The 57,671-nt window shown below is 61.2% G+C and carries 49 protein-coding genes, 2 tRNA genes and 1 other RNA gene (1 of these 52 running past the window's edge); 32 read left to right on the forward strand and 20 right to left on the reverse strand.

All coding sequences use genetic code 11. The annotated features are described in order from the left end of the window. On the reverse strand, window positions 1-2,871 hold the 5' portion of the coding sequence (gene hsdR, locus H040_RS18090) for a type I restriction-modification system endonuclease (protein ID WP_027917715.1). Its footprint begins 603 nt before the window's first position; the window shows 2,871 of its 3,474 coding nt (coding positions 1-2,871); the start codon lies at window positions 2,869-2,871; the stop codon falls past the left edge of the window. A 201-nt stretch (window positions 2,872-3,072) separates the two neighbouring features. On the opposite strand from hsdR, the gene H040_RS18095 reads away from it, so the two are divergent. Further along, entirely contained in the window at window positions 3,073-4,128 is a 1,056-nt protein-coding gene (locus tag H040_RS18095; protein ID WP_050437184.1) for a hypothetical protein, read from the forward strand. A 48-nt stretch (window positions 4,129-4,176) separates the two neighbouring features. On the opposite strand, the gene H040_RS18100 is transcribed toward H040_RS18095, so the two are convergent. Further along, on the reverse strand, window positions 4,177-5,256 hold the full coding sequence (locus H040_RS18100; protein WP_256208035.1) for a helix-turn-helix transcriptional regulator: 1,080 nt from the start codon (window positions 5,254-5,256) through the stop codon (window positions 4,177-4,179). Window positions 5,257-5,342: 86 nt separating this feature from the next. On the opposite strand from H040_RS18100, the gene H040_RS18105 reads away from it, so the two are divergent. Next, window positions 5,343-6,218, forward strand: coding sequence for a hypothetical protein (locus H040_RS18105; protein ID WP_027917713.1), 876 nt, complete (start codon window positions 5,343-5,345; stop codon window positions 6,216-6,218). 15 nt (window positions 6,219-6,233) lie between these two features. Then, entirely contained in the window at window positions 6,234-6,575 is a 342-nt protein-coding gene (locus H040_RS18110) for a hypothetical protein (RefSeq protein WP_027917712.1), read from the forward strand. Between the two features lie 88 nt (window positions 6,576-6,663). Here H040_RS18110 and H040_RS18115 read toward each other — a convergent pair whose 3' ends face one another. The 7 genes from H040_RS18115 to H040_RS18145 form a co-directional block, all read right to left on the reverse strand. Continuing rightward, window positions 6,664-6,933: a DUF3077 domain-containing protein gene (locus H040_RS18115; RefSeq protein WP_027917711.1), complete on the reverse strand. Its 270-nt coding sequence runs from the start codon at window positions 6,931-6,933 to the stop codon at window positions 6,664-6,666. Between the two features lie 62 nt (window positions 6,934-6,995). Then, window positions 6,996-7,238, reverse strand: a complete 243-nt coding sequence (locus H040_RS18120) for a hypothetical protein (RefSeq protein ID WP_027917710.1) — start codon at window positions 7,236-7,238, stop codon at window positions 6,996-6,998. A 394-nt stretch (window positions 7,239-7,632) separates the two neighbouring features. After that, window positions 7,633-8,024: a transfer-messenger RNA gene (gene ssrA, locus H040_RS18125) on the reverse strand. Between the two features lie 102 nt (window positions 8,025-8,126). After that, window positions 8,127-8,420: a hypothetical protein gene (locus H040_RS18130; protein ID WP_027917708.1), complete on the reverse strand. Its 294-nt coding sequence runs from the start codon at window positions 8,418-8,420 to the stop codon at window positions 8,127-8,129. 266 nt (window positions 8,421-8,686) lie between these two features. Then, a complete protein-coding gene (locus H040_RS18135) occupies window positions 8,687-11,497 on the reverse strand; it encodes an FAD-binding and (Fe-S)-binding domain-containing protein (RefSeq protein WP_027917707.1) in 2,811 nt (936 codons plus the stop codon). A gap of 74 nt (window positions 11,498-11,571) precedes the next feature. Then, a complete protein-coding gene (gene lldD / locus H040_RS18140; RefSeq protein WP_027917706.1) occupies window positions 11,572-12,717 on the reverse strand; it encodes an FMN-dependent L-lactate dehydrogenase LldD in 1,146 nt (381 codons plus the stop codon). Window positions 12,718-12,780: 63 nt separating this feature from the next. Next, window positions 12,781-14,451, reverse strand: coding sequence for a lactate permease LctP family transporter (locus H040_RS18145; RefSeq protein WP_027917705.1), 1,671 nt, complete (start codon window positions 14,449-14,451; stop codon window positions 12,781-12,783). A 257-nt stretch (window positions 14,452-14,708) separates the two neighbouring features. Here H040_RS18145 and H040_RS18150 point away from each other — a divergent pair, with 257 nt between their 5' ends. Continuing rightward, window positions 14,709-15,476, forward strand: a complete 768-nt coding sequence (locus H040_RS18150; RefSeq protein WP_027917704.1) for an FCD domain-containing protein — start codon at window positions 14,709-14,711, stop codon at window positions 15,474-15,476. A 163-nt stretch (window positions 15,477-15,639) separates the two neighbouring features. Here the strand turns inward: H040_RS18150 and smpB are convergent, their stop codons facing one another. Continuing rightward, window positions 15,640-16,122, reverse strand: coding sequence for an SsrA-binding protein SmpB (gene smpB / locus H040_RS18160; RefSeq protein WP_027917703.1), 483 nt, complete (start codon window positions 16,120-16,122; stop codon window positions 15,640-15,642). Between the two features lie 163 nt (window positions 16,123-16,285). Between smpB and H040_RS18165 the strand changes: the two genes are divergently transcribed. Together H040_RS18165 and H040_RS18170 are read left to right on the forward strand one after the other, a co-directional pair. After that, complete coding sequence (locus H040_RS18165; RefSeq protein WP_027917702.1) at window positions 16,286-16,720, forward strand: type II toxin-antitoxin system RatA family toxin; 435 nt, start codon at window positions 16,286-16,288, stop codon at window positions 16,718-16,720. Continuing rightward, the gene (locus tag H040_RS18170; protein WP_027917701.1) at window positions 16,713-17,003 is read left to right on the forward strand and encodes an RnfH family protein; all 291 of its coding nucleotides are present in this window, start codon (window positions 16,713-16,715) and stop codon (window positions 17,001-17,003) included. The genes H040_RS18165 and H040_RS18170 overlap by 8 nt, the downstream gene beginning before the upstream one ends. 61 nt (window positions 17,004-17,064) lie before the next feature. On the opposite strand, the gene H040_RS18175 is transcribed toward H040_RS18170, so the two are convergent. Continuing rightward, window positions 17,065-17,598 carry an outer membrane protein assembly factor BamE gene (locus H040_RS18175; RefSeq protein WP_027917700.1) on the reverse strand — a complete coding sequence of 178 codons (534 nt, stop codon included), beginning with the start codon at window positions 17,596-17,598 and terminating at the stop codon, window positions 17,065-17,067. A gap of 97 nt (window positions 17,599-17,695) precedes the next feature. On the opposite strand from H040_RS18175, the gene fur reads away from it, so the two are divergent. Beyond that, window positions 17,696-18,100, forward strand: a complete 405-nt coding sequence (gene fur, locus H040_RS18180) for a ferric iron uptake transcriptional regulator (RefSeq protein WP_008096237.1) — start codon at window positions 17,696-17,698, stop codon at window positions 18,098-18,100. 131 nt (window positions 18,101-18,231) lie between these two features. Here the strand turns inward: fur and recN are convergent, their stop codons facing one another. Beyond that, window positions 18,232-19,905, reverse strand: coding sequence for a DNA repair protein RecN (gene recN / locus H040_RS18185; protein WP_027917699.1), 1,674 nt, complete (start codon window positions 19,903-19,905; stop codon window positions 18,232-18,234). Window positions 19,906-20,096: 191 nt separating this feature from the next. On the opposite strand from recN, the gene grpE reads away from it, so the two are divergent. The 8 genes from grpE to H040_RS18225 all read left to right on the forward strand — a co-directional run bounded on the left by grpE (window position 20,097) and on the right by H040_RS18225 (window position 30,509). Continuing rightward, entirely contained in the window at window positions 20,097-20,651 is a 555-nt protein-coding gene (gene grpE / locus H040_RS18190) for a nucleotide exchange factor GrpE (protein ID WP_027917698.1), read from the forward strand. A gap of 102 nt (window positions 20,652-20,753) precedes the next feature. Continuing rightward, window positions 20,754-22,679, forward strand: coding sequence for a molecular chaperone DnaK (dnaK, locus tag H040_RS18195; protein WP_027917697.1), 1,926 nt, complete (start codon window positions 20,754-20,756; stop codon window positions 22,677-22,679). 197 nt (window positions 22,680-22,876) lie between these two features. Next, window positions 22,877-24,001 (forward strand): molecular chaperone DnaJ, encoded by a 1,125-nt coding sequence (dnaJ, locus tag H040_RS18200; RefSeq protein WP_027917696.1) that lies wholly within the window; start codon window positions 22,877-22,879, stop codon window positions 23,999-24,001. 13 nt (window positions 24,002-24,014) lie between these two features. After that, window positions 24,015-24,818 (forward strand): 4-hydroxy-tetrahydrodipicolinate reductase, encoded by an 804-nt coding sequence (gene dapB / locus H040_RS18205; protein WP_003249933.1) that lies wholly within the window; start codon window positions 24,015-24,017, stop codon window positions 24,816-24,818. A gap of 329 nt (window positions 24,819-25,147) precedes the next feature. Continuing rightward, window positions 25,148-26,284 (forward strand): glutamine-hydrolyzing carbamoyl-phosphate synthase small subunit, encoded by a 1,137-nt coding sequence (carA, locus tag H040_RS18210; protein ID WP_003249935.1) that lies wholly within the window; start codon window positions 25,148-25,150, stop codon window positions 26,282-26,284. 106 nt (window positions 26,285-26,390) lie between these two features. Then, window positions 26,391-29,612: a carbamoyl-phosphate synthase large subunit gene (carB, locus tag H040_RS18215; RefSeq protein ID WP_027917695.1), complete on the forward strand. Its 3,222-nt coding sequence runs from the start codon at window positions 26,391-26,393 to the stop codon at window positions 29,610-29,612. Beyond that, on the forward strand, window positions 29,609-30,091 hold the full coding sequence (greA, locus tag H040_RS18220; protein WP_177326679.1) for a transcription elongation factor GreA: 483 nt from the start codon (window positions 29,609-29,611) through the stop codon (window positions 30,089-30,091). The genes carB and greA overlap by 4 nt, the downstream gene beginning before the upstream one ends. After that, window positions 30,069-30,509, forward strand: coding sequence for an MFS transporter (locus H040_RS18225; RefSeq protein ID WP_081784256.1), 441 nt, complete (start codon window positions 30,069-30,071; stop codon window positions 30,507-30,509). Before greA ends, H040_RS18225 begins: the two co-directional genes overlap by 23 nt. A 135-nt stretch (window positions 30,510-30,644) precedes the next feature. Here the strand turns inward: H040_RS18225 and yhbY are convergent, their stop codons facing one another. After that, on the reverse strand, window positions 30,645-30,953 hold the full coding sequence (gene yhbY / locus H040_RS18230; protein WP_027917692.1) for a ribosome assembly RNA-binding protein YhbY: 309 nt from the start codon (window positions 30,951-30,953) through the stop codon (window positions 30,645-30,647). 102 nt (window positions 30,954-31,055) lie between these two features. On the opposite strand from yhbY, the gene rlmE reads away from it, so the two are divergent. From rlmE to H040_RS18315, 16 genes are all read left to right on the forward strand, one after another. Then, entirely contained in the window at window positions 31,056-31,682 is a 627-nt protein-coding gene (rlmE, locus tag H040_RS18235; RefSeq protein ID WP_011532133.1) for a 23S rRNA (uridine(2552)-2'-O)-methyltransferase RlmE, read from the forward strand. Window positions 31,683-31,883: 201 nt separating this feature from the next. After that, the gene (ftsH, locus tag H040_RS18240; RefSeq protein WP_027917691.1) at window positions 31,884-33,788 is read left to right on the forward strand and encodes an ATP-dependent zinc metalloprotease FtsH; all 1,905 of its coding nucleotides are present in this window, start codon (window positions 31,884-31,886) and stop codon (window positions 33,786-33,788) included. Between the two features lie 8 nt (window positions 33,789-33,796). After that, window positions 33,797-34,648, forward strand: a complete 852-nt coding sequence (folP, locus tag H040_RS18245) for a dihydropteroate synthase (RefSeq protein WP_027917690.1) — start codon at window positions 33,797-33,799, stop codon at window positions 34,646-34,648. A 16-nt stretch (window positions 34,649-34,664) separates the two neighbouring features. Further along, a complete protein-coding gene (gene glmM / locus H040_RS18250; RefSeq protein ID WP_027917689.1) occupies window positions 34,665-36,005 on the forward strand; it encodes a phosphoglucosamine mutase in 1,341 nt (446 codons plus the stop codon). 66 nt (window positions 36,006-36,071) lie between these two features. Further along, on the forward strand, window positions 36,072-36,827 hold the full coding sequence (tpiA, locus tag H040_RS18255) for a triose-phosphate isomerase (RefSeq protein ID WP_027917688.1): 756 nt from the start codon (window positions 36,072-36,074) through the stop codon (window positions 36,825-36,827). Between the two features lie 4 nt (window positions 36,828-36,831). Then, window positions 36,832-37,227, forward strand: coding sequence for a preprotein translocase subunit SecG (secG, locus tag H040_RS18260; RefSeq protein WP_027917687.1), 396 nt, complete (start codon window positions 36,832-36,834; stop codon window positions 37,225-37,227). Window positions 37,228-37,248: 21 nt separating this feature from the next. Beyond that, window positions 37,249-37,334: transfer RNA gene (locus H040_RS18265), tRNA-Leu, on the forward strand. Window positions 37,335-37,434: 100 nt separating this feature from the next. Next, window positions 37,435-37,511: transfer RNA gene (locus tag H040_RS18270), tRNA-Met, on the forward strand. Between the two features lie 130 nt (window positions 37,512-37,641). Then, the gene (gene rimP / locus H040_RS18275; protein ID WP_033696040.1) at window positions 37,642-38,100 is read left to right on the forward strand and encodes a ribosome maturation factor RimP; all 459 of its coding nucleotides are present in this window, start codon (window positions 37,642-37,644) and stop codon (window positions 38,098-38,100) included. 59 nt (window positions 38,101-38,159) lie between these two features. Beyond that, window positions 38,160-39,641, forward strand: coding sequence for a transcription termination factor NusA (gene nusA, locus H040_RS18280; RefSeq protein ID WP_027917685.1), 1,482 nt, complete (start codon window positions 38,160-38,162; stop codon window positions 39,639-39,641). Between the two features lie 27 nt (window positions 39,642-39,668). Then, window positions 39,669-42,209 (forward strand): translation initiation factor IF-2, encoded by a 2,541-nt coding sequence (gene infB, locus H040_RS18285; RefSeq protein WP_027917684.1) that lies wholly within the window; start codon window positions 39,669-39,671, stop codon window positions 42,207-42,209. A gap of 116 nt (window positions 42,210-42,325) precedes the next feature. After that, on the forward strand, window positions 42,326-42,724 hold the full coding sequence (gene rbfA, locus H040_RS18290) for a 30S ribosome-binding factor RbfA (RefSeq protein WP_033696035.1): 399 nt from the start codon (window positions 42,326-42,328) through the stop codon (window positions 42,722-42,724). 3 nt (window positions 42,725-42,727) lie between these two features. Next, window positions 42,728-43,645 (forward strand): tRNA pseudouridine(55) synthase TruB, encoded by a 918-nt coding sequence (truB, locus tag H040_RS18295; RefSeq protein WP_027917683.1) that lies wholly within the window; start codon window positions 42,728-42,730, stop codon window positions 43,643-43,645. Window positions 43,646-43,794: 149 nt separating this feature from the next. After that, window positions 43,795-44,064, forward strand: coding sequence for a 30S ribosomal protein S15 (gene rpsO / locus H040_RS18300; protein WP_016391796.1), 270 nt, complete (start codon window positions 43,795-43,797; stop codon window positions 44,062-44,064). A 250-nt stretch (window positions 44,065-44,314) separates the two neighbouring features. After that, a complete protein-coding gene (gene pnp / locus H040_RS18310; RefSeq protein WP_027917682.1) occupies window positions 44,315-46,420 on the forward strand; it encodes a polyribonucleotide nucleotidyltransferase in 2,106 nt (701 codons plus the stop codon). Window positions 46,421-46,682: 262 nt separating this feature from the next. Then, window positions 46,683-47,033 (forward strand): BON domain-containing protein, encoded by a 351-nt coding sequence (locus H040_RS18315; protein ID WP_027917681.1) that lies wholly within the window; start codon window positions 46,683-46,685, stop codon window positions 47,031-47,033. Between the two features lie 80 nt (window positions 47,034-47,113). On the opposite strand, the gene H040_RS18320 is transcribed toward H040_RS18315, so the two are convergent. Beyond that, complete coding sequence (locus H040_RS18320) at window positions 47,114-47,416, reverse strand: putative quinol monooxygenase (RefSeq protein ID WP_027917680.1); 303 nt, start codon at window positions 47,414-47,416, stop codon at window positions 47,114-47,116. Window positions 47,417-47,475: 59 nt separating this feature from the next. Here H040_RS18320 and H040_RS18325 point away from each other — a divergent pair, with 59 nt between their 5' ends. Then, entirely contained in the window at window positions 47,476-47,889 is a 414-nt protein-coding gene (locus H040_RS18325; protein WP_027917679.1) for a VOC family protein, read from the forward strand. Between the two features lie 156 nt (window positions 47,890-48,045). On the opposite strand, the gene H040_RS18330 is transcribed toward H040_RS18325, so the two are convergent. The 6 genes from H040_RS18330 to panB form a co-directional block, all read right to left on the reverse strand. After that, the gene (locus tag H040_RS18330) at window positions 48,046-50,982 is read right to left on the reverse strand and encodes a DUF748 domain-containing protein (protein ID WP_027917678.1); all 2,937 of its coding nucleotides are present in this window, start codon (window positions 50,980-50,982) and stop codon (window positions 48,046-48,048) included. A gap of 78 nt (window positions 50,983-51,060) precedes the next feature. Then, window positions 51,061-51,930 (reverse strand): oxygenase MpaB family protein, encoded by an 870-nt coding sequence (locus H040_RS18335; protein WP_027917677.1) that lies wholly within the window; start codon window positions 51,928-51,930, stop codon window positions 51,061-51,063. Between the two features lie 42 nt (window positions 51,931-51,972). Beyond that, window positions 51,973-53,907: an acetate--CoA ligase gene (acs, locus tag H040_RS18340; protein WP_027917676.1), complete on the reverse strand. Its 1,935-nt coding sequence runs from the start codon at window positions 53,905-53,907 to the stop codon at window positions 51,973-51,975. Window positions 53,908-54,132: 225 nt separating this feature from the next. Then, entirely contained in the window at window positions 54,133-55,797 is a 1,665-nt protein-coding gene (pgi, locus tag H040_RS18345; protein WP_027917675.1) for a glucose-6-phosphate isomerase, read from the reverse strand. 146 nt (window positions 55,798-55,943) lie between these two features. Next, the gene (gene panC, locus H040_RS18350; protein ID WP_027917674.1) at window positions 55,944-56,807 is read right to left on the reverse strand and encodes a pantoate--beta-alanine ligase; all 864 of its coding nucleotides are present in this window, start codon (window positions 56,805-56,807) and stop codon (window positions 55,944-55,946) included. Then, window positions 56,804-57,604: a 3-methyl-2-oxobutanoate hydroxymethyltransferase gene (panB, locus tag H040_RS18355; RefSeq protein ID WP_027917673.1), complete on the reverse strand. Its 801-nt coding sequence runs from the start codon at window positions 57,602-57,604 to the stop codon at window positions 56,804-56,806. The genes panC and panB overlap by 4 nt, the downstream gene beginning before the upstream one ends. Between the last annotated feature and the right edge of the window lie 67 nt (window positions 57,605-57,671).

A 57,671-nucleotide genomic window follows, 5' to 3' on the forward strand; every position in this document is an offset into this window, starting at 1 on the left:
CTGATTGATCAGTTGGCCGTGTTGGCGAACGAAGTTGGCAGCTTGCTGCGGCCCAAGCTCGTGCAAATGGGTATGCAGTTTGCCGGGTTCGACGCCCCAGGACTGCTGCAATTCATCGAGCTTCTGTTTGATGGCCGGATTGTTTTCGGCCTTGTGCTCGGCTTTGCGCAGGATACGCATGACCCGTTGATTCAATTGGTCGAGCACGTCATGGGCGTGGCTGCTGTCTTCCTGGCTGCCAGGGGCGTCGTGGCTGGCGTCGTCAGTCAGCTCACCCACCAATTGCTCCAGGGAGATATTCGGGTTCTTGACCAATGGCTTCATGGTGTCGACCTCTTCCAGGCTGGCATAGAGGTCGACGGGGTCATAGATGCGGAATACCGTTTTACCTATCTCGTCGCAGCGTCGGGTAGCCCGGCCTTTCATCTGCTCATAGAGGATGCGCGAGCGTACGCGGCGCATGAACACCAGGTTGCAGATGGTCGGCACGTCGATGCCGGTGGTCAGCAGGTCTACGGTAATGGCGATGCTCGGGTGCGGTTCGTTCTTGTAGCAGCGAATCAGTTGCTCGACCCGGTCGCTCTGGCCAGTAATGATGCGCACGGTTGCTTCGTTGTATTGCTCCCCATAGGCGGCCTTGAAGGCGTCATCCAGCAGGTTTTTCACGCGCTCCGCGTGGGCCTGGTTGACGCAGAAGATCATGGTCTTCTCTTCGCCGAAGGGGTCCAGTTCCTTGGCCAGTTCATCGCAGATGACCTTGTCAAAGGCAGGCGTGATGACGCGGCGGTTGAACGACTCGATATTGAAATTGAGCTCGTCTTCCAGTTCCGTCGTATCGACTTCACCGGTCTGGGCGTTGATGACACTGACCGACTCGCCCTTCTCATAGTGGATGCCACGCTGGGTAAGCTGGGTTTCGTAGCGGATTGGTGGCTCATGATCGATCAGCCAGTCATCGGCCACGGCCTCCCGGTAGCTGTAGGTGAACACCGGCTTGCCGAAAATTTCACTGGTCTGTTTTGCGGGCGTAGCCGTGAGGCCGATACGGCAGGCGTCGAAGTAATCCAGCACGCGACGGTACTGCGAGAGGTACTGGCTGGCATCGCGCACGACCAGTTCCCCTTCGGTCATCTCCTGGTCGAGGGTGTAGCCCCGGTGGGCCTCGTCGACGATGATGCAGTCGAACTCGCCCACAGGTGGCGGGTTGTCCGAGCGGAAAATGCGGCTGACCATGGCTTGCACCGTGGCCACCTGAACTCGGGTTTGCGCTTCGGCAGCCATGTCGCCCAGTGCCTTGATGTCGTAGATCTGGGCCAGGGTGTGGTTCTGCTCAAGCGTGGTGTCGTTGAACGAATCAATGGCCTGCTCGCCAAGGGCGCTGCGGTCTACCAGGAACAGAATGCGCTTGAAACGTTCTGCCTTGAGGAAGCGGTACATCAGGCCAATGATGGTGCGGGTCTTGCCTGTGCCGGTTGCCATCGCCAGCAGGCAATTGCGCTGGTTGCCGGCCAGCGCCTGTTCGACGGCCTTGATGGCCTTCTCCTGATAGTCGCGCAACTTCAGATAGCCAAAGCCTTCCTTTGCCAGCCTTTCCTCGGCTTGTGCCTTGCTGCGTTTGAGCAGGTCGAGGAGGTCGCCAGGTGTGTGGAAGTCTTGCAACGGCCGACGGGTATTGGCAGGGCTGCGCAAATCGCGGAACCAGGTACCAGACTGTTCAGCAAGCTGCTTGATGTAGGGGCGACCATTGCAGGCAAAGGCAAAGGGCACCTGGAAGTGGCCATTGCTGCCATCAACCCAAGGCTGGGGTTGGCCGGCCAGCGGCCAGGGCTGTACATGTTCGGCAGAGAATCTGAATTCGCGAGCGTACCGCTCGGCTTGGGTGATCCGGTCGGCAACATCGATGCCTTGCCGTTTGGCTTCGACAATGGCGATGGGTACCAGGCCGGCGAACAGTACGTAGTCGGCGCAGGCTTTCGGGCTACTGGTGGGCCATTCGGCGATTGCCTTGTTCTTGCCTTTCTCCGGGCGTGCACCTTTGCTGTAGGTCAGTTCCAGAGAGTCGGCTTCCCAACCTGCGTCGTTCAGCTGCTGGTCGATGAGGATGCGGGTAAGGTCCTCCGACAGCTGGAACTTGTTGCTGGCCTTCCTGGTTTTTTCGGCAACGTCTTTGCTGGCCTGCGGCTGTGCGGCGATTTGCTGCTGCAGTGCCTTCAGGCTTTGCTCATGTTCTGCGCGCAACTTGGTCAAAGCCGCTTCGTGCTCTGCTGCCAACTGCTTGTGGTTTCTCGACTCGGCATCCATCTGCTCGGCGAGGACTGCATATTCCTCTGCTTCACGCTTGAGCAGGGTGGCAAGTTGCTGATTGCTTTCCAGCTGCTGGCTGGACTCGCTGAGCTGCGCCTTGAGCTGTTCGATCTGGCTTTGCAGGTCACGTAGCGAAGTGCTTGGGTCGCTAGGTGTAACGAAAGGCCCGGGCTTGAACGAAGCGGTATTCTTGCCAAATGACTGGTGGTACCAGATAGCCAAGGCACGCCCCACCTTCAGCCCATCCATGGCCTCGCGGTGCTGCGTGCGGAACTCGTGAGTGGCCTTGTTTCCTTCCACGCGCAAGGTGTGAAACAGGTTGCGAATGTTCTGATCCAGCTGGATCTCCCGGCTGAGCTTGTACAGCAGGTCAGATTGGGTGGTGTGGGCTTCGAACACGATGCCGGCACGGCTGGCCAAGTCTTGGGCCAAGGCTTCGCCGAGCTGGCGAAGTTTGATCAGCGTGGTGTTTGGATCGCTGGCGAATGCCTGCTCGGCGGTACGCGCAAGCTGAAGGAACACGGGGTCATGTTCCTGAAGAAAGGCGAAATTGCTGCTGGCTGCCATGGTCGTTCCTTCGGTTGCTTGGCCACTTTGTGCGCACATCTGTAGATGCGTAAGTGGCGGTAGCTTAACCAAGGTAAGGCGGTGTTGGCCATGGCATAGGGCCATCGTGCAGGCGGCCGTGCACTGTAGCGGGCATGGAGGCTGCCGATATAGGCGTTAGTGGCTATTTGCAGTCGGATTCGAAATACAAGGAAAAGCTCAATGACGCTGTACGAGTCGATCGTTCTGGAAGTGGAGCAGGGGGCTTTGCCTCGTCAACTTCGGGCCACGGACCTGCTGGGAGAGGACCGTCGAGTCATTCGCCAGACACTTGAAGGGAACGTTGAGTGTTATCGGGTTGGCTTTGGCTTCTTCAAGAAGAGCCATATCCGCACGCAGATGGCCAATGCGGCCCAAGGCACGGGCCATTGGGTCAAGGCAGGCCAGGCGCCGCAGTACAAGCGTATTGCCGAGGGGCTCTATGAAGTATTAGGCCTGACCGAGCAGGAGGAAACCGCCGTGGAGGCCGAAGCACCCCAGCCGGTGGCCGCACAGGCGAACCTGCAGGGCGCACCAAGCATCGAAGCGCATTTGATGAATCATCTGATTCAGACACCTTTCCAGATCTTCGACCGCAAGCGTCGAACGCTTTATCCCGAGCAACCGGTGACGGGCTTCAAGGCTCGCCTGGACACTTACTTCTGGCCATCCCCGGCAACTGGCTACATTGCCACTGAAAAGGTTCTGGACGATTTCATTGCGCGGGCGCGTTTGCTGGCTGAGGATCTGGACCGCAATGCCGACGCAGTGCTTCAGCTGTTCGCTGAAATCTGTGCGTGGGGCGGGGTGCGCGTGCCCACTGAAGATGCCCAGGTGGTGGTCGACAACCTGCGCCTCGCCCAGCGTCGCAGCCGCAGACAGGCAGCCGCAATGAATGGCGCCTGGACCAAGCTGTACGCAATGTTCTATCCCGATGATTTCCTCATCTATGACTCGCGGGTGGCAACGGCATTGCTTGAATTGGCCGAGCAGGCACTAACGGATAATGACGTCGCGCAGTTGCGCCAGCGCTACCCGGCACTGGGCCGCGTTGCTGGCCGCGGCGGCTCGCGCCCTCGGTCGACCAGTATGGTCTGGCGCAATGCCTACACTTGCTGGGCGGCTCAACTCGACGCCAATGCGCTGGGCCAGGCCATGTTGGTGGCTCTGAACCAGGCAGGCTCCGAGCAGTACAGATTGCGCCATCTTGAGGCGACGTTGTTCATGGAAGGTTACTGAGGCGTTGACCAGGTCGATCATTTCGACCTGATCTGCCGCTGCGGGGTATCACAGCTCATCGCCAGCGTACATTTTCAGGGCCCGACGCAATGCATGCTTGATGTGTTCGCGAAGGTAGTCGGGCCCCATAACTTCAATTTCGTCAGCGTTACTCATCAAGAACAGGCGCAGGCCCTGGGTATCTTGAATAGTGCATTGCAAAATCGCTCCGCCAGGGACGTGCTCGATCTGCTGATTTTCGCTTAGCGGGTTTTCCGTGAGGCGGTTAAGGAGGTTGGTTTCAAGGCGTAGCCGCAAGCCAATTGGCACTTCGTGGTGAATGGTCATGAGATCTCGCTGCACCTCAAACGAGCCAACTTGGTAACCCTCCGGCTCAGGCGTGTCACGCCAATAGGTCTCAACGTCGACCATCCGATGAAGCATGAGCACGCACTGCTTGTCAGGGCCATTGCTGCTGTATTTCCCGCGCGGGGCATTCGGCTCGGGCGCTTTATCTTTGGGCCATTGTTCGGATTCGACGAAAGCCGAGAGATAGATGTTGGAGTCTTGGAATGACAGGGCGAGCGGCTTCAAGATGTAGGTGCATTCGATATCGCCAGCATCGCGGGGCTTGTAGGCAACCTTTAGCGTTTGGCCCTCAAGCATCGCCGCTTGGATCGTCTCGAGGTGAGCTGGATTATAAGCGCCGGGCAGCAGGGTCATGAAGCGAGTGCCCGTAGTGATTCTGCCTTGGCCGACCAGGTCGTGTTTCGAATTTCGGCCAATCACCCCAAGCGCGTAGTTGCGGAGCTCCACGAGCTGATCAGCAACCACTTTGAATCCGAAACGCTCGGCATGCTGCAGCATGGCTTCCAGCGTCATTGATTCAGATGGCGTCAGTGCGAGATCCAGCCGAGCCTTTCGCAGCTTCCAGCGATACGACTTTTGCCCTACCGGCTTTTCACCAGAGACCAGTCCCTCCGATGCGAGGTTCTGGAGGTCGCGCAATGTAGTTTTGAGATGGGGGACCTGTTCGATCCAATGGGCCTGTTGAGCGTGAAGCTCTTCAGTGGCCAGCGAGCCACGCTCACGCTGCAAGATACCCAGCAGTGCCTTGCACCTGCTTTCCTTGGAAATTTTCTTAGCCACAGGCACCTCACGGACAAAATGTGTCCCTATTGTCCGTCAGTATCACTTTGCCAGCAAGAAAGGCCCTCAAATTAGTGGAGCGTCGCATGAAGATCAAGGTCTCGCACCGTAGTTTCCCCGCTTACAAAGACCGCGCAGAGGTCAATGCTTTCATTGAGTGGCTCGCTGAGCTGCTTGGATCGAACAAGGACGTGAAGCATGAATACACCAACCGACAGACGGCCAAGCACTGGCAGTTCTGCAACCTCCACGATGCCTATGAGCAATACGAATGGCATCACTCGGGTGTGCCGCATTTGAACATCAGCGCGGGCAGTTGCGCCGACAGCAATGCTGCAGCCCTCGAAGCGCTGGCTGCAGACCTTGGCGCCGCAGCCTGTGACGACACGATGCTGCGTGGCACTCAGGCGACGATGTCCTGGGGTGGTGTTTCTGCTCGAAACAACCAATGGCTTGAAGAGAATCGTGTGGGGCTGGCAGCGATGATTGAACAGGTCGCACAGGTACTGCGCCAGGGAAATCTCGATAGCCCGAAATTCCGCAGTGATCTGCGCTTCAACGCTGGTATGACCAAGGTTTACTCGCTGATATGTGAAAACTTCATCATCTATGACAGCCGCGTCGCTGCGGCCTTGGGCTGGCTTGTGATGAGATATTGCAGCGAACGAAAACTGACTGCCCTCCCGGAGGGGCTTCGCTTCCCTTGGGCGCCGGCGAAGGAGGCTCAGAACGCTACCGCGCCGAAGAACCGCGACCCAGGTAACGAGCATGAATTCAAGTTTCCCCGCTTGCGACGTGGTCATCACCACGCGCTCTGGAACATGCGCGCGAGCTGGGTGCTGAGTGAGGCTTTGGCTCATCCGTTGGCGCAGGGAAGCCGCTTCCACGAGGGAGCCGGGAAGCCTGTTCGGAAACTCGAAATGGGGCTGTTCATGATGGGTTACGACCTTGGCAGCCGCTGAGCGCAAGGGGTGCCTATGAGCAAGCTGCCTGAACTTGAAGCGCTGATCCTGAATCTGGTTGGTTCGGGGATTACCAGTTCGATGTTGAGAGAATTGGTCGCCAGGCAGTCACCCCAAGTGTCTCGCCAAGAGCTTGATGCTGCGCTTGTGGCGCTTCAGTTCTCCGGTGCATTGCATCAGTTGCACAGTGAGATGGGGCACCTCTGGGCGGTGGGGCCAACAGAGGATGAATTTTTTGAACGCATCAATCCTGATGTGATGGAGCAGATTCTCAACCCAGGAGAATTTGTTGAGCTGGATGTGGATCAGCTACTGGCTGAGCTGGATGCCATGATTGTCCGGGCGCGGAAGAAATGATTGGCTGACTCTGGGGTTGCCGGGGCCGCTTTGCGGCCCTTTCGCGACACAAGGCCGCTCCTACAAAAAAGCGGCTGCCAAGGCCAGTTCAAGGCGTTTTTGTCATGCCTAACTCGGCGTCATCCAGCAGAGCCTTGGCCAAGGCGCAGAGATAGTGCGAGGCCCAGAGCAGCTGGGGTTTGTCTTCCATCAGCCCGTCGAGGCTCAGGTCTCGTGCATAGCCCATCAGTTCCGAGGCCTGTTCGCGGGCGGCCTGGCAAGGGATGCCGGCTTCGATGCGAAATAGCGGGTGGGTCTGGTTTTCACCTTGGAAGAAGGTGGTTTTGCCTACGGTGAACCGGGTTTCTTCGGTGGCCATTGATTGATCTCCCTGAAGTCGTTGATGCCTGGCTTGGCCGGCCAGGCAGATCAAGATGCGGATCAGTGCAGCTTCTGCGGATCAGCGGGCTTCTGGATTTGGATCAACGCCGCTTCGAGCAATTTGCGCAAGGCATCGATCTCGTGCATTGAGGTCATGATCAGCAGTGACACAGGCGACTTGGGCTGCATTAGCATTGCCTGCTGGGCGACGGCCTCTGCGCATAGCGCGTAGTCAGCGGCCATCATCAGCGTGTCTTCCAGGGAGTGGAGGAGGTGGGGTGGATCGGGGACTATCTTCAACATGATTGCTTCCAGTTCAGGGCCGTCACCATCTGCTGTCAAACAGAGGGTGGCAGCTGTACGCGGGTTGACAGACCGGCGGAAACAACAAGTTCCGGCGCACGCAAGCGTGCCCGCACGTACAGCCGCCATAACGACGAACCGTTTTGTTGTTTACCGTCGCGACCTGTCAAAGTCATGCCGTTGATGCGCAACGACCCAGCGAGACTAAGACCCCGATAAACGTACCGCAACGGAAAACAGGGTCGGAGAGTATCTTTGGGAAACGGACTACAAGAAAGGGGTTAAATCTGATCTTTTCGCTGCATTTCGAAACAATCTGTAACGCCAGGGCAGTCGTGATTTGATTATTCCAGGCACAAAAAAAGACGCCCTAAGGCGTCTTCTTTTTTGGATTTGGTGGAGCCGGGGGGATTTGAACCCCCGTCCGCCAGTACTCCGCTGTCGGTACTACATGCTTAGCCGTGTCTACTGATTTAATCCGCAGCCGCCCGACGGGCAGGGTGCTTTGGATGAGTTGGGTAAGTTTTAGTCGCTTTGCCCCCAACGTGCTACACGACGATCCTGTTCTGTATGACAATCATTTCGGGTTTACAGGCATCCCCTGATGATTGCTGGAGCCGAAGCTACCAGGAGAGCGGGCTCAGCTGCTTACGCAGCGAGAGCGTAGCCCTCGTAGTTTTCGTCATTGGCAACTATAGAAAGTTGCAACAGTGGATTTACGAGTTCTGTTACCAACTCGGCATGCACCTAGAGTTTCGCTACCGGCGTCGAATCCTGATCGGCCCCACACTCGCTCTTGGCTAACGCACCTTACGGCACGTGAGGCGGAGTATACGCCATTGCGCGGGCGGCGTCGACAACCGGTCCTGTCGCCCGCGCTGAGAGGGCTCAAGCACCGCTGCCGCCGGCCGAACCGCTGCCTTTCTCGGTCTTTTCCAGGCGCTCCAGCACCTTGCTGGTGATGGCGATGCAGTCCTTGGTATTGCCTGCGGCCTGGGCAGACTTGGCCTTGTCGACCTGTTCGGTGAGGGCTTTGTCCAGGCCTTCGGAGGTGGCGCCGGCGGTGGCCATGCTGTCGTCGATCTTCTGCAGGTTGGCGGTGCACAGGTCATCGGCGGCAAATGCCGGCGAAGCGAGGAGGGTAGCGGCCGCGAAGAGGGCCGAAAGCGCGGTACCTTTCATGGGTGTCTCCTTTCATGGCCGCTGGGAGGTGGGCCTATAAAAGTGGACTGCCGGGATTTGGCGAGGGTTCAATCGGGGTGATGGCTTGGCGCTTGGGTGGTGTGTGGCTGGATGTTGCCATCGACCGGGCGATGCGGTTTTTGTAGGAGCGGCCTTGTGTCGCGAAAGGGCTGCGTAGCGGCCCCGGCAAATCAAGCTGCGAAGCTGAAATCCTGAGGCCGCTACGCAGCCCTTTCGCGACACAAGGCCGCTCCTACAGGGATGACTCAAATTGCGCGTGGGCGGGTGACGCGGTCTACGAGGTAGACCAGGCCGTGGTAGTCGATACCGCTATGGCTGGACAGGCCGATCTCGCAGGTGCGGCTGGTGGAGATGCCTTCGCTGCAATACTGCACCGCATCCTTCAGGCTGCGCAGCGAGTGGGCGTTGAGCTCCGGTGTGGTGAAGCCCTTGTCGCCGGCAAAGCCGCAGCAGTGAATGCCCTCCGGAATCACCACCTGCTTGCTGCAGCGGCGTGCCAGGTCGATCAGTGCCTGGCTCTCGCCCAGGTGCTGGGTGCTGCAGGTCACGTGCACGGCTACTGGCTCTTCCTGGGGGGTGAATTCCAGTTTGTCGACCAGGTGAGTGCGGATGAAACGCACTGGGTCGTACAGGTCCAGCCGGGTTTCGCCAAGGTCCTGGACCAGGCGCAGGGTGCAGGGGCTGGTGTCGCAGTAGATCGGGTCGAGGCCGCCGCGGCTGGCGTGGAGCAGGGCGTTGATCAGCTCCTGGCGCTTGTGTTCGGCCTGCTCGGGGTAGCCTTTGGAGGCGAACGGTTGGCCGCAGCAGAGGCTGTCGGCGTTGTCCGGGAACACCACTTGGTAGCCGGCCTTTTCCAGCAGGCTGCGGGTCTTGTCGAGCAGCGAGCTTTGCTCGCGGTCGGCGTAGGCGGGGCCCATCACGCGTGACACACAGGCGGCGAGGTAGACCACGCGGGGGCGGGCATCGTTGCTCGCCGGGCCGAAGTCCATGGTGCGTAATGGCTGTGGCATGGCCGGGGTCCACTGCGGCAGGCGGCCGTTGCTGGCCTTGCTCAGTGATGCGCTGAGGCGCCCGAGGCGTGGCGCGCCAAGTAGCTTGCGGGCGGTGTTGGCGGCGGTCAGGGTGAAGCGGGCGCCGCCCAGGGCCGTGTGGAAGTGGTCGGCCAGCCAGTCGGCGGTTCTGGCGTGGTCGGCGGCCTGGCTGCGCAGTTTTTTCACCAGCTCGCCGGTGTTGATGCCCACCGGGCAGCGCTGGGCGCACAGGCCGGTGGCGGCGCAGGTGTCGATGCCTTGGTACTGATAGGTTTGCAGCAGCTCGCGGGTGTCGACGCCGGCGCGTTTTTTCGCCTGGATGTCGCGCCACATGACGATGCGCTGGCGTGGGCTGAGGGTCAGGCCTTTGGAAGGGCAGACCGGTTCGCAGAAACCGCACTCGATGCACTTGTCGACGATCTCGTCGGCAGCGGGCAGCGGCTTGAGGTTTTTCAGGTGGATGTCGGGGTCTTCGCTCAGTACCACGTCGGGGTTGAGAATGCCGTTGGGGTCGAGCAGGCGCTTGAGCTTCCACATCAGCTGGTAGGCGTCGTGGCCCCATTCCAGCGCCACGAATGGCGCCATGTTACGGCCAGTACCGTGCTCGGCCTTGAGCGAACCGCCGAACTCGACGGCCACCAGTTGCGCTACGTCGTCCATGAAGGCCTGGTAGCGGGCGACTTCCTCGGCGCTGTTGAAGCCCTGGGTGAACACGAAGTGCAGGTTACCTTCCAGCGCGTGGCCGAAGATGATCGCCTCGTCGTAATGGTGCTTGTCGAACAGCTGGATCAGGCGGTTGACGCCCTCGGCCAGTTGCTCGACGGGGAAGGTGACGTCTTCGATGATTACCGTGGTGCCGGTCTGGCGCACGGCGCCGACGGCGGGGAAGGTGTCCTTGCGGATCTTCCACAGCTGGTTGTACACGGCCGGGTCCTCGCTGAACTCGACCTTCTGCTCCAGCGGGTAGTCGGCGATCGAGGCCATCACCAACTGCAGTTGTTCGTGCAGCAGGCTCTGGCTGGCGGCGCGGGACTCGATCAGCAGCGCGCAGGCGTTGTCCGACAGGCCTTTTACCCACAGCGGCATGCCTGGCATGTTTTGCACCGAGCGCAGGCTGCGGCGGTCGAGCAGTTCAACGGCAGACACCGGCTGGCGCTTGAGCACGGTAACGGCGCGGCAGCAGCTTTCCACGCTGGGGAACACCAGCAGGGCGCTGGCCTTGTGTGGGTGGTCGGGCACGGTGTTGTAGGTGACGGCGCTGATGAAGCCCAATGTGCCTTCGGAACCGACCAGCAGGTGCTGCAGGATATCCAGCGGCTGGTCGTAGTCCACCAGTGCATTGAGTGACAGGCCGGTGGTGTTCTTCAGCCGGTATTTGTGCCGGATACGGTCGGCCAGCGCGGTGTTGGCGCGGGTTTCGCGGCCGAGGCGGGCCAGCGCGTCGAGCAGTTCGGCGTGGCTGTTTGCAAAGGCCGCGACACTGGTCGGGTCTTCGCTGTCCAGGCGGGTGCCGTCGGCCAGCACCAGGCGCAGGCCGGCGAGGGTGTGGTAGGTGTTCTGCGCAGTACCGCAGCACATGCCACTGGCGTTGTTGGCGACGATGCCGCCGATCTTGCAGGCGTTGATCGAGGCCGGGTCGGGGCCGATCTTGCGCCCGTACGGTGCCAGCCAGGCATTGGCCTGGGCACCGATGACGCCGGGTTGCAGGCGGATCTGTTCACCCTGGCCGCGGATTTCACGGCCGTTCCAGTTATCGCCGAGCACGATCAGCACCGAGTCGCTGATGGCCTGGCCGGACAGGCTGGTGCCCGCGGCGCGGAAGGTTACCGGCACGCGTTCGCGCTGGGCCAGTTGAATCAGCCCGACCACTTCGTCCTCGGACTCGACGCGCACCACCAGTTTGGGGATCAACCGGTAGAAGCTGGCGTCGGTGCCGAAGGCCAGGGTGGAGGTCGGGTCGTCGAAACGGCGTTCGGCGGGGATCAGGCGCTCGACATCACGCAGGAACGCAGCGGGCAGGCTCATGCAATCTCCTCGCGGGGCCGCGGCGTCTGGCGCGCGGCGTGCCCCGGTCATTCAGGCGGTACGGTTGGGGGCGCTCAGGCGCCCAGTTCGCGGACCAGCGAATCGCGGGTGATCTCGCTGATCGACTTGGCGCCGGTCAGCACCATCGCCACGCGCATTTCTTTCTCGAACAGTTCGAGAAGGTTCTTCACCCCGGCCTGGCCATGCACGGCCAGGGCCCAGAGGAAGGCGCGGCCGATCAGCACGGTGTCGGCGCCGAGGGCGATCATGCGCACTACGTCGAGGCCGCTGCGGATGCCGGAGTCGGCGAGGATCTTCAGGTCACCTTTGACGGCATCGGCAATCGCCGGCAGGGCGCGGGCGCTGGACAACACGCCGTCGAGCTGGCGGCCGCCGTGGTTGGACACGACGATGCCGTCGGCGCCGAACTTGACCGCATCACGGGCGTCATCGGCGTCGAGGATGCCTTTGATGATCATCGGGCCGTCCCAGAATTCGCGGATCCACTCCAGGTCCTTCCACGAGATCGACGGGTCGAAGTTATTGCCCAGCCAGCCAATGTAGTCGGCAAGGCCGGTGGGGTTGCCACGGTATTTGGAGATGTTGCCCAGGTCATGCGGGCGGCCCATCACGCCAACGTCCCACGCCCACTCGGGGTGAGTCATGGCCTGCAGCACGCGGCGCATCGGGCCGTTCGCACCGCTCATGCCGGAGTGGGCATCGCGGTAGCGGGCACCGGGTACCGGCATGTCGACGGTGAACACCAGGGTCTTCACGCCGGCGGCCTTGGCCCGCTCCAGGGCGTTGCGCATGAAGCCGCGGTCCTTGAGCACGTACAGCTGGAACCACATCGGCCGGTCGATGGCAGGGGCCACTTCTTCGATCGGGCACACCGACACCGTCGACATGGTGAACGGAATGCCGTGGGCCGCTGCCGCACGCGCCGCCTGCACTTCGCCCCGGCGGGCGTACATGCCGGTGAGGCCGACCGGGGCCAGGGCCACGGGCATGCTCAGGGTTTCGTCGAACAGCTTGGTTTCGAGGCTGAGCGCGGACATGTTCTTCAGCACGCGCTGGCGCAGGGCGATGCTGGCCAGGTCCGAGACGTTGTGGCGCAGGGTGTGCTCGGCGTAGGCGCCGCCGTCGGCGTAGTGGAAGAGGAACGGGGGCAGCTTGCGTTGGGCCGCGGCGCGATAGTCGGTGGAGGCGGAAATGATCATGGATTCTCGCAGCGTGGGTTGAAGGAGATGCCGGGCGCGTCACGGCGCCCGGCCCCTTTCACTTTAGTGATGAACCAGCATGCCGGTCAGCCAATAGGCCTGGATCAAGGTGATCAGGCCGACGATGGTGGCGAAGAACAGGCTGTGCTTGACGGTGAAGCGGAACAGGTCGGATTCCTTGCCGACCAAGCCAGTGGCGGCGCAGGCCACGGCGATCGACTGTGGCGAGATCATCTTGCCGGTCACGCCGCCGCTGGTGTTGGCCGCGACCAGCAGGGTGTCGTTGACCCCGATCTGGTGCGCGGTGGTGGCCTGCAGCGAGCTGAACAGGGCGTTGGACGAGGTGTCGGAACCGGTCAGGAACACGCCCAGCCAGCCGAGGAACGGCGAGAAGAACGGGAAGGCGGCGCCAGTGCCGGCCAGGACCAGGGCCATGGTCGAAGACATGCCCGAATAGTTGGTGACGAAGGCGAAGGCCAGCACCATGCCGATCGACAGGATTGGCCAGCGCAGTTCCCAGAAGGTTTCTTTGAAAGTGGTCAGACCAGTTTTGAAGTTGATCTTCAACACGGCCATGGAGATCAACGCCGAAAGGAAGATCGCGGTACCGGTGGCGGAGATCGGGTCAAGCTTGAACACCGCGGGCATGGCGGTTGGCGCGGTGACGATCGGCGCGGTCTTGATCACCAGCTGGTCGAGGTGCGGGATGGCGAAGTTGAACACGAAGTTGTACATCGCGCCGCCCGGGGCGAAGGCCGCCTTGAACGGTTTGAGGGTCCAGATGGTGACCAGTACGGTGAGGATCAGGAACGGCGACCAGGCCTTGAAGATCTCGCCGAAGCTGTATGGGGTCGGCTGGCTGCCGCTCGGCTGCACTACGGCGGCGCCGACGCTGCCTTTGGCTTCGGCGAAAGAACGCTTGGGCTGCCAGACTTTCAGGAACAAGGTCAGGCAGATCAGGCTGGCCAGGGCCGAGGTGATGTCGGGCAGTTCTGGGCCGATGAAGTTCGAGGTGAAGTACTGGGTCACGGCGAAGCTCAAGCCGGCAACCAGGGCTGCGGGCCAGGTTTCTTTCACGCCGCGCAGGCCGTCCATCATGAACACCAGCCAGAACGGTACGAACAGCGACAGCAGCGGCAGCTGGCGGCCGGTCATGGCGCCGATGTGGAAGGCGTCGATGCCGGTGACCTGGCCGGCCACGATGATCGGGATGCCCAGGGCGCCGAAGGCCACCGGTGCGGTGTTGGCGATCAGGCACAGGCCGGCGGCGTACAGCGGGTTGAAGCCCAGGCCCACCAGCAGTGCGGCAGTGATGGCCACCGGGGCGCCGAAGCCGGCCGCGCCTTCGAGGAAGGCGCCGAAGCAGAAGCCGATCAGCAGCACCTGCAGGCGCTGGTCGTCGGTGATCGACAGCACCGAGCTGCGGATCACTTCAAACTGGCCGCTCTTGACCGTGAGTTTGTAGAGGAACACCGCGGCAACGATGATCCAGGCAATCGGCCAGAGGCCGTAGAGGAAGCCATAGCCTGCGGCAGCCAGGGCCATGTCGACAGGCATCTGGAAGGCGAAGATCGCCACCAGGATCGACAGGGCAAGGGTGATGCTGCCAGCCACGTGGCCTTTGAGGCGGAACACGGCCAGGGCCAGGAAGAAGAACACGATAGGGATGACCGCCGCCAGTGCGGACAGGCCGAGACTACCAAGCGGGGTGTAGAGTTGTTGCCAGGTTTGCATATGGGGTGGCCCCTAATTGTTGTTGGTCAGGCACTGGCATTGGATAATTGGTAAGACCAATTTACAATGGCTGGTCGCTAGGTTAAAAGCGCTGTCGTGGGTGTGTCAATTTGTCCCGTGCAAAACTTTGGTCGTGGTTCGATGAGCGGGCAGCTGCTTGCTTGCGAAAACCGTCGGCTGATGCGTGCTGGCGCGGCGCGAATCGGCGAGAATAGGCGCCCCCCTGAAATTTGCTGGGGGTTTGTGGAGAGCACGTGATGGTTTTTGATCAGGTCCGCCAGCGGCGCCTGTCCGACGACATCGTCGATCGGTTGGAAGGGATGATTCTGGAAGGCACGCTGACCTCCGGGCAGCGGCTGCCGGCCGAGCGCGTCCTGGCCGAACAGTTCGGTGTGTCGCGCCCGTCACTGCGTGAGGCGATCCAGAAGCTGGTGGCCAAGGGGTTGCTGGTAAGCCGCCAGGGCGGTGGCAATTACGTGGCCGAATCGCTCGGCTCGACCTTCAGCGACCCGTTGCTGCAGCTGCTTGAGCACAGTGCCGAAGCGCAGCGCGACCTGCTGGAATTCCGCCATACCCTGGAGGCGTCATGCGCCTACTACGCGGCCCAGCGTGCCACCGAGCCGGACCGTGCGCGGCTGAAGGCGGCGTTCGATACCTTGCAGGACTGCTATGCGCGTGCTGACGAGGTGACGCGGGCGGAGGAGGGCGCGGCCGATGCGCGCTTCCACCTGGCGATTGCCGAGGCCAGCCATAACGCCGTGTTGCTGCATACCATTCGTGGCTTGTTCGACCTGCTCAAGCGCAACGTGGTGACCAACATTGGTGGCATGTATCAGCAACGCACGGAAACACGCGACATGCTGATCAGTCAGCACCGCGAGTTGTACCAGGCGATTGTCGAGGGCAGGGCGGAAGAGGCGCGGGAGGTGTCCAGCCGGCACATTCTGTATGTGCAGGAGGTGCTGGAAGAGGCGCAGGACGAGGCGCAGCGGGTGGCCCGGGCGGAGCGGCGCAACGGGCGTTGAGCGCACGTGCTTCAGGCTGAGCGCAGCTTTTGTAGGAGCGGCCTTGTGTCGCGAATGGGCTGCGAAGCGGCCCCAGGATTTCAGCTTCGCAGCTGAATTTCCCGGGGCCGCTCTGCGGCCCTTTCGCGACACAAGGCCGCTCCTACAGCGGCCGGGGCTAGGATTATTCTTCCTTGCCCTTGTTCCGCACCGCACGCTGCAGCTCGCGGTTGGAGTCGCGTTCGCGCATGGTGTCGCGCTTGTCGAACTCCTTCTTGCCCTTGCCAAGCGCGATCTCGCACTTGATCAGGTGCTTGCTCCAGTACAGCGCCAGGGCCACACAGGTGTAGCCCTTTTGCGCCACGGCGGCTTCCACGCGCTCGAGCTCGCGCTTGTTCAGCAGCAGCTTGCGGGTGCGCATGGGGTCGGCGATGACGTGGGTGCTGGCGGTGTTCAGCGGGGTGATGTGGCTGCCGAACAGCCAGGCTTCGCCATCCTTGAGCAGCACGTAGCTGTCGGTCAGGTGCGCTTTGCCGGCCCGCAGGCTCTTTACTTCCCAACCGGACAGGACCAGCCCGGCCTCGAACTTGTGTTCGATGAAGTAATCGTGTCGCGCTTTCTTGTTCTGCGCGATGGTCCCGGTCGGATGTTTCTTTTGTTTAGCCATAGGGGCGGCATTATAGGCAAGTCATCGCGCAGTCGGCTATGGGATTTCGGTGTGCTTGAGCCACTGCAATGAATACCGGACAATACAAGGCCTGTTCTATGCACAGAACCTGTTTTCGGCACGCTGCGAAGCGCCGCCACCCAGCCTTGGAAGTGATGCCTGGATGACTACCCATATTCAACGCTCCGCCCTGCTGCCGTACCCTGCCCAGGCACTCTACGATCTGGTCAACGACGTGGCCAGCTACCCTGAATTCCTGCCGTGGTGCTCGGCGTCGACGGTGATCGAGGCCAGTGACACGCACATGCGTGCGAAGCTGGAAGTGGCCAAGGGGGGCATGAGCCAGCAGTTCGTCACGAGCAATGTGCTGGTGCCGGGGCAGTCCATCGAGATGAACCTGGAAGAGGGGCCGTTTACTCAACTGCATGGTCTGTGGGTGTTCAAGCCGCTTGGTGAAAAAGCCTGCAAGATCAGCCTCGACCTGACTTTCGACTACGCCGGTGCGCTGGTGCGCGCCACGCTGGGGCCGCTGTTCAACCAGGCGGCCAATACCCTGGTGGATGCCTTCTGCCAGCGTGCCAAGCAGCTCAATGGTTAATGTCGAGGTGGCCTACGCCACGGCGGAGCGCCAGTGGCTGTTGGCCTGTGAAGTGCCGGGTGGGGTGACCGTGCGCGAAGCGCTGCGCCTGTCCGGCATTGCCGGGCAAGTCGGTGGGCTGGATATCGAGCAATGCCCTGTAGGCATTTTCGGCAAAGTGGTTGCGGATGCGCACGAGCGCCTGGTCGAGGAGGGGGACCGTCTGGAAATCTACCGGCCTCTGCTGCTCGACCCGGTCGAGGCGCGCAGGCAGCGAGCTGCACAGGCCAAGGCCAAGCGCTAGCTTATCTGGCTGACAATAAAAAGCCCGGACCATGGTCCGGGCTTTTTCATCTGGCCGGCAATTACTGCGGCGAGGTTTCCAGCGGCGCTGGCGTCGGGACCGGGGTGGTCTCGATGGTGTCGATCTCGCGCTGGATGGACTCTTCCGTCGAGCCTGGCTTGGCCGGTTTTTCTGCCGGTTGCGGCTTGGCCTGCTCTGGCTGGGCTTCCGGGCTGACCGTGGTGGTGTTGCTGCCACCGAGGATTTCCTGGTCGCGGCTCACGCCTGGCATGAAGTCACCCGACAGGCTGACCAGTTGGTCGCTGTCGTTGAAGAAGATGCTCATGCGTTCCTGCTGGCGTTTGCCGCCACCCGGTTGCAGGCTGTACAGGTAATCCCAACGGTTGGTGTTGAACGTATCCTGCAGCAGCGGGTTGCCCATGATAAACCTTACTTGCCGGCGGGTCATTCCGGGGCGTAATTGGTCTATCATGTCTTGCGTGACGACATTGCCCTGCTGGATGTCGATTTTGTAAACCCCGGGAAACGAGCAACCGGCGAGTGCGAGCAGTCCCGCGAGGGCGAGGCTGTTTAGCAAGAGCTTGGTGTTTTGCATCGGTGGGCGACTTCCACTATCTTGGCTGGACAACGTAAACCCCGATCATACCCGTATTAGTAGAAGCTGCGAAGCAGCATCGGCGAGAAAGCTGACCATGGTTGAAAATAGCGAATTGCGCAAAGCCGGCCTCAAGGTGACCCTGCCTCGAGTCAAGATCCTTCAAATGCTCGACTCCACCGAGCAACGTCACATGAGTGCTGAGGATGTCTACAAGGCGCTGATGGAGGCTGGCGAGGACGTCGGTCTGGCAACCGTCTATCGCGTACTGACCCAGTTCGAAGCAGCTGGTCTGGTGGTACGCCACAACTTCGACGGTGGCCACGCGGTGTTCGAGCTGGCTGACGGCGGTCACCACGACCATATGGTCAACGTGGAGACCAGTGAAGTGATCGAGTTCATGGACGCTGAAATCGAGCGTCGCCAGAAAGAGATCGTGGCCGAGCATGGCTACGAGCTCGTGGACCATAACCTGGTCCTTTATGTGCGTAAGAAAAAGTAACGATTTAGCGCGTTACGAATGACAAAGGCGACCTTCGGGTCGCCTTTGTGCTTTCTGATTTGAAGTTATCAGGGAGGTGACCCCTGTAGGAGCGGCATTGCCGGGGCGCTCCTACAAAAGTCGCGACAGCTTCAGGCCTTGCCGGAAACCACCATCTTGCGCGCATGCGCCAGGGATTCCTTGGTCAGGTCGATGCCGCCGAGCATCCGCGCCACTTCCTCGACCCGCTCGCGCTTGCCCAGGCTGGCCACTGCGGTATGGGTGGTGTCGCTGTTGCGTACCTTGTGCACGAACAGGTGATGGTGCCCTTGCGCAGCCACCTGCGGCAGGTGCGTCACGGTCAGTACCTGGCCGCGCTCGCCCAGGCGGCGTAGCAGTTGGCCGACGATTTCGGCTGTCGGGCCTCCGATTCCGACGTCGACTTCGTCGAATACCAAGGTCGGAATGCGCGAGGTTTGCGCCGTGATCACCTGAATTGCCAGGCTGATGCGCGACAGCTCGCCCCCAGACGCCACCTTGGCCAGGCCCTTGAGCGGCTGGCCGGGGTTGGCGCTGACCAGCAGTTCGATCTGCTCCAGGCCGTGCGGTGACAGGTCGTTACCTTCGTTGGGCGTGAGTTCGATGCAGAACCGGCCACCTGGCATGCCCAGGCGCTGGATTTCCTGTTCAACCGCGACGGCCAACTGCTTGGCTGCCTGCTGGCGCAGGGCGCTCAGCTCCAGTGCCTTCTCTTTATAGTGCTGGGCGAAGGCGCCGAGCTCCTCGCCCAGGCGCTCGATCGACTCGTCACTGGCGTTCAGGCCTTCCAGTTCGTCCATCAGCTGTTGCTGCAGGTGCGGCAGCTCGGTGGGGTGCACCCGATGTTTGCGCGCCAGCGTATAGATGGTGTCGAGGCGCTCTTCCAGGGCTTGCAGGCGCATGGGGTCGGCATCGAAGTTGTCGAGGAAGCGGTTGAGTTCGCCCATCGCTTCTTCTACCTGAATCTGTGCGCTGGCGATCATGTTCGCGGCCTCGCCCAGCGCGCGCGGGGCGTTCGCTGCAGCGCCGAGGCGGTTGAGGCTGGAGGTGAGGGCGCTGAGCACGTTGCCCGAATCGCTCTCGCTGCACTGGTCGATGACCTGGCGGCAGATGCCGAACAGGGCTTCGGCGTTGGTCAGATTCTTGTGCTCCTGCTCCAGATGCTCCAGTTCGTTCTCGCCCAGGCCGAGGTTGTCGAGCTCTTCAAGCTGATAGCTGAGCAGCTGGTGGCGGGCGCGTTGCTCGTCGCCGGAATTGCTCAGTCGCTCGAGCTCCAGGCGGGTCTGGTTCCAGCGCTTGGCGGCAAGCTGCACCTGGCGGGCCAGGTCGATGGCGCCGGCGTACTCGTCCACCAGGCGGCGGTGGGTGTCGGTTTTCAGTAGCGACTGGTGTTCATGCTGGCTGTGGATATCGATCAGCAGCTCGCCAAGTGCCTTGAGGTCGCCCAGCGGGCAAGGGGTGCCGTTGATGTAGCCGCGGCTACGGCCTTCTGCGGTGATGACCCGGCGCAAAATGCACAACCCGTCGTTGTCCAGGTCGCGCTCCGCCAGCCAGGCATGGGCTTCGGGGATGTCCACCAGGTCGAATGTGGCAAGGATGTCTGCCTTGTCGGTGCCGGGGCGCACCACGCCACTGTCGGCGCGGTCGCCCAGGGCCAGGCCGAGGGCGTCGAGCATGATCGACTTGCCTGCGCCGGTCTCGCCGGTGATGACCGACATGCCGCGGGCGATTTCGAGGTCGAGGTGCTCGACGATGGCGTAGTTGTGAATGGACAGGTGCACCAGCATGGGGGCGGCTCCCGAAGTTCAGGTCTGGTTATTTATACAGTACTTTTTTCGAGCCTGCCAATGCCCTCTGGCGGATTCTGTTGTGGCCCTGAAAACCCACTTGCCCCTTGAACCTGTTTTTTCCGGCCCCATATAGCCGGCAGACACGGCGAGCTTTGCTCGTACAACAGAAATTGCGGAGGAGAGACCCCATGGCTGACGAACAGCTGAATGAAAAAGACCTTAATGCCGAAGAGGCTGGTGCAGTGGATAACGGCGCCCGCGTTCAGGAGCTCGAGGAGCAGCTGGCCGCCGCCAAGGATCAGTCCCTGCGTGTCGCAGCAGAAGCGCAGAACAGCATTCGTCGCGCTGAGCAGGAGGTCGACAAGGCCCGCAAGTTCGCCCTCGAGAAGTTTGCTGGCGACCTGCTGCCGGTGATCGACAGCCTTGAGCTGGCCCTGGCGCACTCCAGTGCCGACGACGAACAGGTCAAGACCATCCGTGATGGCGTCGAGCTGACCCTGAAGATGTTCCAGGACACCCTCAAGCGCTACAACCTCGAAGCCATCGACCCGCACGGCCAGCCATTCAACGCCGAGCACCACCAGGCGATGGCCATGCAGGAAAGCGCCGACGTAGAGCCGAACAGCGTGCTCAACGTGTTCCAGAAGGGTTACCTGCTCAACGGTCGCCTGCTGCGCCCCGCCATGGTGGTGGTGAGCAAGGCACCGGCAGCCCAGCAACCTTCTATCGATGAGAAGGCTTGAAATCTGTCGGGGCACCCCCATCTAGGTGTCAAGCGTTCAAGTATTACCGCAGTTGGCTAGAAGTAGCCGCTGCCACCAAATTCAAGTTTCGGGAGAGCTAACATGGGCAAAATCATCGGTATCGACCTGGGGACCACCAACTCGTGCGTCTCCATTCTGGAAAACGGTAACGTCAAGGTCATCGAAAACGCCGAAGGCGCGCGTACCACCCCTTCGATCGTGGCCTACGCCAACGACGGCGAAATCCTGGTGGGTCAGTCGGCCAAGCGCCAGGCAGTCACCAACCCGCACAACACCCTGTTCGCAGTGAAGCGCCTGATCGGCCGCCGCTTCGAAGAAGACGTCGTGCAGAAAGACATCAAGCTGGTGCCATACAAGATCGTCAAAGGCGGTAACGGCGACGCTTGGGTGCAGGCCAGCGGCAAGGACATGGCGCCACCACAGATCAGCGCCGAAGTACTGAAGAAAATGAAGAAGACCGCCGAAGACTACCTCGGCGAGCCTGTCACCGAAGCGGTCATTACCGTTCCGGCCTACTTCAACGACAGCCAGCGCCAGGCCACCAAGGATGCCGGCCGCATCGCCGGTCTGGACGTCAAGCGCATCATCAACGAGCCGACCGCCGCTGCGCTGGCTTACGGCATGGACAAGGCCAAGGGCGACCACACCGTCATCGTTTATGACCTGGGTGGTGGTACCTTCGACGTTTCGGTCATCGAAATCGCCGAAGTCGACGGTGAGCACCAGTTCGAAGTACTGGCCACCAACGGCGACACCTTCCTGGGTGGCGAAGACTTCGACATGCGCCTGATCGATTACCTCGTGGACGAGTTCAAGAAAGAGTCCGGCATGGACCTGAAGAACGACCCACTGGCGCTGCAGCGTCTGAAAGAAGCTGCTGAAAAAGCCAAGATCGAGCTGTCCTCCGCTCAGTCGACCGACGTCAACCTGCCGTACATCACTGCAGACGCGACCGGTCCGAAGCACCTGAACGTGAAGATCTCTCGCGCCAAGCTGGAGTCGCTGGTCGAAGACCTGGTCAACCGTACCATCGAGCCTTGCCGCATCGCTCTGAAAGACGCCGGCATCGACGCCAGCAAGATCGACGACGTGATCCTGGTCGGTGGCCAGACCCGTATGCCGATGGTGCAGAAGGCTGTTGCCGACTTCTTCGGTAAAGAAGCGCGCAAGGACGTCAACCCGGACGAAGCCGTGGCCATGGGTGCTGCTATCCAGGGCGCCGTGCTGGCCGGTGACGTGAAAGACGTACTGCTGCTGGACGTCAGCCCGCTGACCCTGGGTATCGAAACCATGGGCGGCGTGATGACTGCGCTGATCGAGAAGAACACCACCATCCCGACCAAGAAGTCGCAGGTGTTCTCGACTGCCGACGATAACCAGAGCGCCGTGACCATCCACGTGCTGCAGGGTGAGCGTAAGCAGGCCGCGCAGAACAAGTCGCTGGGCAAGTTCGACCTGGCTGACATTCCGCCAGCGCCACGTGGCGTACCGCAGATTGAAGTGACCTTCGACATCGACGCCAACGGCATCCTGCACGTCGGCGCCAAAGACAAGGCCACCGGCAAGGCTCAGTCGATCGTGATCAAGGCCAACTCCGGCCTGTCCGACGAAGAAATCGAGCGCATGGTGCGTGACGCCGAGGCCAACGCCGAGGAAGACCGCAAGTTCGAAGAGCTGGCCGCTGCCCGTAACCAGGGTGACGCGCTGGTGCACTCGACTCGCAAAATGGTTGCTGACGCGGGTGACAAGGTCACTGCTGAAGAGAAAACCGCGATCGAAGCTGCCGTGGTTGCCCTGGAAGCCGCTGTCAAAGGCGACGACAAGGCTGCCATCGACGCCAAGGTCGAAGAGCTGTCCAAGGTCTCGGCACCCGTTGCTCAGAAGATGTACGCCGAGCAGCAGGCCGAACAGCCTCAGGGCGGCGCGCAGCAAGCCGAGCCGGAAGCCAAGCACGATGACGTGGTTGACGCCGAGTTCGAAGAAGTGAAAGGCGACGACAAGAAGTAAGCGTTGCATGCTGTCGACCCGTTCACCGGCTTGAGCTTGTGAACTGGTAGGATGTCGCCGCGCGGGGGCTTGCTCCCGCGTTGGCGTATCTGGAATTCGAGATTTTTTACAGCATTTGTCCACGCCATTCGTGGTGTGCAGGCAGGTGCTGACGGCGCGGCGCAGATGCCGGACGCCCCACAAGGTGCAAATGACCTATGTCCAAGCGTGATTATTATGAGGTCCTGGGTGTCGAGCGCGGCGCCAGCGAAGCTGACCTCAAGAAGGCCTACCGCCGCCTGGCGATGAAATACCACCCGGACCGCAACCCGGGCGATAAAGAGTCGGAAGACAAGTTCAAGGAGGCCAACGAGGCCTACGAAGTGCTGTCCGATGCGAGCAAGCGTGCGGCATTCGACCAGTACGGCCATGCCGGCGTCGACCCGAGCATGGGTGGCGGTGGTGCCGGCTTCGGTGGCGCCAACTTCTCCGACATCTTCGGTGATGTGTTCAGCGACTTCTTTGGTGGCGGTCGCGGCGGTGGCCGTGGCGGTGCCCAGCGTGGCAGCGACCTGCGCTACACCCTGGAACTGAACCTGGAAGAAGCGGTGCGTGGCACCACGGTCAGCATCCGCGTGCCAACGTTGGTCAACTGCAAGCCGTGCGATGGCTCCGGCGCCAAGAAGGGTTCGACCCCGTCGACCTGCCCGACCTGTGGCGGTATTGGCCAGGTGCGCATGCAGCAAGGCTTCTTCTCGGTGCAGCAGACCTGCCCGCGCTGCCACGGCCAGGGCAAGATCATCACCGACCCGTGCACTTCGTGCCATGGCGAAGGCCGTGTCGAGGAATACAAGACGCTGTCGGTCAAGGTGCCAGCTGGCGTCGATACCGGCGACCGCATCCGCCTGTCTGGCGAGGGCGAGGCGGGTACCCATGGTGGCCCGACCGGCGACCTGTACGTTGTGATCAGCGTGCGCGAACACGAGATCTTCCAGCGCGACGGCAAGCACCTGTATTGCGAAGTGCCAATCAGCTACACCGATGCTGCCCTGGGTGGCGAGCTGGAAGTGCCGACCCTCGATGGTCGCGTGAAGCTGAAAATTCCCGAAGGCACCCAGACCGGCAAGCAGTTCCGCTTGCGTGGCAAGGGTGTGGCGCCAGTGCGTGGCGGTGGTGCAGGTGACCTGCTGTGCCGCGTGGCGGTGGAAACCCCGGTCAATCTCAGCCGCCGCCAGCGTGAGCTGCTCGAAGAGCTGCGCAGTTCGCTGGAAGGCGACAGCTCCCATTCGCCCAAGGCCAGTGGCTGGTTCGATGGCGTGAAGCGCTTCTTCGGCGATCTCTGACAAGGAAATGGCTATGCGACGTATTGCAGTGATGGGCGCGGCAGGGCGGATGGGCAAAACCCTTATCGAAGCCGTGCAGCAAACCCCGGGTGCAGGGCTGACGGCGGCAATCGACCGCCCGGATAGTTCGCTCGTCGGCGCTGATGCTGGTGAGCTGGCGGCCCTCGGTCGGATTGGTGTTCTGCTGTCCGATGACCTGGCCAAAGTCGCCGACGAATTCGACGTGCTGATTGATTTTACTCATCCGTCGGTGACCCTGAAGAACCTGGCCTTCTGCCGTAAGCACGGCAAGGCCATGATCATCGGCACCACCGGTTTTACGGTCGAGGAAAAGCAGCTGCTGGCCGAGGCGGGCAAAGATATCCCGATCGTGTTCGCGGCCAACTTCAGTGTGGGTGTCAACCTTAGCCTCAAGCTGCTCGATATGGCGGCGCGGGTGCTGGGCGATGATGTCGACATCGAGATTATCGAAGCGCATCACCGGCACAAGGTTGATGCCCCCTCCGGCACCGCGCTGCGCATGGGTGAAGTGGTTGCCAATGCGCTAGGGCGTGATCTGCAGGAAGTCGCTGTGTATGGTCGTGAAGGCCAGACCGGCGCGCGTGATCGCAAGACCATCGGTTTCGCCACTGTGCGTGCCGGCGATGTGGTGGGTGATCACACCGTACTGTTTGCTGCCGAAGGCGAGCGCCTTGAAATCACCCACAAAGCCTCCAGCCGCATGACCTTCGCCAAGGGTGCGGTGCGTGCAGCGTTGTGGCTTGATGGGCGTGAGCCGGGCCTCTACGACATGCAGGACGTGCTCGAGCTGCGCTGATCGGTTCGAGCGGTGTTGGCTTCTTCGCGGGTAAACCCGCTTCCACAGGATTTATGCATGGCTTAAGTGCTGTGCGGTCACTGTGGGAGTGGGCTTACCCGCGAAGAGGGCAGCACAGGAATGACGCTCTGTCGCAATCATGTGTTTTAGAGGCACATATGCGGTAGACCGAAAACGCACTTTTCTGTAAGCTACAGCTTTAGTGTGTCCACTAAAAGCGCGCAGCGAATTGAATTCAGCACATAAAAGCGGGGTGACGTGTCCATACGTCACTCCGCTTTTTTGCAACCTGCGATCGCCCTTTCATGCTTGATTTACGGGAGGTCTTCTTGACAAAGCCAGCCATACTCGCCCTTGCCGACGGCAGTATTTTCCGCGGTGAAGCCATCGGTGCCGACGGTCAGACCGTTGGTGAGGTGGTATTCAACACCGCTATGACCGGCTACCAGGAAATCCTTACAGACCCTTCCTACGCGCAGCAGATCGTTACCCTGACCTACCCGCACATCGGCAATACCGGTACTACACCGGAAGATGCCGAGTCGAACCGTGTCTGGTCCGCTGGCCTGGTCATCCGTGACCTGCCGCTGCTGGCCAGCAACTGGCGTAACACCCAGTCGCTGCCTGAGTACCTCAAGGCCAACAATGTCGTCGCCATCGCCGGCATCGACACCCGCCGCCTGACCCGTATCCTGCGCGAAAAAGGCGCTCAGAACGGCTGCATCCTGGCTGGTGACAACATCAGCGAAGAAGCCGCCATCGCTGCTGCCCGCGGCTTCCCTGGCCTGAAGGGCATGGACCTGGCCAAGGTCGTCTCCACCAAGGAACGCTACGAGTGGCGCTCCAGCGTGTGGGAACTGAAAACCGACAGCCACCCGACCATCGACGCTGCCGACCTGCCGTACCACGTGGTCGCCTTCGACTACGGCGTCAAGCTGAACATCCTGCGCATGCTGGTCGCTCGCGGCTGCCGCGTGACCGTGGTGCCTGCCCAGACGCCGGCCAGCGAAGTGCTGGCGCTGAATCCGGACGGCGTGTTCCTGTCCAACGGCCCTGGTGATCCGGAGCCATGCGACTACGCGATCCAGGCGATCAAGGAAATCCTCGAGACCGAGATCCCGGTCTTCGGTATCTGCCTCGGCCACCAGCTGCTGGCCCTGGCCTCCGGCGCCAAGACCGTGAAGATGGGCCACGGTCACCACGGTGCCAACCACCCGGTCCAGGACCTGGACACCGGCGTGGTCATGATCACCAGCCAGAACCACGGTTTCGCCGTTGACGAAGCCACCCTGCCGGGCAACGTCCGCGCCATCCACAAGTCGCTGTTCGACGGCACCCTGCAGGGTATCGAGCGCACCGACAAGAGCGCGTTCAGCTTCCAGGGTCACCCTGAAGCGAGCCCAGGCCCGACCGACGTCGCGCCACTGTTCGATCGTTTCACCGATGCCATGGCCAAGCGCCGCTGAGCATCCTGCATCAAGGCCCCGGGCCGGCTCGCGCCGCGCCCGGAAGCGCCTGACCCAGATTGTTCAAGACGGCTTGCCGACTGACCCGCGGATTTGAGTGACAACCATGCCAAAACGTACAGACATCAAAAGCATCCTGATTCTCGGCGCTGGCCCGATCGTGATCGGCCAGGCCTGCGAATTCGACTATTCCGGCGCCCAGGCCTGCAAAGCCCTGCGCGAAGAAGGTTTCCGCGTCATCCTGGTGAACTCCAACCCGGCCACCATCATGACCGACCCGGCCATGGCCGACGCCACCTACATCGAGCCGATCAAATGGCAGTCGGTGGCCAAGATCATCGAAAAAGAGCGCCCGGATGCGGTGCTGCCGACCATGGGCGGCCAGACTGCACTGAACTGCGCCCTGGATCTGGAGCGCCACGGCGTTCTGGAAAAGTTCGGCGTCGAGATGATCGGTGCCAACGCCGACACCATCGACAAGGCCGAAGACCGTTCGCGCTTCGACAAGGCCATGAAGGACATCGGCCTGGAATGTCCGCGTTCCGGCATCGCCCACAGCATGGAAGAGGCCAACGCGGTCCTCGAGAAGCTCGGGTTCCCGTGCATCATCCGTCCGTCGTTCACCATGGGTGGCACTGGCGGCGGTATCGCCTACAACCGTGAAGAATTCGAAGAAATCTGCACCCGTGGTCTGGACCTGTCGCCAACCAAGGAGCTGTTGATCGATGAATCGCTGATCGGCTGGAAGGAATACGAGATGGAGGTGGTCCGTGACAAGAAGGACAACTGCATCATCGTCTGCTCCATCGAGAACTTCGACCCGATGGGCGTGCACACCGGTGACTCGATCACCGTCGCGCCAGCACAGACTCTGACCGACAAGGAATACCAGATCATGCGCAACGCCTCGCTGGCGGTGCTGCGTGAAATCGGTGTCGAAACCGGCGGTTCCAACGTGCAGTTCGGTATCTGCCCGAACACCGGCCGCATGGTCGTGATCGAGATGAACCCGCGCGTTTCGCGTTCGTCCGCCCTGGCTTCCAAGGCCACCGGCTTCCCGATCGCCAAGATCGCCGCCAAGCTGGCCATTGGTTACACCCTCGACGAACTGCAGAACGACATCACCGGTGGCCGCACCCCGGCGTCCTTCGAGCCGTCGATCGACTACGTCGTCACCAAGCTGCCACGCTTTGCCTTCGAGAAATTCCCGAAAGCCGACGCTCGCCTGACCACTCAGATGAAATCCGTGGGTGAGGTCATGGCCATCGGCCGTACCTTCCAGGAATCCCTGCAGAAAGCCCTGCGCGGCCTGGAAGTCGGTGCCTGCGGTCTTGACCCGAAAGTCGACCTGGCCAGCCCGGAAGCCGCTGGCATCCTCAAGCGCGAACTGACCGTGCCGGGTGCCGAGCGTATCTGGTACGTCGCCGACGCCATGCGTTCGGGCATGACCATCGAAGAGATCTTCCAGCTGACCGGCATCGACCTGTGGTTCCTGGTGCAAATGGAAGACCTGATCAAGGAAGAAGAAAAGGTCAAGACCCTGGCCCTGTCGTCGATCGACAAGGACTACATGCTGCGCCTCAAGCGCAAGGGCTTCTCGGACCAGCGTCTGGCCAAGCTGCTCGGCATCACCGACAAGAACCTGCGTCGTCACCGCCACAAGCTGGAAGTGTTCCCGGTTTACAAGCGCGTCGACACCTGCGCCGCCGAGTTCGCCACCGACACCGCCTACCTGTACTCGACCTATGAGGAAGAGTGCGAGGCCAACCCGTCGACCCGCGACAAGATCATGATCCTGGGTGGCGGCCCGAACCGTATCGGCCAAGGTATCGAGTTCGACTACTGCTGCGTACACGCCGCACTGGCGCTGCGTGAAGACGGTTACGAGACCATCATGGTCAACTGCAACCCGGAAACCGTCTCCACCGACTACGACACTTCCGACCGCCTGTACTTCGAGCCGCTGACCCTGGAAGACGTGCTGGAAGTCTGCCGCGTCGAGAAGCCGAAGGGTGTCATCGTTCACTACGGCGGCCAGACTCCGCTGAAACTGGCTCGTGCCCTGGAAGAAGCCGGCGTACCGATCATCGGTACCAGCCCGGACGCTATCGACCGCGCCGAAGACCGTGAGCGCTTCCAGCAGATGGTTCAACGCCTGAACCTGCTGCAGCCGCCAAACGCCACCGTGCGCAGCGAAGATGAAGCCATCCGCGCTGCTGGCAGCATCGGTTACCCGCTGGTCGTACGCCCATCCTACGTACTGGGTGGCCGTGCCATGGAAATCGTCTACGAACTGGACGAGCTCAAGCGCTATCTGCGTGAAGCTGTACAGGTTTCCAACGACAGCCCGGTACTGCTCGACCACTTCCTCAACTGCGCCATCGAGATGGACGTGGACGCGGTCTGCGACGGCACCGACGTGGTGATCGGCGCGATCATGCAGCACATCGAGCAGGCCGGCGTTCACTCCGGTGACTCGGCGTGCTCGCTGCCGCCTTACTCGCTGAGCAAGGAAGTGCAGGACGAAGTCCGCGTACAGGTCAAGAAAATGGCCCTGGAACTGGGCGTAGTCGGCCTGATGAACGTGCAGCTGGCCCTGCAGGGCGACAAGATCTACGTGATCGAGGTCAACCCGCGTGCCTCGCGTACCGTGCCGTTCGTTTCCAAGTGCATCGGCACCTCCCTGGCAATGATCGCTGCCCGCGTCATGGCTGGCAAAACCCTGAAAGAGCTGGGCTTCACTCAGGAAATCATCCCGAACTTCTACAGCGTCAAGGAAGCCGTCTTCCCGTTCGCCAAGTTCCCAGGGGTTGACCCGATCCTCGGCCCTGAGATGAAATCGACCGGTGAAGTCATGGGTGTCGGTGACAGCTTCGGTGAAGCCTTCGCCAAGGCCCAGATGGGGGCCAGCGAAGTGCTGCCGACCGGCGGAACCGCATTCATCAGCGTGCGTGATGACGACAAGCCACAAGTGGCTGGCGTGGCGCGCGACCTGATCGCCCTGGGCTTCGAAGTGGTTGCCACGGCGGGTACTGCCAAGGTCATCGAAGCGGCTGGCCTGAAAGTGCGCCGTGTGAACAAGGTGACCGAAGGTCGTCCGCACGTGGTCGACATGATCAAGAACGACGAAGTGTCGCTGATCATCAACACCACCGAAGGCCGCCAGTCGATCGCCGATTCCTACTCGATTCGTCGCAATGCGCTGCAGCACAAGATTTACTGCACCACTACCATTGCGGCTGGTGAAGCCATCTGCGAGGCGCTGAAATTCGGTCCCGAGAAGACTGTTCGTCGCCTGCAGGATCTGCATGCAGGACTCAAAGCATGAGCATGACCAAGTACCCGATGACCGTCCAGGGCGCTCGCGCCCTGGAAGAGGAGCTGACCTTCCTGAGCAAGACCGAGCGCCCCCGCCTGAGCCAAGCCATTGGCGAAGCGCGTGAGCTGGGCGACCTCAAGGAAAACGCCGAATACCATGCCGCCCGTGAGGAGCAGGGTATGGTCGAGGCGCGTATCCGCGATATCGAAGGCCGTCTGCAGAACTCGGTGGTGATCGACGTCACCACCATCGCCCACACCGGCAAGGTGATTTTCGGCACCACCGTGGTGCTGGCCAACACCGAGACCGATGACGAGGTGACCTACCAGATCGTTGGCGAAGATGAAGCTGACGTGAAACAAGGCAAGCTTTCGAGCAGCGCACCGATCGCCCGTGCCATCATTGGCAAGGAAGAAGGTGACACCGTGGTGGTCAAGACGCCAAGCGGTACGGTCGAGTACGAGATTGTCGAAGTCAAACACATCTGATCGGCGCCTGCGGGCGCCATCCCTCGAGGGGATCCTCTGGCAACTGGCCCAGGTTTTCTGGGTCGGTGGCCTGTGGGTGTTCCATGTGGGGCTGGTGCCGGCGCTGAAAGTCAGTGGCCTGGCACCCTTGCTGGTGCAGGACGTCGCCGGGCAGATCGACCGCTGGTTGATCGGTGTGGCGTTGCTTGGCTTGTTGACCCAGCTGGCGGTGCTGGCGAGGGTGGACGGCCTGGCGGCCTGGTGGCGGCAGTTTCGCGGGCAGATGCTGTTGTTGGGCTTTGCGGCCTGCGTGGGGTATTACACCTTGCGCTACGGCATCTCGGTCGGCGAGCGCTGGCAGATGTTCTGTTTCCTGGTGCTGGGCTTCTCCGGCATCGTGCTGGTGGCCCAACCGGTCCCGGTCAGGGCGCGCCGCTAGCCGGTACGCAGCCTTGTGGGAGCGGCCTTGTGTCGCGAAAGGGTCGCGAAGCGACCCTGGGATGTCAGCTTTATCGCAAATACCGCTGGGGCTGCTTTGCAGCCCTTTCGCGACGCAAGGCCGCTCTCACACCCGTTACTTGTAACGGTGGATGTTGGACAGCTGCTTGTTTGGCTGTGGGTTCTTGCGGTAGATCAGGGCTTTCTTGCCGATGGTCTGCACCAGCTCCGCACGGCCTGCCTTGCACAGCTCGGCAATGACAGCTGCACGCTCTTCGCGATCTTCCGAGCGAATTTCGACTTTGATCAGCTCGTGGTCGACCAGCGCACGCTCCAATTCGGCGATCACGCCTTCGTTCAAACCGTTGCCGGCAACGATGAGGACCGGCTTCAGGTCATGACCAATGGACTTGTATTGCTTCTTCTGCTCGTTATTGAGCGGCATAATCTGACCCTTTCCGTCTGATTCTGTAAAATTGACGGGCATTTTACCCGAGGGCCACCGGCTCCGCCCAGTCAATCACGACGCATATCATCGAGGTGCCCCGTGGTACAACGTTCCAAAAGCAGCGCAAACTGGCTGCGAGAGCATTTCAACGACCCTTTTGTTAAGCAGGCACAGAAGGATGGCTACCGCTCGCGTGCGAGCTACAAGCTTCTGGAGATCCAGGAAAAAGACCGCCTGATCCGCCCCGGCATGAGCGTGATCGACCTTGGCGCGGCCCCCGGAGGCTGGTCGCAGGTGACCAGTCGTCTGATTGGCGGGCAGGGCCGCCTGATCGCGTCCGATATTCTGGAGATGGACTCGATCCCTGATGTCACCTTCATTCAGGGCGATTTCACCCAGGATGAAGTGCTGCAGCAAATTCTTCAGGCGGTCGGTGATTCGCACGTAGACCTTGTGATTTCCGACATGGCCCCCAATATGAGTGGTACGCCTGCGGTGGACATGCCGCGAGCCATGTTCCTCTGCGAGCTGGCCCTGGACCTGGCGACCCGCGTGCTTAAGCCAGGCGGGGACTTCCTGATCAAGATTTTCCAGGGCGAAGGTTTCGATATGTACCTCAAGGATGTGCGCAGCAAGTTCGACAAGGTACAGATGCGCAAGCCGTCCTCTTCGCGGGACCGTTCCCGCGAGCAGTACTTGCTGGGCAAGGGTTTCAAAGGGGCGTGAGGCGTGTTGCGGGGTGGCTGATAGTTATTTCCAATCGGCTGCCCCGTCTGGATCGTCCGAACTTCGTGTAGTCTAGGTTTCACAAAGGGTTACAGACGGTGCCTGCGGATGCGTAGGTAATGTAGTAAGTTAGGGCGATGAATATCATGCGAGGCACGGCTGCGTCGTGCGCCGGCCTCAGAGGGTAGCGAATTGAACGACATGGCAAAGAATCTGATCCTGTGGTTGATCATCGCGGCTGTCCTGGTGACAGTGATGAACAACTTCTCCAGCCCTAACGAGCCGCAGACCCTCAACTATTCCGACTTCATCCAGCAGGTCAAGGATGGCAAGGTCGAGCGAGTGACCGTCGATGGCTACATCATTACCGGCAAGCGCGCGGACGGTGACAACTTCAAGACCGTGCGCCCGGCTATCACCGACAATGGCCTGATCGGCGACCTGGTCGACAACCACGTGGTCGTCGAAGGCAAGCAGCCTGAGCAGCAGAGCATCTGGACTCAACTGCTGGTGGCAAGTTTCCCGATCCTGGTGATCATCGCCGTGTTCATGTTCTTCATGCGCCAGATGCAAGGTGGTGCCGGTGGCAAGGGCGGGCCGATGAGTTTCGGCAAGAGCAAGGCGCGCCTGCTGTCCGAAGACCAGGTCAAGACTACCCTGGCTGACGTCGCCGGTTGCGACGAGGCCAAGGAAGAGGTTGGCGAACTGGTCGAGTTCCTGCGTGACCCGGGCAAGTTCCAGCGCCTGGGGGGGCGCATCCCGCGCGGCGTGCTGATGGTTGGCCCGCCGGGTACCGGTAAAACCCTGCTGGCCAAGGCCATTGCCGGTGAGGCCAAGGTACCGTTCTTCACCATTTCCGGTTCCGACTTCGTCGAGATGTTCGTCGGTGTCGGTGCCAGCCGTGTCCGTGACATGTTCGAACAGGCCAAGAAGCACGCGCCGTGCATCATCTTCATCGACGAGATCGATGCTGTGGGTCGCCACCGTGGCGCGGGCATGGGTGGTGGTCACGACGAGCGTGAGCAGACCCTCAACCAGTTGCTGGTGGAGATGGACGGCTTCGAAATGAACGATGGCATCATCGTCATTGCCGCCACCAACCGCCCGGACGTGCTCGACCCTGCGTTGCTGCGTCCTGGTCGCTTCGACCGTCAGGTCGTGGTCGGTCTGCCGGACATCCGTGGTCGTGAACAGATCCTTAAAGTGCACATGCGCAAAGTGCCCGTTGGTGAGAACGTCAACCCGGCAGTCATTGCCCGTGGTACCCCAGGCTTCTCCGGCGCCGATCTGGCCAACCTGGTCAACGAGGCTTCGCTGTTTGCCGCTCGCTCCAACAAGCGCCTGGTCGAAATGAAAGAGTTCGAACTGGCCAAGGACAAGATCATGATGGGCGCCGAGCGCAAGACCATGGTCATGTCCGAGAAGGAAAAGAAGAACACCGCCTATCACGAAGCTGGGCACGCGATTGTCGGTCGCCTGGTGCCTGAGCACGATCCGGTCTACAAGGTTTCGATCATCCCGCGTGGTCGAGCCCTGGGTGTGACCATGTTCCTCCCGGAAGAGGACCGATACAGCTTGTCCAAGCGCGCGCTGATCAGCCAGATCTGCTCGCTGTACGGCGGCCGGATCGCCGAGGAGATGACGCTGGGCTTCGATGGTGTCACCACCGGTGCTTCCAACGACATCATGCGGGCCAGCCAGATCGCTCGCAACATGGTCACCAAGTGGGGCTTGTCCGAAAAGCTCGGCCCGCTGATGTATGCGGAAGAGGAGGGCGAGGTCTTCCTCGGCCGTAGTGCTGGCAGCCAGCACTCAAGTGTTTCCGGCGAGACTGCAAAGCTGATCGACTCCGAGGTGCGCAGCATCATCGACCAGTGCTACGCCACGGCCAAGCAACTGTTGATCGATAACCGCGACAAGCTTGAAGCAATGACCGAAGCCTTGATGAAGTACGAGACCATTGATGCCGATCAGATTGACGACATCATGGCGGGCCGTACTCCGCGCGAACCCCGTGACTGGGACGATGACAAGGATTCGGGCACCCCGACTGCCCAGAATGATCGCCCTGAATCGCCGATCGGCGGCCCAGCAGCTCAACACTAAGGGCCTCTATGAGCTCAGTGCAGTACCCGACCCGGTTGCCTTGCGGCAACCGGGTTCTTGATCTTTCTCGTACTCATGTAATGGGTATTCTCAACATCACTCCCGACTCTTTCTCCGATGGCGGGCGCTTCAGCCAGCGCGACGAGGCGTTGCGGCATGCCGAGGCGATGATCGCGGCAGGCGCCACGCTGATCGACATCGGTGGCGAGTCGACTCGCCCTGGTGCGCGTGCCGTTTCGGTCACCGAAGAGATCGAGCGGGTGGCGCCGATGGTTGAGGCTATCAACAGTCGCTTCGATGTGGTCATTTCGGTCGATACCTCAACGCCTGCGGTCATTCGCGAGTCGGCGCGGCTGGGTGCTGGCCTGATCAACGACGTGCGTGCCCTGGAGCGCGATGGTGCCTTGGATGCGGCGGCGGACACTGGCTTGCCAGTTTGCCTGATGCACATGCGAGGCGAGCCCGGGAACATGCAGGACGATCCGCAATACGAAGATGTGACTGCCGACGTATCGCGCTATCTTGAACAGCGGATGGCCGCTTGCGCAGCGGCGGGCATCCCCGCCGAACGAATCATTCTTGATCCAGGCTTCGGTTTCGCCAAGACACTGGCGCATAACCTCAGCCTGTTCAAGCACATGGAAGCGCTCTACCGCCTTGGGCGCCCGCTGCTGGTGGGCGTTTCGCGCAAGAGCATGATCGGCCTGACGCTGGATCGTCCGGTCGGTGAGCGATTGTACGGCAGCCTCGCGCTGGCGGCTCTGGCCATGACCAAGGGGGCCAGCATCCTGCGCGTCCATGATGTGGCCGAAACCGTCGATGTGGTGCGCATGATTGCTGCGGTACAGAACGCCGAATAAGAACGCTGGAGTCCCTATGAGCAGAAAATATTTTGGTACCGACGGTATCCGTGGCCGCGTCGGTGAATACCCGATCACTCCGGATTTCATGTTGAAGCTGGGCTGGGCTGCTGGCATGGCTTTTCGCAAGCAAGGTAATTGCCGCGTGCTGGTGGGCAAGGACACGCGTATTTCCGGTTACATGTTCGAGTCTGCGCTCGAGGCCGGTTTGTCTGCAGCTGGCGCTGACGTGATGCTGCTCGGGCCGATGCCGACACCGGCCATCGCATACCTGACCCGCACCTTCCATGCCGAAGCGGGCATCGTCATCAGTGCCTCGCACAACCCGCACGATGACAACGGCATCAAGTTCTTTTCCGGGCAAGGCACCAAGTTGCCTGACGAAGTCGAGCTGATGATCGAGGAGTTGCTTGATCAGCCAATGACCGTTGTCGAGTCGGGCAAGTTGGGCAAGGTTTCCCGTATCAACGACGCAGCCGGCCGCTATATCGAGTTCTGCAAGAGCAGCGTGCCGAGCAGCACCAGCTTCGACGGACTCAAGCTGGTGGTCGATTGCGCCCACGGTGCTACCTACAAGGTTGCCCCGAGCGTGTTTCGCGAGCTCGGCGCCGATGTTACCGTGCTGCACGCGCAGCCGGACGGCCTGAACATCAACGAGGCCTGCGGCTCGACTCACATCGAATCATTGCAGGCTGCCGTGCTGGTGGGGCATGCCGACCTGGGTATCGCCTTCGACGGCGATGGTGACCGGGTATTGATGGTCGATCACACCGGGGCCATCGTCGATGGCGACGAGTTGCTGTTCATCATTGCCCGAGACCTGCACGAGCGTGGCAAGTTGCAGGGTGGGGTGGTTGGGACACTGATGAGCAACCTGGGCCTGGAGCTCGCGCTCAAGGACCTGGATATCCCCTTCGTGCGGGCCAAGGTAGGCGATCGCTACGTGATGGCCGAACTGCTTGAGCGTGACTGGTTGCTCGGTGGTGAAAACTCCGGGCATGTGGTGTGCTGCAACCACACCACCACCGGTGATGCGATCATTGCCGCGCTGCAGGTGCTGATGGCGCTCAAGCGCCGTGGCGAGACCCTGGCGCAGGCGCGTCAGGCCTTGCGCAAGTGCCCTCAGGTGTTGATCAACGTGCGGTTTGGCGCAAGCAAGGTCGACCCCCTTGAGCATCCGGCAGTCAAAGAGGCCAGCGCCAAGGTGACCGAGGCCATGGCCGGGCGTGGGCGTGTGCTGTTGCGCAAGTCTGGCACCGAGCCTTTGGTGCGGGTGATGGTCGAAGGTGACGACGAAAGCCAGGTGCGCAGCCACGCTGAAGCTCTGGCCAAACTGGTCGCAGAAGTTTGTGCCTGAAATAGGCTTGCCAGCGCAGATCGGGTTGGGTAAGATCTGCGCCCACTTTGACCGACGAGGTAAAGCATGCGTCGCCCTATGGTAGCTGGTAACTGGAAGATGCACGGTACCCGCGCCAGCGTCGCTGAGCTGATCCTGGGCCTGGGCAATATGTCCGTGCCAAATGGTGTTGAAGTCGCGGTGTTCCCGTCTGCGCTGTTCATCAATCAGGTGGTTGATGGTCTGCAGGGTAAAGGGATCACTGTTGGAGCACAGAATTCTGCGGTAAAGCCCGAGCAGGGCGCGCTGACCGGTGAAGTTGCACCAAGTCAGTTGGTTGAAGCAGGTTGCAAGTTGGTCTTGATTGGCCACTCCGAGCGTCGTCAGATCATCGGCGAAAGTGAGGAAGTGCTGAAAGATAAGTTTGCAGCCGCTCAACTTAGTGGTTTAATGCCGGTGCTGTGCGTAGGGGAGACCCTCGAAGAGCGTGAGGCAGGCAAGACACTCGAAGTTGTCGGGGGTCAACTAAGCAGTATCATCGACGCGTTCGGTGTTAAAGCTTTTGCCAATGCAGTTATTGCTTATGAGCCGGTTTGGGCCATTGGCACAGGTTTGACGGCTTCGCCTCAACAAGCTCAGGATGTGCATGCTGCCATCCGCGCTCAGTTGGCGGCCGAAGACGCCGAAGTTGCCGCAAACGTGCAGCTTCTCTACGGCGGCAGCGTGAAGGCGGCCAATGCGGCCGAACTGTTCGGCATGCCGGATATCGATGGGGGGCTCATTGGTGGAGCGTCCCTGAACGCAGACGAATTCGGTGCAATTTGTCGCGCCGCAGGAAACTGAACAAATGCTGGAAACAGTTATCGTTGTTTTTCATCTGTTGGCAGCGCTGTCGCTTGTAGTGCTGGTTCTGTTGCAACAGGGTAAGGGTGCGGAAGCAGGTGCATCTTTCGGCGCAGGTGCCTCAAACACTGTGTTCGGGAGTCAAGGTTCTGCTACCTTCCTGAGTAAATTAACTGCTATACTCGCTGCCACTTTCTTTTTGACAGCACTTGGGTTAGGATACTTCGCGAAGCAACAAGCTCACCAGCTTAGCCAAGCAGGTCTTCCAGATCCAGCGGTGCTAGAAGTGAAAGAGCCGCAAAAACCGGCAGTTAATGATGATGTACCGGTGCTCCAGGAGCAGAAGAGCGAAACCACCAGCAAAGGTGATGTACCTCCTCCGACCGAAGAGCAGAAGTAACGGGTTTCAAGTAGTAGTATTGCCGAGGTGGTGGAATTGGTAGACACGCAACCTTGAGGTGGTTGTGCCCATAGGGTGTAGGGGTTCGAGTCCCCTTCTCGGTACCAATTGAAGCTTGAGAGCCCGCTTTAGCGGGCTTTCTTGCAGGTGAAGGTTTGGGTTTGACCCCTAAGCAGGTTAAGTCTTATACTTTCGCCCCAGCTTTGTCGCGGGGTGGAGCAGCTTGGTAGCTCGTCGGGCTCATAACCCGAAGGTCGTTGGTTCAAATCCAGCCCCCGCAACCAGCTTCAGCGGAGCCCCTTTTCAGGGGCTTTTTGCTAGCCGAACAATTTACGGCGTCGTTGTCCTACGGCGCTTTCAGGGATGGGCGCTTCGCCCATTTTTTATTTGCACAGCATGCACGAGGGGGTTCAGGTGTCGAGCAAGCTAGAACAGTTGCAGGCCTTGTTGGCCCCGGTGGTCGAGGGTCTGGGCTATCAGTGCTGGGGGATCGAGTACGTATCCCAGGGTAAGCATTCGGTACTGCGCATCTATATCGACAAGGAAGACGGCATCCTGGTGGACGACTGCGAAGCGGTCAGCCGTCAGGCCAGCGCGATCCTCGACGTGGAAGATCCGATCAGCAGCGAATATACCCTTGAGGTCTCCTCTCCAGGCATGGATCGCCCACTGTTCACTCTGGAACAGTTTGCCTCGCATGCCGGCGAACAAGTGAAGATCAAGCTGCGTTCACCCTTCGAGGGTCGTCGTAACTTCCAGGGCCTTCTCCGCGGTGTGGAGGATCAGGATGTGGTTGTCCAGGTTGACAATCAAGAGTTCCTGCTGCCGATCGACTCGATCGACAAGGCCAATATTATTCCCAGTTTTGACTGAGACGTGCCGGGCCCGGCGGACTATCCGGGCCCAATGGCTTGCGCAAGGCGAGGCGTACGATGAGCAAAGAAGTACTGCTGGTTGTTGAATCGGTATCCAACGAAAAAGGTGTACCGCCCGGCGTCATTTTCGAAGCGCTGGAAGTGGCCCTGGCTACTGCAACCAAAAAACGTTTTGAGGACGAAGTCGACCTGCGTGTGGAAATCAATCGCCACACCGGTAGCTATGAGACTTTCCGTCGCTGGACCGTGGTCGATGAAAACGACCTGGATGACCCGGCGATTGAAACCTGGCTGGACAAGATCAAGGACACCCACCCGGAAGCGAAAGTCGGTGACGTGATCGAAGAAAAGATCGAGTCCATCGAGTTCGGCCGTATCGCCGCGCAGACCGCCAAACAGGTCATTGTGCAGAAGGTCCGTGAGGCCGAGCGCGCCCAGGTGGTCGACGCTTACCGCGAGCGGGTCAATGAGATCATCTCCGGCACCGTCAAGAAAGTTACCCGTGACAACGTTATCGTCGACCTGGGTAACAACGCTGAGGCCTTGCTGGCCCGCGAAGACATCATTCCACGTGAGACCTTCCGGGTTGGCGTGCGCCTGCGTGCGCTGCTCAAGGAAATCCGCACCGAGAACCGCGGCCCTCAGCTGATCCTGTCGCGCACCGCGCCGCAGATGCTGATCGAGCTGTTCCGCATCGAAGTGCCGGAAATCGCTGAAGGGCTCATTGAAGTCATGGCTGCCTCCCGTGATCCGGGTTCGCGTGCCAAGATCGCCGTCCGCTCCAAGGACAAGCGCATCGACCCGCAAGGCGCCTGCATCGGCATGCGCGGTTCGCGCGTCCAGGCCGTATCCGGCGAGCTGGGTGGTGAGCGTGTGGATATCGTCCTCTGGGACGAGAACCCGGCGCAGTTCGTCATCAACGCCATGTCGCCGGCCGAAGTCGCGGCGATCATCGTCGATGAAGATGCCCATGCAATGGACATTGCCGTTGCCGAAGACAACCTGGCACAAGCTATTGGCCGTGGTGGTCAGAACGTTCGCCTTGCCAGTCAGCTGACTGGCTGGACCCTGAACGTGATGACCGAGAAGGACATCCAGGCCAAGCAACAGGCTGAAACCGGCGACATCCTGCGCAATTTCATCGATGAACTGGAAGTCGACGAGGAGCTGGCCCAAGTGCTGGTCGACGAAGGCTTTACCAGCCTCGAAGAAATTGCCTACGTACCGTTGGAAGAAATGCTCAACATCGATGGCTTTGACGAAGATATCGTCAATGAGCTGCGCGCTCGTGCCAAGGACCGTTTGTTGACCAAGGCCATCGCTACCGAAGAAAAACTGGCAGACGCCCATCCGTCCGACGACCTGCTCTCTCTCGAGGGTATGGACAAGGACCTGGCAGCGGAACTGGCGGTGCGCGGCGTGGTTAACCGCGAAGACCTGGCCGAGCAGTCGATTGACGACCTGCTCGACATCGACGGCATCGACGAAGAGCGTGCCGGCAAGTTGATCATGGCCGCCCGAGCCCACTGGTTCGAGTAATTAGGCGCGGCCTGAGGAGAGAAGTGCATGACGCAAGTCACGGTGAAAGAACTGGCCCAAGAGGTCGAGGCACCGGTAGAGCGCCTGCTGCAGCAGATGCGTGAGGCAGGTCTGCCGCACACCGACGCCGGTCAGGTAGTGACCGACAATGAGAAGCAGACTCTGCTGACCCATTTGAAGAGCAGCCACAAGAGCAAGGTGGAAGAGCCGCGCAAGATTACCTTGCAGCGCAAGACCACCAGCACCCTGCGTGTCGCCGGTAGCAAGAGCATCAGCGTAGAAGTACGCAAGAAGAAAGTTTTCGTGCAGCGCAGCCCTGAAGAAATCCAGGCTGAGCAGAAGCGTGAGCAGGATGAGCGCCGCGCGGCTGAAAATGCCGCTCGCGACAAGGTCGAGGCCGAAGTTCGTCAGCGCAATGAAGAGCAGGCTCGCCGTCAGGCAGCCGATGCGCCAGCTCCAGCCCCGGCGCCTGTCGCCAAGGCCGAGCCAGCGCCTGCCGCTGCTCCAGCTCCGGTAGTCGCCGACGTTCCAGCGTCCGAGGATGCCGCAGCTCGTGCTGCCGAGCGCAAGAAGGACGAAGCCCGTCGCAACGAAGGCCGCACCCGTGACGAAGACCGTCGTGGTGGCGAGCGTCGTGGCGAAGCGCCGCGCGTGTCGATCAAGGTCAAGGTCAAGGAGAAGGAAAAGGCTCCGACTCCTCGTGCCGCACCGCGCACCACCGACGAAGAGAGCGATGGCGCTCGTCGTGGTCGCGGTGGCAAGAGCAAGCTGAAGAAGCGTAACCAGCACGGCTTCCAGAACCCGACCGGCCCAGTCATTCGTGACGTGACCATCGGCGAGACCATCACTGTCTCGGAACTGGCCAACCAGATGTCCGTCAAGGGCGCCGAAGTGGTCAAGTTCATGTTCAAGATGGGCACCCCGGTTACCATTAACCAGGTACTCGACCAGGAAACCGCTCAGCTGATCGCAGAAGAGCTGGGCCACAAGGTCACCCTGGTCAGCGACACCGCCCTGGAAGACTCCCTGGCCGAATCGCTGAAGTTCGAAGGCCAGACCGAGTCGCGCGCGCCGGTGGTTACCGTCATGGGTCACGTTGACCATGGCAAGACCTCGCTGCTCGACTACATCCGTCGTGCCAAGGTTGCTGCAGGCGAAGCCGGTGGTATTACCCAGCACATCGGCGCCTACCACGTGGAAACCGACCGCGGCATGGTCACCTTCCTCGATACCCCGGGCCACGCAGCGTTCACTCAGATGCGTGCTCGTGGTGCCAAGGCGACCGACATCGTCATCCTGGTGGTGGCGGCGGACGACGGCGTGATGCCGCAGACCCGCGAAGCCGTTCAGCATGCCAAGGCAGCTGGCGTTCCGCTGGTGGTTGCAGTGAACAAGATCGACAAGCCGGGCGCCGACCTCGATCGCATCCGCAACGAACTGGCCGTCGAAGGCGTGACCTCCGAGGACTGGGGTGGTGACACTCCGTTCGTCAAGGTTTCGGCGAAGATGGGTACCGGTGTCGACGAACTGCTCGAAGCTGTCCTGCTGCAGGCCGAGATCCTCGAGCTGACCGCCACCCCGACCGCTCCAGGTCGTGGCGTTGTGGTTGAATCGCGCCTGGACAAGGGCCGTGGCCCGGTGGCAACCATCCTGGTTCAGGACGGTACCCTGCGTCAGGGCGACATGGTCCTGTGCGGCTCCAATTATGGCCGCGTGCGTGCCATGCTCGACGAGAACGGCAAGCCTGTGAAGGAAGCCGGCCCGTCGATCCCGGTCGAGATTCTTGGCCTGGACGGTACCCCGGAAGCCGGTGACGAGCTGTCCGTGGTTGCCGACGAGAAGAAGGCCCGCGAAGTTGCCCTGTTCCGTCAGGGCAAGTACCGCGAGGTCAAGCTGGCCCGTGCTCACGCCGGCAAGCTGGAAAACATCTTCGAGACCATGGGTCAGGAAGAGAAGAAGACCCTCAACATCGTCCTCAAGACCGACGTGCGTGGTTCCCTGGAAGCACTGCAGGGCTCGCTCGGCGGCCTGGGCAACGACGAAGTTCAGGTCCGCGTGATCGGTGGCGGCGTAGGTGGTATCACCGAAAGCGACGCCAACCTGGCGCTGGCTTCGAATGCAGTACTGTTCGGCTTCAACGTGCGTGCCGATGCCGGCGCGCGCAAGATCGTCGAGCAGGAAGGTCTGGATATGCGTTACTACAACGTGATCTACGACATCATCGAAGACGTCAAGAAGGCCCTGACCGGCATGCTCGGCAGCGATGTTCGCGAGAACATCCTGGGCGTTGCAGAAGTACGTGACGTGTTCCGTTCGCCGAAGTTCGGCGCCATCGCTGGCTGTATGGTCATCGAGGGTACCGTGTACCGCAACCGTCCGATCCGCGTACTGCGCGACGACGTTGTGATCTTCGAAGGCGAGCTGGAATCGCTGCGTCGCTTCAAGGACGACGCTTCCGAAGTTCGTTCGGGCATGGAGTGCGGTATTGGCGTCAAGAGCTACAACGACGTCAAGGTCGGCGACAAGATCGAAGTCTTCGAGAAAGTCCAGGTTGCTCGTACCCTTTAAGGGTGAGCAGGGCGCCAGCCCCCGCCGCAGGGCGGTGGGCAGCGCCTCAGTAGGTAGCGCCCGGTCAGGCTTCAGCCTCACCGGGCGTTTGCCGCTTTAAGTTACAGGTAGCAAGAATGGCCAAAGAATACAGCCGTACCCAACGTATCGGTGATCAGATGCAGCGCGAGCTGGCCGAGCTGATCCGCCGTGAAGTCAAAGACCCACGCGTCGGTCTGGTGACCATCACCGCAGTGGATGTCAGCCGCGACCTGGGTCATGCCAAGGTCTTCATCACCGTCATGGGCGAAGAAGCGCCAGACGCCGTGCAGCAGTCGCTCAAGGCTCTGAACAGCGCCGCAAGCTTCCTGCGCCTGCACCTGGGCCGCTCGATGCAGCTGCGCAGCGTGCCGCAGCTGCACTTCCACTTCGATGAAAGTGTCAGCCGAGGTGTCCACCTGTCGGCGCTGATCGAGCGTGCAGTGGCCGAAGACCGCCTGCACAAGGATGCCGACGAGCCGGACGCCAAGGAGTAAGCGGTGGCCCAGGTCAAACGTATCCGCCGCAACGTCAGCGGCATCATCCTGCTCGACAAGCCGCTGGGTTTCACCTCCAACGCCGCGTTGCAGAAAGTCCGCTGGTTGCTCAATGCCGAGAAGGCCGGCCACACCGGCAGCCTCGACCCGCTGGCCACCGGCGTGCTGCCGCTGTGCTTCGGTGAGGCGACCAAGTTTTCGCAGTATTTGCTCGATTCTGACAAGGGCTACGAAACGGTCATGCAGATGGGGCAGACTACCAGCACCGCGGACGCTGAAGGCGAAGTCCTGCAGACCCGTGAGGTGACCGTTGGTCGCGCCGATATCGAAGCGGTGATTCCGCGTTTTCGCGGTGAAATCCTCCAAGTACCGCCGATGTACTCGGCGCTCAAGCGCGACGGCCAGCCGCTTTACAAACTGGCGCGTGCAGGAGAGGTAGTGGAGCGCGAGGCGCGTTCTGTTACTATTGGCCGCTTGGAGTTGCTCGAGTGCGAAGGCACCCGTGCACGGTTGTCGGTAGGCTGCAGCAAAGGCACCTATATCCGTACCCTGGTGGAGGATATCGGCGAGGCTCTGGGCTGCGGCGCTTATGTCGCCGAGCTGCGCCGGACCCAGGCCGGGCCGTTCGCCCTGGCCCAGACGGTAACCCTCGAGGAACTCGAGCAGGCCCATGCCGAAGGTGGCAACGAAGCGCTCGATCGCTTCCTGATGCCGTCCGACAGTGGGCTGCAGGACTGGCCACTGGTGTGCCTGTCCGAGCACAGCGCTTTCTACTGGCTGCATGGCCAGGCAGTGCGTGCGCCGGATGCACCGCAGTTCGGCATGGTCCGCGTACAGGATCACAATGGCCGCTTCATCGGTATCGGTGAAGTGAGCGAAGACGGGCGCATTGCGCCGCGTCGACTGATTCGGTCGGAATGACCGAAACCACAGGCGCAGGCTTAGGCTGAAACCGGTGGACCGAGGGTGGCTGTCAGTAGGCACGGTCACAACTCATTTTATTAATACAGGGTTTTGCCCCTGGCCTATTGGAGCCCGCTTGCGGGATCCGTTTAATTTGGAGAAGCCTCATGGCCCTCAGCGTTGAAGAAAAAGCTCAGATCGTTGCCGATTACCAGCAAGCCGCCGGCGATACCGGTAGCCCGGAAGTGCAGGTTGCTCTGCTGACCGCCAACATCAACAAGCTGCAAGGCCACTTCAAGGCCAACGATAAAGACCACCACTCCCGTCGTGGTCTGATCCGTATGGTCAACCAGCGTCGTAAGCTGCTGGACTACCTGAAGGGCAAAGACACCACTCGTTACAGCGCCCTGATCGGTCGCCTGGGCCTGCGTCGCTAATAGCGGCCTGGTCAGTGGTGTGCATGGCGTGTCGCAGGCTTCGGCTATGCTGCTTTGCAGCATCGTCGTCGGACACGCCACGCGTATCTCCGAGGTTGGCAGCCTGGTTTTGCTGAGCGGTTTACCGCGCAGCAGCCAGGCTCCCAACCTCGTGTTGTATCTGGACGGTCAATGGGGCCGATTCCCCGTTCTGCCCAAGAATTCGCAAGAAACCAGTTCCCCCCAGAGCCACTGAAAAAGGTAGGAAACCGTGAACCCGGTAATCAAGAAATTCCAGTTCGGTCAATCGACCGTTACTCTCGAAACGGGCCGTATCGCCCGCCAGGCAACCGGCGCCGTGCTGGTTACCGTCGACAACGACGTCACCGTGCTGGTGACCGTGGTTGGCGCCAAGCAGGCCGACCCAGGCAAGGGTTTCTTCCCGCTGTCGGTCCACTATCAGGAAAAGACCTACGCCGCCGGTAAGATCCCGGGTGGCTTCTTCAAGCGTGAAGGCCGTCCTTCCGAGAAAGAGACGCTGACCTCGCGCCTGATCGACCGTCCGATCCGTCCGCTGTTCCCTGAAGGTTTCATGAACGAAGTGCAGGTTGTCTGCACCGTGGTTTCCACCAGCAAGAAGACCGATCCGGACATCGCTGCGATGATCGGTACCTCGGCTGCCCTGGCTATCTCCGGCATTCCGTTCGAAGGCCCGATCGGCGCTGCCCGCGTTGCCTTCCACGAAAGCACCGGCTACCTGCTGAACCCGACCTACGAGCAACTGGCTGCCTCGAGCCTGGACATGGTCGTTGCCGGTACTTCCGATGCGGTGCTGATGGTTGAATCGGAAGCTCAGGAGCTGACCGAAGACCAGATGCTGGGCGCTGTACTGTTCGCCCACGACGAATTCCAGGCTGTTATCCAGGCTGTCAAAGAACTGGCCGCAGAAGCTGCCAAGCCGACCTGGGACTGGAAACCAGCCGTTGCCAACACCGAACTGTTCAACGCTATCCGCGCCGAGTTCGGCGAAGCCGTTTCGCAGGGCTACACCATCACCGTCAAGGCTGACCGCTACGCACGCCTGGGCGAGCTGCGCGATCAGGCCGTTGCCAAGTTCTCCGGTGAAGAAGGCCAGCCTTCGGCTGGTGAAGTCAAAGACATCTTCGGCGAAATCGAATACCGCACCGTTCGTGAAAACATCGTCAACGGCAAGCCACGTATCGACGGCCGCGACACCAAGACCGTACGCCCCCTGAACATCGAAGTCGGCGTACTGCCGAAGACTCACGGTTCGGCGCTGTTCACCCGTGGCGAAACCCAGGCCCTGGTCGTTGCGACCCTGGGTACTGCGCGTGACGCCCAGCTGCTGGACACCCTCGAAGGCGAGAAGAAAGACCCGTTCATGCTGCACTACAACTTCCCACCGTTCTCGGTAGGCGAGTGTGGTCGCATGGGGGGGGCCGGCCGCCGCGAAATCGGCCACGGCCGTCTGGCCCGTCGTTCGGTTCAGGCCATGCTGCCAGCCGCTGACGTGTTCCCGTACACCATCCGCGTGGTTTCGGAAATCACCGAATCCAACGGTTCCAGCTCCATGGCCTCGGTTTGCGGTGCTTCCCTGGCTCTGATGGACGCCGGTGTACCGATGAAGGCTCCGGTTGCCGGCATCGCCATGGGCCTGGTCAAGGAAGGCGACAAGTTCGCAGTCCTGACCGACATCCTGGGCGACGAAGACCACCTGGGCGACATGGACTTCAAGGTTGCGGGTACCGCCAAAGGTGTTACCGCGCTGCAGATGGACATCAAGATCAACGGTATCACCGAAGAGATCATGGAAATCGCCCTGGGTCAGGCCCTGGAAGCGCGCCTGAATATCCTCGGCCAGATGAACCAGATCATTGGCGAGTCGCGTACCGAGCTGTCGGCCAACGCCCCGACCATGATCGCGATGAAGATCGACACCGACAAGATCCGTGACGTCATCGGCAAAGGCGGCGCCACCATTCGTGCCATCTGCGAAGAGACCAAGGCTTCGATCGACATCGAAGACGACGGCTCGATCAAGATCTTCGGCGAAACCAAGGAAGCGGCAGAGGCTGCCAAGCAGCGCATCCTGGGCATCACTGCCGAGGCCGAGATCGGCAAGATCTACGTCGGCAAGGTCGAGCGTATTGTCGACTTCGGCGCCTTCGTCAACATCCTGCCTGGCAAGGACGGCCTGGTGCACATCTCGATGCTGAGCGACGCTCGCGTAGAGAAAGTCACCGATGTGCTGAAAGAAGGTCAGGAAGTTGAAGTGCTGGTACTGGACGTGGACAACCGCGGCCGTATCAAGCTGTCGATCAAGGACGTTGCCGCGGCCAAGGCCTCGGGCGTCTAAGCGACTGACACGCAACAGGAAAGGGGCCCTTCGGGGCCCTTTTTTTATGCGCATCGGGAACCTTTTGCGTACTTGCATCTTGCATGCAGGTTATGTGGCCTGATTGCAAAATGCACGACTGCTACTGTCTGGGGCTTCTCATAAGTCATTGATTTTTAGGGAAACAAGCGAAGCGGTAAAGCTGGCACAGCACATGCAATTACACTCTTACCTGCCGCCAGGACTTACGGCGCAGACCTTTCGAAAAACAGGAGTGACCCACATGAAGAAGTTCGCCATTGCTGCCGCTACTGCTACCGCTCTGACCCTGACCATGGCTAACGCGGCGTTCGCCCAACAGTCCACCCAGGCCCCCATGACGATCGCGGCCGGTGAAATGACCAAAGCCAAGGAAGCGACCTCGGACACCTGGATCACCACCAAGGTGAAATCGGACCTCATGACCGAGAAGGGCATTCCAGGCAGCGACATCAAGGTCGAGACCAACAAAGGTGTCGTATCCCTGTCGTCGGAAACTGCCGTTACCGAATCGCAGAAAAAAATGGCGGTTGATATCACCAAGAAAATCAAAGGCGTGAAGGCCGTTTCCGCTGATGGCCTGAAAGCCGAATAAGGAATGTCCCGTCGGCCAAACGGACTTGGCCACCTTCACTGAAAAAGCCCTGGCCTGTGCCGGGGCTTTTTCATGGGCGTTCAATACACCGGATTGCGGGCGATCACATCGCTCTCGAAGCATTCCTGTTCGATGATCAGCGGCTCGACCTGCGGGCGGCTGTCGCGGAAATGTGCGGTCTGCGTGTGCGCTTCGTACGCATCATCGTCGCGGTAGATCTCGTACAGGTAGATCACGTCGGGGTGGAGCCTGTCCTGGGATACGTCGAACACCAGGCAACCTGGTTCGGTAGCGACGGAGGCAGCGGCATTGACCTTGATGGCGCTCAGGAAGGCTTCGGCGCAACCAGGTTTTACACGGGTCTTGATGAACAGGCTATACACAGGGCGATCCTTTTGTTTTAAATTCCATTTTGAATTGTATACAAAAAGGAGTCGCGCCAATGTTTGAATTACCTGCTCGTCCCGGTCGCCTGAATGGCTTGCGCCATATTGCCCTGCTGGTGCCCAACCTGGAGGAGTGCGAGCGTTTCTACGTCGATGTGATGGGCATGGAGGTGCTGAACCGGGCCAACGAGGACTTGGTTTACCTGACCTGCGGTAACGACAACCTGTCGCTGGGGCGTGGGGCAGGGGCGGCCAATGGGTTGCAGACGCTCGACCATTACGGCTTCATCGTCGATAGCGTGGAAGAGCTGGAGGCCTGGTACCAGTACTTCAAGGCGCGTGGTGTGACCTTGCTCGACAAACCGTTCAATCATGGTGATGGTGCGCGCAGCTTCCACCTGCTGGACCCTGCGGGGAACAAGGTACAGCCGCTGTATCACCCATCGGTGTCGGGGCAGCGGCTGGTGTGAGCCAGTATCGCGTCTGCCCGTAGGAGTGGCCTTGTGTCGCGAAAGGGCCGCGCAGCGGCCCCGGCAACTCATGCGGCGAAGCTGCAATCATGGGGGCGCTTCGCACCCCTTTCGCGACACAAGGCCGCTCCTGCAAGGGCGCATACAGGCTTGTGGCTACTCAGCATCCAGGTGCATCGGGGTAACCACCCGCCCATCACGTTCAGCCTGCCCAAGGTTGGTGTCGATGAAATACACCCGGTCATCTTCGAGCTTGCCCTTGTCGACCAGGTAGTCCTTGATGCTGCTGGCCCGCTCCTGGCCAAGGGTACGCAGTAATGCCGTGCTTTCAGCCCAGGACTTGATCACTGCCTCGCGCAGCTTGGTGGCGCGCTCGTCCCGGCTCAATTGCTCCCACTCGGCTGGGGGTTGTTGTTTCAGGCGGGTGCGGTAGATGCCTTCGAGCATCGCCGGTTTGTCGCTGTCATCGACCTGCAGCATCGAGGCGTTGGCCGGTACCTTGTCGCCACGGCGCTGCAGGATCTTGTACCAGGTCGCCTGGTATTCACGTTCCAGGCGCTGCTGGGCGATCAACGGGCCGTCGCTGCTCTGGGCGCTGGTGCCTTCGATTTCCAGGCGCAGTTCCGGGCGCTCCTTGAGCGCCGATGCCAGTTTGTCCAGGGTCGACTGCGCATCGCCACTAAGCTCGCTGGAACCAGGGGCGAAGGCCACCGTACCCAGGTCTTGCGAGCCACCACCGGCAATCAGCCCGCCGATGAACTTGAACGGCGCCTGGGCCGCACGCAGCACCAGGTTGCGCAGGGTCTGCCAGACGATCGGCATGACGCTGAACTGCGGGTTGTTGAGGTCGCCCGAAACCGGCAGTTCGATGGAGATCCGCCCTTCGGTGTCCTTGAGCAAGGCGATCGCCAAGCGGATTGGGAGGTCCACCGCATCAGGGCTGTCGACCTTTTCCCCCAGTTGCAGCTGTTCGACCACCACCTTGTTCTCGGCCTTGAGCTGGCCGTTGGTGATCAGGTAGTGCAGGTCAAGGTTCAGCCGGCCTTTGCGGATACGGAAACCAGCGAACTTGCCGGAGTAGGGGGTCAACGTGGTCAGTTCGACGCGCTTGAAACTGGTGGCGATATCCAGGCTGGCCAGCGGGTTGAACGGGTTGAGCGCGCCCTTGATGGTGACCGGGGCATAACGGTCGACCTTGCCTTTGACGTCGACCTTGGCCGGTGCCGGCTTGCGGTTGTCGATGGTGCCTATCTGGCCGTTGAGCTGCTGGATGGCGGTGGCGAAGTTCGGTGTCAGGGTCAGGTCGGCGAAGTTGGCCGAGCCATCGTTGATGTCGATCTGGCCGATGTGGATGCCGAGGGGCTTGCTGGCTGCAGCACTGGCTGGCTTGGCCGGGCTGCTGGACGGCGCGCCGGCCGGTTGCGGGATCAGCAGGTCGTCGATGCTGGTGGTGCGGTCTTCGTTGATGATGAAACGCGCGTAGGGCTGCAGCAGGGTGACTTTGTCGATCGACAAGGCATCACCGTGCACATACGACAGGGCATCGACGTTTACTTGCTGCCATTTGACGAAATCACGGCCCTTGATGGTGTCCAGGGTATGCAGCTGGTTGACCTGGGCCTTGCCAGCAACCGTGAAGGCCAGAGGCTCGGTGCGCTTGAGGTCGACCTTGAGGTCGCTGGCGAGCATGCCGCTGCGCAGTTCGAGGCGAATGAACGGGCTGATGTACGCCTGGGCGATACGCAGGTCGATGTCACGGGTGCTGACATCGAGCTTGGCGGTGACCGGCGCCAGGTTCACTTCACCTGCCGCCTGCAGCTTGCCTTGTTTGCCAACGCCGGTGTCGAGCTTGAGGGTAAAAGGCGACTGGTTGAGGCTGTCGAAACCCTGCATGTCGAGGTTCAGCGGGCCGACATCCAGCGCTACCGGCTCCTTCTGGCTACGGTCGGCGAGGTGTACCTGGTAGTTGCGCAGTTGCACGTCCTTGAGCAGTACCTGCCACGGCTTGCTTGGCGCCTTTGCGGCTTTCTCCTGCGGCGTTGGTTCAGCAGCCGCCGGCTCGGCTTTCTCCTTCGGCGTGGCTTTGGCCGGCTGGCTGGCGAACAGCTTCTGCCAGTCGAGTTGGCCGTCCTTTTCCAGAGCCGCCCAGGTTTCCAGCTTTTCGCTGCGAACCTTGCCGACGGTGACCAGCTGCTTGGCCAGGTCGATGGACGTCTCGCTTACTTCCAGGCTGGCCAGGCGCACCAGCGGCCGGTCATCCGGGGCCTTGATGGCGAACGGCGCGATCTTGACCGAGGTATTGTCCAGCAACAGCTCGGTTTCCTTGGACAGGTTGAGCTTGTAGTGGGTGTCGAGGTTAAGCACGCCGTCTTCCAGCACCAGCGGCAGGGCATCGCGCACGTAGGGCCAGAACAGTTTCATCTTGCCGTCGGTGACTTTCAGGGTGCCTTCCGAGCCCAGGGGGGCCAGGCTCAGGGTGCCGGTCCAGTCGACCTGGCCGCCATTGGGGCCCTTGGCCACCAAGGTCATGTCGGCGTTGTCGTCTGGCAGGGTGCTGAGGTTTTTCAGCTCCAGGTTCATGTCGTCGTAGATGAACTCGATCGGCTCGCTCGGGCGCTGGTCCTCGAAGTGCAGATAACCGCCACTGAGCTTGATGCTGCCAATACGCAGTGGGAACGGGTCGCTGGGTGGCTGCTCCGGCTTGGGTTCGCTGGCGGGCAACTTGAACAGTTGGGTCAGGTTGAGCGTACCGTCCTTGGCGAACAGCACCTCGTTGCGTGGCTTGTCGAGTTCGATGGCCTGCAGGTGCAGGGCGCCGCTCCACAAGCTGTCGAGCGCCAGGTTGGCGTACAGCCGTTCAAAGCCGACCTGCTCCTTGCCAGGCTCGCCGAGCTGCAGGCCCCAAAGCGTCAGCTCGAGGCTGAAGGGGTTGAGTTCGATGCGTTGCAGGTGTGCCGGCACGGTGGCGTACTGCGCCAGCTGCTGGTTGGCGATACGCAAGGCGACACCAGGAAGAATGAGGAAGCCGAGCAGGCTGTATAGGGCCACCAGAGCCAGCAGGGCGCCGAGGGCGCGAGTCAATCCTTTGTACATGTGTCGCTTCGTCTGTCTAAGCAGGAGTGGTTGGAGTATGGCACGTTAAATCGGTTCCGCTGGGGCGACCATTTCCCGTCACTCGATACCCATGCGTCGCCTGGCCCGATGTGCAGAGCCGTCTCGCATGGCCCAGCGCAGAATTGGCGCTGTGCTTTGCAGGCCAAGGCGGATCATGCGCCGTTGCAGCGGCCCTTGTTGCAGGCCGAGCATGGCCTGAGCCCAGCCCGGCAGCAGATCGATGCCGGCATGCAACATTAGCTTGCCGACCGGCTCGGCAAGGCGGCTTGGCGCGGGTGCATCGAGCAGGATCTCGACAACCTCCAGGCTACGCGCGCTGCATTGCAGTTGTGGGCGCATTCGGTGCAGGTAGTCCGCGACCTGCTGGCAGGAGCGGGGGACATTGCGCGCCCCGAGGCGTTCGGCGATCAGGGCGATCTCGGCGTAATAGGCGTCCTGATCGGCACGTGAAAGGCCGGGGTCGCGGTAGCGCAGGTGGGCCGCGAGGAAGCTGCTGACCTCCGCCACGTGCACCCAGGTCAGCAGGTTGGGGTCACTTGCGGCATATGGGCTGCCATCGGGCGCGGTGCCGGTCACCTGCAAGTGGATGGTGCGCACCTTGTCGATCAGCCATTCGGCATCGCGGGTAGCGCCGAAGGTGGTGCCAGAGATGAACTGGCTGGTGCGGCGCAGGCGGCCGAGCAGGTCTTCGCGGAAGTTGGAGTGGTCCCACACCCCGGCCAGGGCCAATGGGTGCAGCAGTTGCAGCATCAGCGCACTGATACCGCCGACCAGCATGCTCGGGAAGTCGCCATGCACCCGCCAACTGATGCTGTGCGGGCCGAACAGGCCGGGGTCGCCTTTGGGGGACTCGAGGTCGAGCTGGCCGAGGGCAAGCCCGGTGAGGCTCATGACCTGGGTTTCGATGCGGCGGCGTAGGGCTTCCATGGCGTCCTGTGCTTCAGGACGGCCATGGCAAGTGGCCGCCCGTTATTGATTGAGGCGTTTGTCGATCAGGCCCTGCACCACGCTTGGGTCGGCCAGGGTCGAGGTGTCGCCGAGGTTGTCCAGTTCGTTGCAGGCAATCTTGCGCAGTATACGCCGCATGATCTTGCCCGAGCGGGTCTTGGGCAAGGCGGGTGCCCACTGGATCAGTTCCGGCTTGGCAAAGCTGCCGATCTCCTTGCTGACCAGTGTCAGCAGCTCGGCCTTGAGTGCATCGTCAGGGGTAATACCGTTCATGGTGGTGACGAAGGCATACACGCCTTGGCCCTTGAGGTCATGGGGGTAGCCGACCACGGCGGCCTCGGCGACGCTGTCGTGCAGCACCAGCGCGCTTTCTACCTCGGCAGTGCCGATGCGGTGGCCGGAGACGTTGATCACATCATCGATGCGGCCGGTGATCCAGTAATCGCCGTCGGCATCGCGGCGGGCGCCGTCACCGGTGAAGTAGTAACCGGGCATGGGCTTGAAGTAGGTATCGACCATACGCTGGTGGTCGCCATAGACGCTGCGGATCTGCCCGGGCCAGCTGGCCTTGATCACCAGCAGACCGGCGCCCGGGCCCTCGATCAGTTTGCCTTTGTCGTCCAGCAGCACCGGCTGCACGCCGAACATTGGCTGTGTGGCGCAGCCGGGCTTGAGCCTTTGGGCCCCTGGTAGCGGCGTGAGCATGATGCCGCCGGTTTCGGTCTGCCACCAGGTGTCGACGATTGGGCAGCGCTTTTGCCCAACCTCTTCGAAGTACCACTCCCAGGCTTCGGGGTTGATCGGTTCGCCAACGCTGCCGAGCAGGCGCAGGCTTTCGCGCGAGGTGCTCTGCAGCGGTGCCGAACCCTCACGCATCAATGCGCGCAGCGCGGTGGGCGCGGTGTAGAAGATGTTCACCTGGTGTTTGTCCACCACCTGCCAGAAGCGCGAAGTGTCCGGGTAGTTGGGTACGCCTTCGAACATCAGCGAAATCGCACCGTTGGCCAGCGGCCCGTAAACGATGTAGCTGTGGCCCGTGACCCAGCCGACGTCGGCCGTGCACCAGAACACCTCGCCGTCGCGGTAGTCGAACACCACCTTGAAGGTCATCGTCGCCTGCAGCAGGTAGCCACCGGTGGTATGCAGCACGCCCTTGGGCTTGCCGGTGCTGCCGGAGGTATACAGGATGAACAACGGGTCTTCAGCATCCATTGGCGCTGGTGGGCAATCGTCACCGGCCTTGTCGGTCGCTTCGTGGTACCAGAGGTCGCGACCCTGGCTCCAGGCCACATCGCCACCGGTGCGACGCACCACGAACACGCTGCTGACTGCAGGGCAGCTGGCCAGGGCCTTGTCGACGTTCTGCTTGAGGGGGATGCGCTTGCCACCCCGCACACCTTCATCGGCGGTGATCACGGTGCGGCAGTCAGCGTCGAGAATGCGGTCGCGCAGGGCATCTGGGGAGAAGCCGCCGAACACCACCGAGTGGATGGCGCCGATGCGTGTGCAGGCGAGCATGGCGTAAGCGGCTTCGGGAATCATCGGCATGTAGATGCACACTCGGTCGCCTTTGTTCACGCCGCGTGCCTTCAGGGCATTGGCCAGGCGGCAGACCTGACGGTGCAGTTCGCGGTAGGTGATGGCCTTGGAATCCTTGGGGTCGTCGCCTTCCCACAGCAGTGCGGTTTGTCCGCCGCGCTGGGCCAGGTGACGATCAATGCAGTTGTAGCTGACGTTCAGTTGGCCACCGTCGAACCAGCGGGCCTTGCCGGTCTTCAGGTCACATTGCTGGACGCTCGACCAGGGTTTGATCCAGTTGAGGCGTTTGGCCTGTTCTGCCCAGAAGGTGTCGGGGTCATCGACCGACTGGCGGTAGAGGCGCTGGTAGTCGTCGGGGGAGAGGCTGGCGGCCTGGCTGACGGCCAGGGCCTGGGGATACTGCCTGATATCGAACATGGCGGTGGTCCTGCTCTTGTGAGGGGCGAGGGACAGCAGCGGCTATTCGATGGACAGTGTAGTCAGCGGGGATGTTCCTTGAAGGCTGGTGCTGAGGTTGTAGGAGCGGCCTTGTGTCGCGAAAGGGCTGCGAAGCAGCCCCAGATCCTAGAGTAAAAGCATGAATGGCCGGGGCCTTTCGCGACACCAGGCCGCTCCCACAAAGAGCAGCCTGGTGAGCGCGGGTCAACCGCGGTGACGACCGCGGAAGTAATTGATCAGGCCCTGGGTGGAGCCATCTTCGGCGCTGTCTTCCAGGCTGCCGACTAAGCGCTGGTAAACGCCCTTGCCCAGTTCCTTGCCCAGTTCCACGCCCCACTGGTCGAAGGCATTGATGCCCCAGATCACGCTTTGCACGAACACCTTGTGCTCGTACATCGCCACCAGTGCGCCCAGGCGACGCGGGCTGATACGCTCGACCACCAGAGTGTTGCTCGGGCGGTTGCCCGGGATCACCTTGTGCGGCGCGAGCTTTTCGATGTCCGCTTCGTTCAGGCCCTTTTGGCGCAATTCGGCCTCGGCCTCCTCACGGGTCTTGCCGAGCATCAGCGCCTGGCTTTGCGACAGGCAGTTGGCGTACAGCCACTGATGGTGGTCGGCCACCGGGTTGAAGCTGACCACTGGCACGATGAAGTCGGCCGGGATCAGCTGGGTGCCCTGGTGCAGCAACTGGTGATAGGCATGCTGGCCGTTGCAGCCGACGCCGCCCCAGATCACCGGGCCGGTATCGGTTTTGACCGGGGTGCCATCTTGCAGCACGCTCTTGCCGTTGGACTCCATATCCAGCTGTTGCAGGTGCTTGGTGATGTTGCGCAGGTAATGGTCATACGGCAGGATCGCGTGGCTGCTCGCGCCCCAGAAGTTGCCGTACCAGACACCCAGCAGGGCCAGCAGCACCGGCATGTTCTTGTCGAACGGTGCGGTCTGGAAGTGCTGGTCCATGGTGTAGGCACCCGACAGCAACTCCTTGAAGTTGGCGGTGCCGATGGCCAAGGCGATTGGCAGGCCGATGGCCGACCACAGCGAGTAGCGCCCGCCTACCCAGTCCCACATCGGGAAGATGTTCTCTTCACGAATGCCGAATGCCACGGCGGCGGCCTTGTTGCTGGATACTGCGATGAAGTGGCGATACAGCTCTGCTTCCGTGCCGCCTTGGGCCAGGTACCAGGTGCGCGCGGCCATGGCGTTCTTCAGCGTCTCGAGGGTGTTGAACGACTTCGACGAGACGATGAACAGCGTGGTTTCGGCGCGCAGGTTGGCCGACAGCTCATGGAATTCACTGCCGTCGATATTGGCCAGGTAATGGCAGCGCACGCCGCGCTGGGCATAAGGCAACAGAGCTTCGGAAACCAGCTCGGGGCCGAGGAACGAGCCGCCGATGCCAATGTTGACCACATCGGTGATCGGCTTTTCGCTGTGGCCACGCCACAAGCCGTCATGAATGCGGCCGACCAGCTCGGTGATCTGGTTGAGTACCTTGTGCACTTCCGGCATCACGTTGACGCCGTTGACGCTGAGCTTGTCGCCTACCGGGCGGCGCAGCGCGGTGTGCAGCACCGGGCGGCCTTCGGAGGCGTTGATGATCTCGCCGCTGAACATCGACTTGATCGCATCCTGCAGGCCGACTTGTTCCGCCAGGTTCACCAGCAGGTCGCGGGTTTCGTCGGTGATCAGGTTTTTCGAATAGTCGAGGAACAACCCGCAGCTGCTGAGGGAGAATTGGTCGAAGCGCTTGGCATCGGCGGCAAAGGCTTCGCGCATGCTGAAGCCTTGCATGGCGTCGCGGTGTTTCTGCAGGTCCTGCCAGGCGGGCAGGGCCGTCACATCGTGGGGGGTACGGTAATACGCCATTGCGGGGAATTCCTTGATGCGTGGTGAGCCTTGGACAGGGCAGTCATTGCCGGGTTCAGACTGGCCATCATTATAGGCAAAGGCCACGCGCAGGGAATGGGTATGGCAGGGGATTTTGGGAGGGGCGCTGGGCGCGCCCCAAGCCATTATGCGGTTTTCTCGTCCAGATGCAGGTAAAGGTTGTCGATAAGGCGAGTGTTACCCAGGTATGCCGCTACGAGAATCACCAGGTCCCGGTCGCCGAATGTTGCCGGGCGCAGGTTCACTGCATGACGCACTTCCAGGTAGTCCGGGCGCAGCCCGGCAGCGATCAGATCCGCCTTGCCTTGCTCGAGCAGCGCCGCGAAATCTGCCTGGCCACGGCCAAGCGCTTCACCGATCTGCTTCAAGGTGCGATACACCACGGGTGCGGTGCTGCGTTGTTCAGGCGTCAGGTATCCGTTGCGCGAAGACAGCGCCAGGCCATCTTCGGCGCGCACGGTCGGCTCACCGATGATCTGGATCGGCATGTTCAGGTCGCGCACCATGGCACGGATCACTGCCAGCTGCTGGTAGTCCTTCTCGCCAAACACGGCCAGGTCTGGCTGGACCATGTTGAACAGCTTGCTGACCACGGTCGCCACGCCTTCGAAATGCCCAGGGCGGCTGGCACCGCACAGGCCCTCGGAGAGGCTGGGCACGCTGACGCGGGTTTGCACGGCCATGCCGTCGGGGTACATCTCTTCGACAGTGGGCGCGAACAGCAGGTGGCAGCCCGCATCGAGCAGGCGCTGCTGGTCGGCAGCGAGGGTGCGCGGGTATTTGTCGAGGTCTTCGTTGGCACCGAACTGCAGCGGGTTGACGAAGATGCTGGCGACCACGAAATCGGCACGTTGGGCGGCCTTGGTCACCAGCGCGGCATGGCCGCTGTGCAGGTTGCCCATGGTCGGCACGAAGGCGATTCGCTTGCCTTCGCTGCGGGCACGGGCGACGGCGGCACGCAGTTCGCGGACGGTCTTGACTGTGTTCATGCGCTGAATCCGTGCTCGGCTGCCGGGAAGGTAACGTCCTTGACGGCCTTCACGTAGGCGGTGAGGGCGCTCTGGATGTCAGGCTGGCCATCCATGAAGTTCTTGACGAACTTTGGCACCCGGCCACTGAGTGACAGGCCGAGCATGTCGTGCAGCACCAGCACTTGGCCATCGGTGGCGCTACCGGCGCCGATGCCGATCACCGGAATGCCCACTGCCTGGGTGATTTCCGCCGCCAACTCGCTGGGTACGCACTCCAGCAGCAGCATCGCCGCGCCGGCTTGTTCCAGGGCAATGGCGTCGGCACGCATCTGCCGCGCCTGCGCTTCCTGGCGGCCCTGGACCTTGTAACCGCCCAGCACGTTGACGGTCTGCGGGGTCAGGCCCATGTGCGCACACACCGGTACGCCGCGTTCGGCCAGCAGGCGAATGGTTTCGGCCAGCCAGGCGGCGCCTTCAAGCTTGATCATGTGGGCGCCGGCTTGCATCAGCGTGGCGCAGTTGGCGAAGGCCTGCTCGGGCGTGGCGTGGGCCATGAACGGCAGGTCGGCGAGGATCAGCGCGCCATCGTTGCCGCGTTTGACACAGGCGGTGTGGTAGGCCATTTCGGCAGTGGTGACGGGCAGCGTGCTGTCATGGCCCTGCAGGACCATGCCCAGGGAGTCGCCCACCAGCAACACGTCGACGCCGGCCTGGCTGCAGGCCTTGGCGAAGGTCGCATCGTAGCAGGTCAGCATGGTGATCTTTTCACCCTTGGCCTTGAGGCCATGCAGGGTGGTCAGGGTTACTTCAGGCATGTAGGAAAATCCTCGTTCAGGCGCTGTGAAAAACGACTGCATACAACGCGTGTAGTCATCTTCCGGA

The sequence above is a fragment of the Pseudomonas sp. URMO17WK12:I7 genome (genome assembly GCF_003269045.1).
In the GTDB taxonomy this organism is placed as follows: Bacteria; Pseudomonadota; Gammaproteobacteria; order Pseudomonadales; family Pseudomonadaceae; genus Aquipseudomonas; species Aquipseudomonas putida_J.

Coding starts and splice junctions, on each gene's coding strand:
- H040_RS18095 (WP_050437184.1), top strand. CDS start 3,073: ATGACGCTGTACGAGTCGATCGTTCTGGAAGTGGAGCAGGGGGCTTTG.
- H040_RS18105 (WP_027917713.1), top strand. CDS start 5,343: ATGAAGATCAAGGTCTCGCACCGTAGTTTCCCCGCTTACAAAGACCGC.
- H040_RS18110 (WP_027917712.1), top strand. CDS start 6,234: ATGAGCAAGCTGCCTGAACTTGAAGCGCTGATCCTGAATCTGGTTGGT.
- H040_RS18115 (WP_027917711.1), bottom strand. CDS start 6,933: ATGGCCACCGAAGAAACCCGGTTCACCGTAGGCAAAACCACCTTCTTC.
- H040_RS18120 (WP_027917710.1), bottom strand. CDS start 7,238: ATGTTGAAGATAGTCCCCGATCCACCCCACCTCCTCCACTCCCTGGAA.
- H040_RS18130 (WP_027917708.1), bottom strand. CDS start 8,420: ATGAAAGGTACCGCGCTTTCGGCCCTCTTCGCGGCCGCTACCCTCCTC.
- H040_RS18135 (WP_027917707.1), bottom strand. CDS start 11,497: ATGAGCCTGCCCGCTGCGTTCCTGCGTGATGTCGAGCGCCTGATCCCC.
- lldD (WP_027917706.1), bottom strand. CDS start 12,717: ATGATCATTTCCGCCTCCACCGACTATCGCGCCGCGGCCCAACGCAAG.
- H040_RS18145 (WP_027917705.1), bottom strand. CDS start 14,451: ATGCAAACCTGGCAACAACTCTACACCCCGCTTGGTAGTCTCGGCCTG.
- H040_RS18150 (WP_027917704.1), top strand. CDS start 14,709: ATGGTTTTTGATCAGGTCCGCCAGCGGCGCCTGTCCGACGACATCGTC.
- smpB (WP_027917703.1), bottom strand. CDS start 16,122: ATGGCTAAACAAAAGAAACATCCGACCGGGACCATCGCGCAGAACAAG.
- H040_RS18165 (WP_027917702.1), top strand. CDS start 16,286: ATGACTACCCATATTCAACGCTCCGCCCTGCTGCCGTACCCTGCCCAG.
- H040_RS18170 (WP_027917701.1), top strand. CDS start 16,713: ATGGTTAATGTCGAGGTGGCCTACGCCACGGCGGAGCGCCAGTGGCTG.
- H040_RS18175 (WP_027917700.1), bottom strand. CDS start 17,598: ATGCAAAACACCAAGCTCTTGCTAAACAGCCTCGCCCTCGCGGGACTG.
- fur (WP_008096237.1), top strand. CDS start 17,696: ATGGTTGAAAATAGCGAATTGCGCAAAGCCGGCCTCAAGGTGACCCTG.
- recN (WP_027917699.1), bottom strand. CDS start 19,905: ATGCTGGTGCACCTGTCCATTCACAACTACGCCATCGTCGAGCACCTC.
- grpE (WP_027917698.1), top strand. CDS start 20,097: ATGGCTGACGAACAGCTGAATGAAAAAGACCTTAATGCCGAAGAGGCT.
- dnaK (WP_027917697.1), top strand. CDS start 20,754: ATGGGCAAAATCATCGGTATCGACCTGGGGACCACCAACTCGTGCGTC.
- dnaJ (WP_027917696.1), top strand. CDS start 22,877: ATGTCCAAGCGTGATTATTATGAGGTCCTGGGTGTCGAGCGCGGCGCC.
- dapB (WP_003249933.1), top strand. CDS start 24,015: ATGCGACGTATTGCAGTGATGGGCGCGGCAGGGCGGATGGGCAAAACC.
- carB (WP_027917695.1), top strand. CDS start 26,391: ATGCCAAAACGTACAGACATCAAAAGCATCCTGATTCTCGGCGCTGGC.
- greA (WP_177326679.1), top strand. CDS start 29,609: ATGAGCATGACCAAGTACCCGATGACCGTCCAGGGCGCTCGCGCCCTG.
- yhbY (WP_027917692.1), bottom strand. CDS start 30,953: ATGCCGCTCAATAACGAGCAGAAGAAGCAATACAAGTCCATTGGTCAT.
- ftsH (WP_027917691.1), top strand. CDS start 31,884: ATGGCAAAGAATCTGATCCTGTGGTTGATCATCGCGGCTGTCCTGGTG.
- folP (WP_027917690.1), top strand. CDS start 33,797: ATGAGCTCAGTGCAGTACCCGACCCGGTTGCCTTGCGGCAACCGGGTT.
- glmM (WP_027917689.1), top strand. CDS start 34,665: ATGAGCAGAAAATATTTTGGTACCGACGGTATCCGTGGCCGCGTCGGT.
- tpiA (WP_027917688.1), top strand. CDS start 36,072: ATGCGTCGCCCTATGGTAGCTGGTAACTGGAAGATGCACGGTACCCGC.
- secG (WP_027917687.1), top strand. CDS start 36,832: ATGCTGGAAACAGTTATCGTTGTTTTTCATCTGTTGGCAGCGCTGTCG.
- nusA (WP_027917685.1), top strand. CDS start 38,160: ATGAGCAAAGAAGTACTGCTGGTTGTTGAATCGGTATCCAACGAAAAA.
- infB (WP_027917684.1), top strand. CDS start 39,669: ATGACGCAAGTCACGGTGAAAGAACTGGCCCAAGAGGTCGAGGCACCG.
- rbfA (WP_033696035.1), top strand. CDS start 42,326: ATGGCCAAAGAATACAGCCGTACCCAACGTATCGGTGATCAGATGCAG.
- rpsO (WP_016391796.1), top strand. CDS start 43,795: ATGGCCCTCAGCGTTGAAGAAAAAGCTCAGATCGTTGCCGATTACCAG.
- H040_RS18315 (WP_027917681.1), top strand. CDS start 46,683: ATGAAGAAGTTCGCCATTGCTGCCGCTACTGCTACCGCTCTGACCCTG.
- H040_RS18325 (WP_027917679.1), top strand. CDS start 47,476: ATGTTTGAATTACCTGCTCGTCCCGGTCGCCTGAATGGCTTGCGCCAT.
- H040_RS18330 (WP_027917678.1), bottom strand. CDS start 50,982: ATGTACAAAGGATTGACTCGCGCCCTCGGCGCCCTGCTGGCTCTGGTG.
- H040_RS18335 (WP_027917677.1), bottom strand. CDS start 51,930: ATGGAAGCCCTACGCCGCCGCATCGAAACCCAGGTCATGAGCCTCACC.
- acs (WP_027917676.1), bottom strand. CDS start 53,907: ATGTTCGATATCAGGCAGTATCCCCAGGCCCTGGCCGTCAGCCAGGCC.
- pgi (WP_027917675.1), bottom strand. CDS start 55,797: ATGGCGTATTACCGTACCCCCCACGATGTGACGGCCCTGCCCGCCTGG.
- panC (WP_027917674.1), bottom strand. CDS start 56,807: ATGAACACAGTCAAGACCGTCCGCGAACTGCGTGCCGCCGTCGCCCGT.
- panB (WP_027917673.1), bottom strand. CDS start 57,604: ATGCCTGAAGTAACCCTGACCACCCTGCATGGCCTCAAGGCCAAGGGT.